This window comes from Streptomyces sp. x-19 (assembly GCF_046549115.1).
In the GTDB taxonomy this organism is placed as follows: domain Bacteria; phylum Actinomycetota; class Actinomycetes; order Streptomycetales; family Streptomycetaceae; genus Streptomyces; species Streptomyces albulus_C.
This window is the reverse complement of the sequence record NZ_JAJPWK010000006.1, coordinates 345,710-403,380: the sequence shown is the minus strand read 5'-3', so window position 1 is coordinate 403,380 and position 57,671 is coordinate 345,710. Positions and strand designations below refer to the sequence as shown.

The window sequence follows — 57,671 nt, the reverse complement described above, 5'->3', positions numbered from 1 at the left end:
CACGGCCGACGCGGTGCGCCGCACGAACGACCTGCTGTCGCTGTCCCTGGAGTTCTTCGACGAGCACGGGCGGCAGGTGGCGGAGTTGCGCGGCTTCACGAGCAAGCCGGCCCGCACCCCGCAGGCCCCCGCTCCCGCCACGACCCCGGCCCCTGTCGCACCCGCGCCGGGCGGCGGTGCGCAACTCCTGCTGTGCGCGCTGCTCGCGGACGAACTGGCCACCGCGCCCACCGCCGTGGACACCCGGGCCGGTTTCTACGAGATGGGCCTGGACTCCGCCGCACTGCTGCGCGTGGTCGGCGCGCTCCAGCGGCGACTGGACCGCACGCTGCCGCCGACCCTGCTGTTCGAGCACACCACCGTCGAGGCGCTCGCCCGATGGCTCGAAACCTCCTTCCCGCAGGCGGAGTTCGCGGTGCGTGCCACCGCCACCGCCACCGGCACCGCTGCCACCGCTACCGGCACCGGCGCGGCGCCCGCGGTCGCACCCCGACCCACGGCCGCCCCCGCCGCCCCTGCCGACTCCGCCGCACCCGCCGCCACCGCCGCCACCGGCGCCACTGACGACACCGACCTCGCCGTCATCGGCATGTCCGGCCGCTACCCCGGGGCCGGCGACCTCGACGCCTTCTGGGACAACCTGCGCGGTGGCCGCGACTGCGTCACCCCGATCCCGCAGGACCGCTGGGACCCGGCCGATTACCGGGGCGGCCGGCCGGGCGAACTCGGCTACAGCTACTGCGAGCGCGGCGGGTTCATCGACGGCGCCGACCGCTTCGACCCGCTGTTCTTCGCCATCGCACCGCGCGAGGCCGTCGCCATCGACCCGTTGGAGCGGCTGTTCCTGGAACACTCCTGGTCCGCCCTGGAGGACGCCGGGTACACCCGCGCCGCGCTGCGCGGCAGCGTGGGCGTCTACGCCGGGGTGATGTTCCAGGACTACCCGCTGTTCGCCGCCGAGCACACCGGTCCCGACGGGCGCCGCGTGGGCCTGGGCGCGGGCGGCGCCTCGATCGCCAACCGGGTCTCCTACGTCTGCGACTTCCACGGCCCGTCCATGATGGTGGACACCTCCTGCTCCAGCTCGCTGACCACGCTGCACCTGGCGGCCCGCGCCCTGCGCGCCGGCGAGGTCGACGCGGCACTGGTCGGCGGGGTCAACCTCTCCCTGCACCCCAACAAGTACCTGGTGCTCAGCCAGGGCGAGTTCCTCTCCGCCCAGGGCCGCTGCGCCGCGTTCGGGGCCGGCGCCGACGGCATGGTCCCCGGCGAGGGCGTGGGCGTGCTCGTCCTCAAGAGGCTGCGGGACGCCGAACGCGACGGCGACCACATCCACGGGGTCATCAAGGGCACCGCGGTCAACCACGGCGGCAAGGCGAGCGGCTTCACCGTCCCCAACCCGCAGGCCCAGCACGACGTGATCGCCGCGGCCCTCCAGGACGCCGGCGTGGACCCGGCCACCGTCAGCTACGTCGAGGCCCACGGCACCGGCACCGAACTGGGCGACCCGATCGAGGTCGCGGGTCTCACCCGGGCGCTCGGCGCGCGCCCCGCCGGCGCCCCGACCGTCGCCGTGGGCTCGGTGAAGTCCGGCATCGGACACCTGGAGGCCGCGGCCGGCATCGCCGGCGTGACCAAGGTGCTGCTCCAGATGCGCCACGGCGAACTGGTCCCGACCCTGCACGCCGACGAGCCCAACCCCCGCATCGACTTCACCGCCACGCCGCTGACCGTCAACACCGCACTGCGGCCCTGGCAGCGGCCGATGGTCGGCGGACAGGAGATCCCGCGGCGGGCCGGCGTCTCCAGCTTCGGCGCCGGCGGCTCCAACGCCCACGTGGTGCTGGAGGAGTACCGCGACGTGCGGGACCGCTCCGCGGGCCTGACCGGGCCCGCCGTGGTGGTGCTCTCCGCCCGGGACGGCGACCGGCTGCGGGAATACGCCGCCAGGCTGCGGGACTTCGTCGCCGGCGCGCCGTCCGCGACCGGCGGTGCGACCGCGCCCGACGGCACGCTCCGACAGCTGACCGCGCTCGCCGCGAAGGTCCGCGGCGTCGCCCCCGCGGACCTCGACCCCGACGCGGACCTCACCGCCGCGGGCTTCGAGGGCGTCGCCGGCGCCCGCCTGCTGCTGGGCATCGGCCGGGAGTTCGGACTGTCCCTGCCGCCCACCGCCGTCCACGACCACCCGTCCCTGACGGCACTCGCCCGCCACCTGCACGCCGCCGAACGGGCCGTGGACGGACCCGGCGGGTCCGCGCCGGCCGCCGCACCGCGCGAGCTGCCGCCCCTGCACGCACTCGCCCACACCCTGCTGACCGGGCGCGAGGCCCTGGCCGAGCGGCTCGCGGTGGTCGCGGGCGACCTGGGCGAACTCGCCGCCGAACTCGATGCGTTCCTGGCCGGCACGCCCTCGCCGAAGCTGTTCCACGGCAACACCACCGAGCAGCGCGCCGCCCGGGACCGCGAGCTCGTCGGGGACCGGGCGGACGAGGTGATCCGGGCCGCGGTGCACGGCGGGGACCTCACCGAGCCGGCCCAACTGTGGGTCAGCGGCGTCCCGGTGAGCTGGGACCTGCTGCACCCGCGCCGCCCGGTCCGGACCCCGCTGCCCACCTACCCGTTCGCCCGCGAGCGCCACTGGATCACCGACGCGCTGACCGGTGGGCGCCCGGCCCCGGCCGCCGCCGCGGCGCAGCCCGCCCCCGCCGGCCGGCCGCCGGTGCCCGCCGCGCCCTCGCTGCTCGCCGAGGTCGAGGAGGCGGTCGTCACCCGGCCGCGGGTCTACGAGGTCGAGTCGAGCCTGACGGACCTGTCCGCCTACCAGGACACGGTGGCCGAACTCAGCCACGTGTGCCGGGTCTCGCTGCTGAGCACCTTCCGCTCCATGGGGGCGCTGTGCGAGGCCGGCGAACGCACCACCCGGGACGGGCTGCGGGACCGGCTCGCGGTCGCCCCACAACACGGGCGGCTCTTCGACGCGCTGCTCGGCCTGCTCGCCGAGGCCGGCTACGTGCGCCTGGACGGCGACGCGGTGATCACCGCCGAGGTGACCGAGCACGACCTCCAGGCCGAGGTCGACCAACTGGCCGCGCGCAAGCGCGCCCTGCTGGAACGGGCCCCCGACAACGACGGCCTGCTCGCCGTCCTCGACGCCTGCCTGCGGGCCTACCCGCAGGTGCTCACCGGCCGCAAGGACCCGCTCGACGTGCTCTTCCCGGGCGGCTCCTTCGACCTGATGGACCAGATCTACAAGAACCAGCAGCAGACCAACGCGCTGATGGTCCAGGTCGTCGACGCGTACGTGCGCGAGCGGCTGGCCCGCGACCCGCAGGCCCGGGTGACCCTGTTGGAGATCGGGGCGGGCACCGGCGGCACCAGCCGCGGGGTGCTGGCCGCCCTGGAACCGCACGCCGACCGGCTGCGCTACCTCTACACCGACCTGGGCAGCAGCTTCGTCCAGTACGGCGCCAAGGAGTACGGCGGCCACTCCTTCGTGGAGTTCCGGCAGTTGGACGTCGAGCGCTCGCCGCAGGAGCAGGGCTTCGCGGCCGGCGAGGTCGACGTGGTGATCGCCAGCAACGTGCTGCACGCGACCCGGGACATCGGCCGCACCCTGACGCACGCCAAGTCCCTGATGCGCCCCGGCGGCCTGCTCGCCCTCTTCGAGATCACCCGGCTGCACGAGCTGCTGACCATCGCCTTCGGCCTGTTGGAGGGCTGGTGGGCGTTCGAGGACGAGCGGCTGCCGGGTTCGCCGCTGCTGAGCGTGCCGATGTGGCGCCGGGCCACGGAGCGGGTCGGCTTCCGCGGGATGCGGGTGCTCTCCGGCATGCCGCTGCGCGAGGACCGGCTCTCGGAGAGCGTGCTGCTGGCCGAGAGCGACGGCGCGCCCGTCGACCTGACGCGCGCCGCCGCCCCCGCCGTGCCTGCCGCGCCCGCCGTGACCCCGGCCCCGGCCCCGGCGCCCGCCGCGGTCCAGAAGCCGGCACCGGTGACGGCCCCGGCCCCGCGGCCCGCCCCGGCGCCCGCCGCACCTGTCGCACCCGTCGCCCAGACACCCGCCCAGGCACCCGTCGAGACGCCCGCCGCGGCCCCGGCCCCGACCGGCGGCACCGTCGAGCAGAGCACCGGGGACGACATCGAGCGCCTGGTGCGCGAGGCGTGGCAGGAGGTCCTGGGCGTCGCCCAGGTCGGGCCGGAGGACTCCTTCCAGGCCCTCGGCGGCGACTCGATCATGGCGTCCCGCATCAAGGCCCGGCTCAACGACGGCCTCCCCTTCGAACTGGAACTGCGCGACCTGATGACGGCCGACACGGTCCTCGCGATGGCCCGGCTGGTGGAGACCGAGGTCATCGAGAAGATCGACGAACTGCCCGAGGAGACCGTGCGGGCCATGTTCGCCCACTGACCCGGCCGCGCCGAGAAGAGGAATCCCATGTCACTGGACGATGTGCTGGCCGCCCGCCGGGCCCAGCTCTCGCCGTCGAAGCTCGCCCTGCTGGCCAAGCTGAAGGGCTCGGCCCAGGGCGGCACCCGCACGGCCATCCCGCGGCGCACCCGGCAGGGGCGCCTGCCGCTCTCCTTCCACCAGCAACGCATGTGGTCGCTGGACCAGTTGGTGCCCGACAGCCCCGCCTACAACGTGCCGCTCGCCTTCCGGCTGAACGGCCCGCTCCGCCCGGAGCTGCTGGCCCGCGCCGTCAACGAGGTCGTGCGGCGCCACGAGGTGCTGCGCACCACCTTCCCCAGCGAGGCCGGCGAGCCGTGGCAGGAGATCGCCCCGAGCCTGACCCTGCCACTGCCCGTGGTCGACCTGACCGGCCTGCCCCCGCAGGAGCGCGAGCCGGAGTTCCGGCGCCTGGCCCGGGAGGAGGCGGAACGCGCCTTCGACCTGAAGGAGGGGCCGCTGCTACGGGTGACCCTCTACCGGCTGGCCGACGACGCCCACGAGTTCCTGCTGAACACCCACCACATCGTCACCGACGGCTGGTCGATCAACAACTTCGTGCGGGAGATGCTGCTGCTCAACTCCGCGTACGAGGCCGGCCGGCCCTCCCCGCTGCCCGAACTCCCGCTCCAGTACGCCGACTACACGCTGTGGGAGCGCGAGCGGATGAGCGGCCGGGCCCTCCAGGAGCGCCTGGCGTACTGGCGCGGCCGGCTCGGCGACCGTCCGCCCGGCTCCGAACTGCCGCTGGACCACCCCCGGCCGCCCGTCCAGACCTTCCGCGGCGGCAGCACCCGCTTCGACCTGGAGCCGGAGCTCGCCGACGCGCTGCGCGAGGTGAGCCGCACCCACCACAGCACCCTGTTCGTCACCCTGGTGTCCGCGCTGAAGGTCCTGATGCACCGGTGGACCGGTGAGGACACCGTGGCCATCGGCACCCCGATCGCCAATCGGCACCACAAGGAGATCGAGGGGCTCATCGGCTTCTTCGTCAACACCCTGGTGCTCGACACCGACCTGTCAGGCAACCCGACGATGGCGGAGGTCCTGGACCGCGTCGGCGAGGTCGCCAAGGGCGCCTACGCCCACCAGGAGGTGCCCTTCGAGATCCTCGTGAACGAGTTCCGCCCGGAACAGGGCATGAGCATGAACCCGCTGTTCCAGGTGTGCTTCGCGCTCCAGACCGCGCCCGCGGACGAGGCCGGCGCGGACTCGATCCTCGGACCGGTGCAGGAGATCCGCAACGGCACCAGCAAGTTCGACCTGTGGATCTCCCTCGCCGAGCGGGAGGGGCTGCTCACCGGCTCGGTCGAGTACAACGCCGACATCTTCGAGCCCGCCACCATCGCCCGGTTCATCGACGCCTACCTCGTCCTGCTGCGCAGCGTCGCCGAGGCCCCGGAGCGCCGCATCGGCGACCTGCGGGTGCTCTCCGACGCCGAGCGGCACAAGGTCCTCGTCGAGTGGAACCGCACCGCCCGCGACTTCGGCGAACCGGGCCGGCGCACCCTGCACGACCTCGTCGCCGACCGGGCGGCGCGGTCCGCGCCGGGCGAACTCGCGGTGCGCTTCGAGGGCACCGGCCTGACCTTCACGGAACTGGACCGGCGGGCCAACCAGGTCGCCCACCTGCTGCGGGACCTGGGCGTCGGCCCCGGCCAGCCGGTCGCGGTGTGCATGGAACGCTCCCTGGAACTGGTGGTCGCCCTGCTCGGCGTCCTCAAGGCCGGCGGCGCGTACGTCCCCGTCGACCCCGGCTACCCCGCCGAGCGGCTCGCGTTCATGCTGTCCGACGCGGCCCCGGAGATCCTGCTCACCCAGGAACGGCTGTGCGCCGCACTGCCGGCGCACACCGCCCGCACGGTGTGCCTGGACGCGACCTGGCAGGCGCTGGACGGGCACCGCACCGAACCGCCGGAGCCGCTCGCCGGACCGGACGACCTCGCCTATCTGATCTACACCTCCGGCTCCACGGGCAAGCCCAAGGCCGCCCGGATCAGTCACAGGGCGATCGTCAACCGCCTGCTGTGGATGCAGGAGGAGTACGGGCTCACCGCCGAGGACCGGGTCCTGCAGAAGACGCCGTTCAGCTTCGACGTCTCGGTGTGGGAGTTCTTCTGGCCGCTGATCACCGGCGCCCGCATGGTGCTCGCCCGGCCCGGCGGCCACAAGGACCCCGGCTACCTCGCCGGCCTCATCCGGGACGAGCGCATCACCACGCTCCACTTCGTGCCCTCCATGCTCCAGGTCTTCCTGGAGGAGCCGGACATCGAGGCGGCCACCGGCTCGGTCGTCCGGGTCTTCGCCAGCGGGGAGGCCCTCCCGTACGCGACCCAGGAGCGGTTCTACGCACGGCTGGCCACCGCCCGGCTGCACAACCTCTACGGCCCCACCGAGGCCGCCGTGGACGTCACCCACTGGGCCTGCCCGCCCACCGGCGGCCCGCGCGTCGTCCCCATCGGCCGACCGGTCGCCAACACCCGCATCCACATCCTGGACCGGTACCTCAACCCCGTACCGGCCGGTGCCCCCGGCGAGCTGTACATCGGCGGAGTCCAGGTGGCCCAGGGCTACCACAACCGGCCCGAGATGACCCGGGAGCGGTTCGTCCCCGACCCGTTCGACGCGACCCCCGGCGGGCGGCTCTACAAGACCGGTGACCTCGCCCGCTACCTCGCGGACGGCACCATCGAGTACCGCGGCCGCACCGACTTCCAGGTCAAGGTCCGCGGCTTCCGCATCGAACCCGGCGAGATCGAGACCGCCCTGTGCGCACACCCCGACGTCCGCGAGGCGGCGGTGCTCGCCCGCGGCACCGGGCCGGACGGCGACGACGGCGCCGAGGAGCACAAGCGGCTGATCGCCTACGTCGTGCCCCAGCCGGGCGCCGACGCGGACGCCGACGGCGAGGAGCAGGTGGCCGAGTGGGAGAGCGTCTTCAGCCGCACCTACACCGAGGAACCCGGCACCGACGACGGCGACTTCAACATCGTCGGCTGGAACTCCAGCTACACCGGCGAGCCGCTGCCCGCGCACGAGATGCGGGTGTGGGTGGAGACCACCGTCGACCGCATCCGTGCGCTCGCCCCCGACCGCGTCCTGGAGATCGGCTGCGGCACCGGCCTGCTGCTGTCCCGGATCGCCCCGCACTGCACGTACTACCTCGGCACCGACATCTCCCAACAGGGCCTGGACTTCGTCCGCGACCGGATCGTCGGACCGCTCACCGGCACCGCCCGGGTGGAACTTCAGAAGCGGGACGCCGATGACTTCGAAGGGCTGGCGGAGGGCGCCTTCGACGTCGTCGTGATCAACTCGGTCGCCCAGTACTTCCCCGACGTGACCTACCTCAGGTCGGTCATCGAGCGGGCCGTGGCACGCCTGCGCCCCGGCGGCACCCTCTTCCTCGGCGACCTGCGCAGCCTGCCGCTGCTGGAGACCTTCCACACCGAAGTGGAGACGCACCGCGCACCGGACGCGCTGCCGGTGGCCCAACTGCGCCAACGGGTGGCCGAACGCCTCGCCCAGGAGCAGGAGTTGGCCGTCGACCCGGAGCTGTTCGAGGTGCTCCGGGACGAACTGCCGCGGCTGGCCGCGGTCGAGGTGATGATGAAGCGGGGCGACCACGCCAACGAGCTGACCCGCTACCGCTACGACGTGGCCCTGCACGTGGGCGAGGAGCCCCCGACGCCCCTCGCACCACGGCGGCTCGCCTGGGGCACCGCCAGCGCACCGGAGACCGTCCGGCGCCTCCTCGCCGACGACGCGCCCGAGGCCCTGCTCATCGAGGACGTGCCCAACCCCCGCCTCCACGAGGCCAACGGGGCACGGGCCGCACTCGGCACCCTGCCGCCCGCGGCCACCGCCGCGGAGCTGCGCCAGCACACGGCCCCGGGCGCCCAGGACGCGGCCGACCCCGAGCAGTGGTGGCGCCTGGCCGCCGAGGCGGGCTACCGCGCCGAGGTCCGCTGGAGCCGCGGACGCACCGACGGCAGCTACGACGTGCTGCTGCACCGCGGCGCCCCCGGCGCCCCGACCGGCGACGACCGCGGCCGACCCCGGCCCCTGCACACCTACGCCAACCACCCGTCGCTGCACCGGCTCAGCCGCCGCCTCACGGCCCAGATGCACACCTTCCTACGGGACCGGCTCCCGGAGTTCATGGTGCCGTCGGCGGTCGTGGCGCTGCCCGCGATGCCCACCGACGCCAACGGCAAGCTCGACCGCCGGTCGCTGCCGCTGCCGGTGCTGTCCGCCGCCGGCACCACCGGCGACCACGTCGCCCCCCGCACGCCCGAGGAGGCGGCCCTGGCCGAGGTGTGGGCGGAGGTGCTGGGTGGCCAGGAAGCCGGCGTCCACACCAACTTCTTCCAGGCGGGCGGCGATTCGATCCTGAGCATCCGGCTGGTGAACAGGGCCAACCAGCGCGGCTTCGCCTTCACCGCCCAGGACGTCTTCACCTACAAGACGGTCGCCGAACTGGCCCGGGTGGCCGGCGAACGCGGCGCCGGGGCGACCGGGGCAGCCGCCCCGGACACCACCCCGGACGCCGAGGCGCTGCGCCGGGCCCGCGAGACCTTCCCCGACGCGGTGGACGCCTACCCGCTCAGCAGCACCCAGGACACCGTCCTGCACCGGCTGCTGCACACCCGCGAGCCCGGCGCCAACGTCGTCCACCAGCGGTGGCGGATCACCGGCGCGGGCTTCGACCCGGACGCCTTCGCCCGCGCCTGGCAGCACACCGTGGACCGCTTCCCGGTCCTGCGCACCTCGTTCCTGTGGGAGGGCCTGGACGAGCCGCTCCAGGTCGTCCACCCCGAGGTGGTGCTCGACGTGCACCGCGCCGACTGGCGCGACCTGAAGCCCGCCGAACAGGACCGCAGGCTCCAGGCGTACGTCGCCGCCCGCCGCCGCCGGGGCTTCGACCCGGCGCGGACCCCGCAGACCCACGTGGCGCTGTTCCGCACCGGCGAGGACACCTACGAATACCTGTACATGTTCAACCTCGCCCTCCAGGACGGCTGGAGCTACCCCCTCATCATGGCGGTGCTGTTCGACGCCTACGAGGCGCTGGCCGACGGGCGGGAACCGGCGACCGTGCCACCGGACACCGTCTACCGCGACTTCTGCGTCGCCCAGCACCGGCGCGACGCGAGGGCCGCCGAGGAGTTCTGGCGTGCCGAACTCGCCGGACTCGCGCTGCCCGCCCCGGCCCTGGTCGCCCCCCGCGCCGCGCGCACCCCCGTGCCCGAGGTGCCCGAGGTGCCCGAGGAACCCGACCTGCTGCACGACGGGCTGCTGGTGCCGGACGCGACCACCACCGCCCTGGCCGCCCTCGCCAAGGAGTACGAACTCACCCCGTTCACCTTCCTCCAGGCCGCGTGGGCGCTGTCGCTGTACGCCGAGTCGGGCGCCCCGGACGTCGTCTTCGGCGCGGTCTTCTCCGGTCGCGGCAGCTCCCTGGTCGACGTCGACCGCGGGGTGGGCCAGTTCTTCAACATCCTCCCGGTCCGGGTGCACGTCGCCCCGGACGCCAAGGTGCGGGAGTGGCTGAACGCGCTCCAGGACAAGGTCGGCGAGATCGCCCGGCACGAGCACGTCCCGGTCCGCCGCCTGTACGAGTGGGCGGGCAGAGCACGCGAGGAGTTCCTCTTCGACAGCTACCTCGTCAACGAGACCTTCCCCGAACTCCCCTCGCTCTTCGGCCGGTTCGGCGACGAACTGGGCGCCGAGCCGGTGGAGTTCATCAACCAGACCGAGCACCCCCTGCGCATCGAAGCGATCTTCATGGACTCCCACCTCGTGCTGAACCTCAACTCCTACTCCGGCGACGCCCCGCCCGGCCGGGGCCGGGCCCGCCTCGACGCCTTCGCCCGGCTCCTGGCGGACCTGGTCGCCGACCCCGACCGCACCCTCGGCGCCCTGCTCGCCGACGCCGGCCGCCGTGCGGAGGTCGCGCGATGACCTCGACCACCGCCACCCCCCTGTCGACGGGCGCCCGCCGCAAGCTGGTGCTGGTGCTTGCCCTCCCGGTGATCGCCGAGAACCTCCTCGAAGCCCTGATGCAGGTCGTCGACTCCTACCTGGTCTCCGGCCTCGGCGACGAGGCGCTGGCGGGCGTCGGCGGCGCGTTACAGGTGCTGTTCTTCCTGCTCGCCGTGCTCGGTTCGCTCTCGATCGGCGTCTCGGTGCTGGTGTCGCAGGTCTTCGGCGCCGGGGACCTGCCCGGCGTCGCCCGCCTCGCCCGCCAGGCACTGCTGCTCACCGCGGTGCTCTCGGTGCCGGTCGCGATCCTCGGCTACCTGCTCGCCGGGCCCGTCATCGGGCTCTTCGGCATGGACGCCGGGGTCGCGCGGATCGCCACCGAGTACCTGAAGGTGACCATGGCCACCATCGTGGTCCTGGTCGGCCTCTACACCGCCGGCGGCGTGCTCCGCGGCATCGGCGACACCCGCAGCCCGATGCTGATCACGGCGCTGGCCAACGTGTTGAACGTGGTGCTGGCCTACGCCCTGATCCACGGCTCGTTCGGGCTGCCCGCACTCGGCGCCGTCGGCAGCGCCTGGGGCACCTTCATCGCCCGGGCCATCGCCCTGGCCCTGATGCTGGCCCTGCTCGTCAAGGGCCGCAACGGGGTGTCGATCGGCGGTCGCGGCTGGCGGCTGGGCGGCGACGCCAGCGCCCGCATCTGGAAGATCAGCGCGCCCGCGGTGATCGAGCAGGTCCTGACGTCCGGCGCCTTCCTGTTCCTGGCGGCGGTCATCGCCCACCTCGGCACGGCGTCCCTGGCGGCGCACCGGGTCGTGCAGAACGCCATGTCGATCTTCTTCCTCACCGGTATCGGCTTCTCCACCGCGGCCATGGTGCTGGTCGGACAGAGCGTGGGCGCGCAGCGGATCCACGACGGCGTGGCCGCCCTGCGCATCGCCACCCGCTGGGCGGTGGGCGCACTGGTCGTCCAGGCCGTGGTGGTGCTGGTCTTCGCGCCGCAGATCATGGGGCTGTTCGCCGACGACCCCTCGGTGACCGGCCCGGGCGCCGACGCCCTGCGGATGCTCGCGCTCGCCCAACCGTTCTGGGCGGTGCTCTTCGTCCAGTCCGCCGGCGTCCGCGGCACCGGCAACACCCGCTGGCCCCTGGTGGTCACCGGCACCGGCATGGTCGTGATGGTCCTGCTGTCCTACCTGGCGATGCGGGCCGGCGGCGGCCTCGGCCTGACCTGGAGCACCGGGCTGGTCGTCGTCCCCGTCGTCGGCGCCCTCCACTGGTGGCGCTTCCGGCGCACCGTGGCCGACCTCCCCGCACCACCCGCCGGCGCGACCGGCCCGCACCCCGACACCCAGGAGGTTTCCCCATGACCGACGGGGTCAGCACCGTCTTCATGTTTTCCGGACAGGGCTCGCAGTACTACCAGATGGGCCGCGACCTCTACGAGGGCGAGCCGGTCTTCGCCGCGGCCATGCGGCGGATGGACGAGGTGGTCCGCGACGAACTGGGCACCTCGGTGCTCGACACCCTCTACGACGACGACCGCTCCAAGGCCCAGCCGTTCCTGGACACGGCCGTCACCCACCCGGCCATCGTCATGGTCGAACTCGCCCTGGCCGAGATGCTGATGGCCGAGGGCATCCAGCCGGACCTGCTGCTCGGCGCGAGCCTGGGCGAGTTCGTCACCGGCGTGCTCTCCGGGGCGCTGGCCGAGGAGGACTGCCTGCGGATGCTCATCCGCCAGGCCCGCGCCCTGGACGACTGCCCGCGCGGCGGGATGCTCGCCGTCCTGGGCCCGCTCGCCCTCTACGACACCCTGCCCGAACTGCGCGACCACACCGACCTGGCCGCCCGCAACTACGACCAGCACTTCGTCGTCGCCGGCGCCGAAGCGGCCTTGCTCGGCGCCGAGGCCCGGCTGCGCGCCGACGGCGTCCCGTACCAGCGGGTGCCGGTCGAACAGGGCTTCCACTCCCGGCTGATGGACCCCGCCCACGCCGCCTGCGCGGCCACCATGGAGCACGTGCGCATCGGCCGGCCGGCGCTCCCGCTGGTCTCCTGCGCCACCGGCGGGCCGCTGACGGAACTGAGCGCGGCGCACTTCTGGCGGGTCGCCCGCGAACCCATCGAGTTCCAGCGCGCGGTCACCGGCCTGGAGGACCAGGGCTCCTACCGCTACCTGGACCTCGGCCCCTCCGGCACGCTGCACAACTTCGTCCGCAACAATCTCGCACCCGGCTCGGCGTCGGTCTCCCTACCCCTGCTCAGCCCCTTCGGCAGGAACGCGGCGCTGCTGGCCGCCGTGCGCCAGGAGATCACCGCACGCCGGCCGCGGCGCACCGAGGCGAAAGGCAAGGGCATGAAGGTCTACGGCTTCCCCGGGCAGGGCTCGCAGGTCAAGGGCATGGGCAAGGGGCTCTTCGAGGAGTTCCCCGACTACACCGCCACGGCCGACGCGGTGCTCGGCTACTCCATCGAGCGGCTGTGCGTCGAGGACCCCGACAAGGAGCTCAGCCTGACGCAGTTCACCCAGCCCGCGCTCTACACGGTCGGGGTGCTGTCCTACCTCAAGCGCCTCAAGGAGGACCCCGAGCCACCGTCGTACGTCATCGGGCACAGCCTGGGCGAGTACGTCGCGCTGTTCGCCGCCGGCGTCTTCGACTTCGAGACCGGGCTGCGGCTCGTCCGGCACCGGGCCCAGCTGACCGCACGGTCCGAGGGCGGCGGCATGGCCGCCGTCGTCGGCTGCGACCAGGCGAAGGTCGAGGAGACCCTGCGCCGGCCGGAACTCGCCGGACTCACCATCGCGAATTACAACTCACCGGAACAGTTCGTGCTCACCGGGGCGCGCGACAAAATCGATGTGGCGCGGGCCTTCTTCGAAGCCGACGGCGCCTTCTACACCCGGCTTCGGGTAAGCGGCGCGTTCCACTCGGAATTCATGCGACCGGCCTCCGAGGAATTCGCGGCATTCCTCGCGCAGTTCGAACTGAAAGCGCCGAGCATTCCGGTCGTCTCCAATGCGGACGCCCGCTGCTATCCGAACGAACCGGACCGCATCGCCGATACCCTCACCCGCCAGATATGGAGCGGCGTGCAGTGGATCGACACCGTTCGCTACCTCATGGGACAGCAGGAGGACTTCACCTTCGAGGAAGTGGGTCCGGGAACCGTCCTGACGAAACTCGTCAAGAAGATCCGGGACCGGGCGACCCCGCTGCGCATCGAAGAGCCCCGACCCGCCGCGGCCGCCCCCCACCCGCAACCGCAGGCCGTCCCGACCCCGCAACCGCAGCCCGCCCCGACCCCGCTGCCGACGCCCGCACCGCACCCCGAACCCGTCGCCCGGCCCCGCCCGGAACCGGTGGCCGCCCCCCACCCGGAACCCGCGGTCGCCGCCCCCGCGCCCCGGGCCACCACCGCCCTCGACGCCGAAGCGCTGGGCGCCGACGGCTTCCGCCGCCGCTACGGCCTGCGCCACGCCTACCTCGCGGGCGGCATGTACCGCGGCGTCTCCGGCGCCGACCTCCTGATCAGGCTCGGCAAGGCCGGTGGACTGGGCTTCTTCGGCACCGGCGGACTGCCCCTCGCCGACGTCGAGGACGGGCTGCGCACGGTCATCGCCGCCCTCGGCGACGACGCCCCCTTCGGGGCGAACCTGCTCCACCAGCACGCCGACCCCGAACGGGAGGCGGCGCTGGTCGACCTGTTCCTGCGGCTCGGCGTGCGCACCGTGGAGGCGTCCGGCTTCCTCCAGATCACCCCGGCCCTGGTGAAGTACCGCTTCAAGGGCGGCCGGGTCCTGGCGAAGGCGTCCCGCGCCGACACCGCCCGCGCCTTCCTCTCCCCGCCGCCGCGCGCCGTGGTGGACCGGCTGCTGGAACGCCGGGAGATCACCGAGGCCGAGATCGCCCGCTACGGCGACCTGCCGGTCGCCGACGACCTGTGCGTGGAGGCGGACGGCTGGCACCAGGCGACCGGCGACCTGACCACCCTGCTGCCGACCGTCCTGCGGCTGCGCGACGAACTGGCCACCGCCGGCCCCCGGGTCCACGTGGGCGCGGCCGGCGGCATCGGCACCCCGGAGGCCGCCGCCTCGGCGTTCCTGCTGGGCGCGGAGTTCCTGCTCACCGGCTCCGTCAACCAGTGCACCGTGCAGGCCGCCACCAGCGAGGCCGTCAAGCAGATGCTCCAGGACGCCGAGGTCCACGACGTGGACGCCGCCCCGTGGGGCGAGGAGTTCGAGCTCGGCGGGCGGGTCCGCACCCTCAAGCGCGGGGTGTTCCAGCCCGCCCGCGCCGCCAAGCTCCACGAACTGTGGCGCCGGCACGCCGCGTTCGAGGAGGTGGACGCCGCCACCCGCGACCAGGTGGAGCACAAGTACCTGCGCCGCCCGTTCGCCGAGGTCTGGGCCGAACTCGCCGCGGACCACGGTGCCACCGCCGCGCCCGGGCAGTACACCGGCAAGCAGCGGATGGCGCGGGTCTTCCGCTGGTACCTGGACCGCTGCCTGGACTTCGCGGCCCAGGGCGACCCCGACCGCCGCGTCGACTACGCCGTGTACTGCGGGCCCGCCCTGGGGGCGTTCAACGCCTGGGTGCGCGGCACCGACCTGGAGGACTGGCGCGGCCGCCACGTGGACGTGGTCGCCGACCGGCTCATGACGTCCGCCGCCCAACTCCTGCGGGACCGCTTCGCCACCCTGGTGGGCCGGGCCGACTGACCCCGGTACGACGACGGCCCGCCGGACCCCCGAAGGGTCCGGCGGGCCGCCGGGCGCGCGCCGCCGTGCCGGGGCTCAGCGGGCGGTGAGCGCCGCCCACACCGGCTTGTCGGGCCGCAGGTTGCCGGTCTGCTGGTAGGAGATCGACTCCTCCAGCGACTCGATGCGGAACTTCCGCACCACCGCCTCCAGCAGCACGGTGGCGGCCAGCAGCGCGAAGTGCTCGCCGATGCAGACGTGCGGACCGCCCCCGAACGGCAGGTAGGCGTAGCGGGGCCGGTCGTGCTCGCCGACGAAGCGGTGCGGGTCGAACCGCTCCGGCTCGGGCCAGAACTCCGGGTGGCGGTGCGTCACCCAGGGCGAGAGGAACACCGCGGTCCCCGCCGGCACCCGGTACCCGCCGAGCACGATGTCGGCGGTGGCCAGGTGCTCGGTCATGTAGACCGGCGGGTAGAGCCGCATCGACTCCAGCAGGCTCGCGCGCGCCAGCGACTCGCGCTGCTGCGCGAACTCCGCCGGCGTGCCGCCCCCACGGGTGTACTCCAGCGCCTCGTCGGCCACCGCCTGCTGCACCTCGGCGTGGCGCCCCAGCAGGTGCAGCGCGAAGGTCAGCGCGGTCGCGGTGGTCTCGTGGCCGGCCATCATCATCAGCAGCGTCTGGTCCCGGATCTCGGCGTCCGAGAGCCCCGCGCCGGTCTCCGGGTCCCGGGCGGTGCGCAGCCGGGTGACGATGTCGTCCCGCTCGGCCCCGCCGGCCTCCGCGTCGCTGCGCGCCAGGATCCGGTCGATCAGGGCGTACAGCTGGGCCTTGGTGCGCAGGAACGCGCGGTTGCGCGGCGTCGGCAGGGCCAGCGGCGGCTTCAGGAGCTGGGTGGTCCGGCCGATGATCAGCTCGTTGGTGAGCGGGATCAGCTTGTGCAGCTCCGGCGCGGTGTAGTCGATGTCTCCGCTGAACAGCGCCCGGCCCACCACCCGCAGCGAGTAGCGCAGCATCAGCCGGTGCAGGTCCACGCGGTCGGCGGTGGTCCCGGCCGGTACGTCCTCGGCGACGATCCGGGCCGCCTCGGCCGCCATCAGGTCGGTGTACTGCGCGACCCGCTTGGGCGTGAACAGCGGTTGGAGCGTGCGGCGCTGGCGGCGCCACTCCGCGCCGTCGGTGGTCATCAGGTTGCGCCCGATCATGTCGTCCAGTACCTGGGTGCTGGACGGGCCGCGGCCGATGGTCCGCTCGGTCTCGGTGAGGACCTGCCGGGCCGCGTCGGGGTGGTACGCCGCCACGACGACCTTCCCCAGCGGGCCCTTGCGGGGACCGAAGGGGAAGGCGACCAGGTCACCGTGGTCGCGGTGGGCGCGCGCCAGCACCGCGATGGGGTCGCGCAGGAACTCGGGGGCGACGCCCGCGACGCCGCTGCCCTGCGGGCCCGGGACGTCGGCGAACGCCGCGATCTGCTCAGTGGTGGTCATCGGTTCTCCGTCCGTTCGTCCGCGCCGGCCGGCTCAACGGCGGGTGAAGGTGGTGCGGACATCGCGGTCCGGACGGATGCTGTTGAGGACCTTCATCGAGATCTGCTCGTCGTGCGAGGTGAGCTGGTACTTGCGCAGCAGCGCCTCCATCAGGATGGAGGAGGCCAGCAGCGCGAAGTGCTCGCCGATGCACACCCGCGGACCGCCGCCGAAGGGGAAGTACGCGTAGCGCGGGCGGTCGGCCTGCTTCCCGACGAAGCGGTCCGGGTCGAACCGCTCGGGGTCCGGCCAGAACTCCGGGTGGCGGTGCGTCACCCACGGCACCAGGAAGACCGAGGTGCCCTTCGGGACGTGGTAGCCGTTCAGCTCCAGGTCCTCGTTGGCGACCCGCTCGGTCATGTGCACCGAAGGGAACAGCCGCAGGCCCTCGTTGAGCGCCGCCCGGCCCAGCGTGTCGCGGTTCTGCGCGTACTCGGCGCCGGTGCCGCCCGCCGCGTGGTGCGCGTCGATCTCCGCGGCGATCGCCTTCTGGACGTCGCCGTGCCGCCCGATCTGGTGCAGGCCGAACGTCAGCCCCATGGCGGTGGTCTCGTGACCGGCCATGAACAGCAGCAGCGCCTCGTTGCGGACCTCCTGCTCGGTCAGCGGCTCGTCGCTCTCGGGGTCCCGCGCCTCGCGCAGCCGGGAGACGATGTTGTCCTCGGACGACGCGGCGTCGCCGCTGCCGCTGCGCTCGATGACCCGCTGGATGAGGTCGTACAGCGCGTCCCGGGTGCGCACGAACATGCGGTTCGTCGGCGACGGGAACTTCAGCGGGAGCTTGGGGATCTGGGTGGTCCTGGCCATGATCCCGCGGTTGGCGTCGGGGATCAGCGCGTGCAGCTCGGCCTCCGCGTCGTCGAGGTCGCCGCCGAACAGCGCCCGGCCCACGACCCGTAGCGAGTAGCGCATCATGGCCTGGTGCAGGTCGATCTCGGTGCCCTCGAACTGCTCGTGCTCGGCGATGATGCGCTCCGCCTCGGCGGCCATCAGCTCGGTGTACCGCGCGACGCGCTTGGGCGTGAACAGCGGCTGGAGGATGTGCCGGCGGCGGCGCCAGTACGGGCCCTCGGTGGTCATCAGCCCGCGGCCGACCAGCTCGTAGGTGGCACGGAAGCCGTCGGTGTCCCGGCCGAAGGTCCGCTCGGTGTCCATCAGCAACTGGTGGACCAGGTCGGGGTGGTAGACGGCGAGGATGGTCTTGCCCAGCGGACCCTTGCGGGGGCCGAAGCGGTAGGCGACCAGATCGCCGTGCTCCTGGAAACCCCTCGTCAGGAAACCGAGGGGATCGGCGTTGAAATCCGGGAGCAGCCCCGCCAGGGCGTGCCCTTTCGGTCCAGGGATGTCATGGAACGGACGTAGTTGAGCCGTGGTGGACATGCTTTCCTCTCCCCGTGCCCGACGCGCTAGGCGAGGTGACCGCCTTCGTGACGGTGGCTCCTCGGCAGTCGGAACCGCAGCGATCGACAGCCAAAATTCGCGGAACGAACTTGCCGGGTCCGGTTAAAAGGTCGCTTTCGGTCCGGCAGTTGACTCAGATGTGCTGCAAAGATCCTATACATCGCGGAGAGTTGACGGAAGGGCGATGCGGAATGCCGACGGCAGTTCACCGGATGGTTCACGAAATCCCTGGCGTATCTTCCGGTCCGCCGCTTAAGGTGACCGCCATGCGCGCTGTGCAGATCAAGAATTTCGGCGGACCGGAAGTTCTGGAGCTCGCCGAAGTGGCCGACCCGTTACCGGCGCCGGGCGAAGTGCTCGTCGAGGTCTCGCTGGCCGGGGTCAACTACCGCGACACGCACCTCTCCGAGGTCGGCGCCCTGCCGGGCGACCTCCTGCCGCTGATCCCCGGCATGGAGGTCGTGGGCCGCACCCCCGACGGCACGCGCGTCGCCGCGGTCGTGCCACGTGGCGGATACGCCGAACGCGTCGCCGTCCCCGCCCAGTTGGCCGTCCCCGTCCCCGACGCCGTCGACGACTTCTCCGCCCTCGCCCTGCTGGTGCAGGGCACCACGGCCTGGCTGCTGCTCCACGAGAGCGCCCGGATGCGCGCGGGGGACTCCGTCCTGGTGCACGCCGCCGCCGGGGGAGTGGGCAGCCTGGCCGTCCAACTGGCCCGGACCGCCGGCGCCGGACGGGTGATCGCCGCCGCCGGCTCGCCCGAGAAGCGCGCCCTCGCCCTGGACCTGGGAGCCGACGAGGCCATCGACTCCCACGACCCCGACCTGGCGGCCGCCGCGCGCCGCGCCAACGGCGGCCGGGGCCTGGACGTCGTCCTGGAGATGACCGGCGGCCCGGTGACCGCGCAGAGCCTCGCCGCCCTCGCCCCGCTGGGCCGGCTGGTCTTCTACGGCATGGCGTCGCGGACCGCCCCCGCCCCCGTCGAACTGCCCGCCCTGATGGAGACCTCCACCACGGTCTGCGGGCTGATGCTCGAACACGCCATGACCCGCCCCGGACTCCTGGAACGCGCCATGGACGCGCTGTTCGAGCAGGTGGCGGACGGCCGGTTGCGGGTGGTGTGCGGTGCGGTCCGCGGCCTGTCCGAGGTCCGCGGCCTGCACGAGGACCTCGCCGCCCGCCGCACGGTCGGCAAGCTCGCCCTGGATCCCGGCCGGTGACCGCCACCCCCGTCACCGGCCCCGGCCGGGCCGTCGGTGCCGCTGACGCCCGCGGTGCCGATGATGTCACCGACGCCGGCATCGCCCGGGTCCGGCCGGGCGAGTGCCACGTCTGGTTCGCCGAGGCCAGCGCCGACCTCGGCCTGCTGAGCCTGCTGGACGCCACCGAACGCGACCGCTACCGCCAGTTCCTGCGCGAGCAGCCGCGCGCCCTGTACCTGACGGCGCACGCCCTGGCCCGCAAGGTCATCGCGGCCCAATACGGCGTGCGGCCGGCCGCGTTGCGGTTCGCCGCCGTCTGCAAGCACTGCACCGGCGCGCACGGCAAGCCCCGCCTGGTCGACCCGCCGTTCCCGTTGGAGCTCTCCCTCTCGCACTCCGGCGAGCGGGTCGCCGTCGCGCTCACCCTCGGCGCCGACGTCGGCGTGGACCTCGAACGCGTCGGCCACCACCAGGAGGACCTGCCCCGCACCGTGCTGTCCGCCGCCGAACGGCGCACCCTGCGGTCCGTCCCCGAGGGGGCCCGGGACGCCGCGTTCATCCGCTACTGGTGCCGCAAGGAAGCCGTCCTCAAAGCCACCGGCGACGGACTGCTGGTCAACCCGGCGGCACTGACCGTGAGCCCGCCCGACGCCCCGGCGCAGTTGCTCGCCTGGGACGACCGCACCGGACCGGCGCGCCCGGTCCACCTGACGGACCTCGACCCCGGCCCGGGATACCGCGCCGCGGTGGCCGTCCTCGACCACGCCCCGCGCGTCGTGGCACACCGCATGGACGACGTGCTGGGCCCGCCGGCCTGACCCGGCGCACCCCGACCACCCACCGCCCGCGCCCGTCCCACCCGACCGGCCCGCGCGGCCCGAGCAAGGAGGCAAGCCCGTGTACCGGGTCATCCAGTGGTACTCCGGAACCATCGCCAAGAAGCAGATCAAGCTGCTGGCCGAGCACCTCGACTACGAACTCGTCGCGGTGGTCACCCAGTCGCCGGAGAAGGACGGCGTGGACGCCGGCGAGATCGCCGGCATCGGCCCCATCGGGGTGCGCGCCACCACCGACGTGGCGGCGGCCCTGGCCCTGGACGCCGACTGCGTCCTGCTCAACCCGCCCTTCTGGGACGGCGACCTGGCCGCCCGCATCCTGCGCTCCGGCAAGAACCTCATCACCCCCAGCGGCGGCTTCGACCTGCGCGGCACGCCCTTCCACGCGGAGCTCTCCGCGGCCTGCGCCGAGGGCGGCACCACCCTCACCGGCGGCGGCAACATGCCCGGCCTGCTCAACGACGTCATGCCGCTGGTCCTCTCCGGCTACACCACCAACGTCCGCCGGGTGTGGACCCGGGAGCGCAACTTCCACCGCGACTACGCCGCCGCGGACGTCCTGCGACTCCTCGGCTTCGGCGCCCCCTTGGAGGAGTGCGGCCCCGACAGCCAGCGCGCCCAGATGCTCGGCATGGCCTTCCACTGGTACGAGGGCCAGGCCGCGCACCTGGTCACCGACGCCCTCGGCCTGAAGCTGGACGAGCTGCGCACCACCGCGTGGGAGATCCTGCCCGCGCCCCACGAGATCCACCTGCCCGCCAGCGGCCTGACGATCCCCAAGGGCACCGCCGCCGGCATGCGCTACGAGTTCACCGGTTTCGTCGAAGGCGAGCCCTGGCACACCACCGTCGTGGAGCACGTCGCCGAACTGGGCCTGGGCGAGGGCTGGCAGCAGTCCGCGGACGACCCGGAGTTCAGCATCCGGATCGACGGCGACCCGGACCTGCGGGTGGACTTCGCCCACCTCGGCGTGGACGGGCTGATCCAGCTCAACGCCGCCCGGATCGTCAACCTCATCGGCCCGGTGTGCGCGGCCGAGCCCGGCTGCCGCACGATCCTGGAACTCCCCTTCGTGACCGCCAACGCCGCCGTGGTCCCCACCGCGGCCGACTGACCGACCGCCGTGCCGACGGGGTGCGGCGGGTCCCGCCCGCCGCACCCCGCTCAGTCGCCGGTCACTCCCAACTCCCTTGCCAGCACCGCCGCCTGGAGCCGACTGCGCAGCTCCAACTTGGCCAGCAGCCGGCTGACGTGGGTCTTCACGGTGGCCTCCGCCATTGCCAACCGCACCGCGACGTCCGCGTTCGACAACCCCTCGCCCAGGCATCCCAGCACCTCCCGCTCCCGCGGGGTGAGCGCCTCCAGCACCGCCGGGTCGGCGGCCGGCCGGGCGCCCGCGGCCCGGCCGGCCGCCCCGGGCCGGGCGAACTCGGCGATCAGCCGCCGGGTCACCGCCGGCGCGATCACCCCCTCGCCGGCCGCCACCGTGCGCACCGCGGTCAGCAGCGTCGCCGCGTCGCTGTCCTTGAGCAGGAAGCCCGCGGCGCCCGCGCGCAGCGCGCCGAACACGTAGGCGTCCAGGTCGAAGGTGGTCAGCACCAGGACGTCGGCCAGTTGCTCGGCGGTGATCCGGCCGGTGGCCGCGACCCCGTCCAACCGGGGCATCTGGACGTCCATGAGCACCACGTCGGGCCGCAGGGCGTGCGCCAGCCGGACCGCCTCCTCGCCGTCCACCGCCTCCCCGACGACCTCGATGTCGGGCGCGGACCCCAGGATCAGGACCAGCCCGGCCCGTACGGCGGACTGGTCCTCGGCGACCAGGACCCGGATCGGCTGCGCCGCGGCGCCTGTCATCGTCGTCCTTCCTCTCCGGCGGCGGGCAGCGCGGCCCGCACCAGCCAGACCGTTCCGTCCGGCCCGTCCGTCGGGCCGGCGTCGAACTCCCCGCCCAGCAGGGCGATCCGCTCCCGCATGCCGACCAGTCCGGCCCCGGAGCCGGGAGCGCGGGGGCCCGGCCGGTCGGCGTGCGGACTGCGGACGGTGACGGTGAGCGGCCCGGCGGGACCGTCGTGGGCGATCCGCACCCGGACCTCGCCGGGCGCGGCGTGCTTGAGCGCGTTGGTCAGCGACTCCTGGACGATCCGGTACGCGGCCAGCTCCACCGGCGCCGGCACGGGTGCGTCGCCCGGGCCGGCCGGCCGCCGCGCGTCGTCCAGGACGAACGTCAGGCCGCTGGTGGCGCCGTTGGCCCGGGCCTGGTCGACCAGGGCCTGGAGCCCGCCGAGGGTGGGGGTGGCGGCCGGTTCCTCACCGTCGGTCCGCGCGTCCCGCAACAGTCCGATGAGCCGGCGCATCTCGGCCAGCCCCTGGACGCTGTTCTCGCGGATCACGCCGAGCGCGGTCCGGGTCGCGTCCGGGTCGTCGAGGGTCTGGGCGGCGGTGGCGTGGATGGCGATCGCGGACAGGTGGTTGGCGACCAGGTCGTGCAGTTCCCGGGCCATCCGGGCGCGTTCGCCGGCCACCGCCTGGGTACGGTCCATCTCGGCCAGCAGCGCGGTCTGTTCGGCCCGCAGCCGGGCGGCGTCGGCGGCGTCCCGGTGGTTGCGGAGCATCAGCCCGGTCCAGGCCGGCACCACGGTGACCAGCGCGATCCCGATGGCGAGCAGCACCACCTGCGGATTCGGCCAGAGCGCCGCCGTGACGAGGGTGGCCAGCACCGTCAGCAGCTCCGTGCCCCGCGGGATCCACCGGGCGGCGCCCGGCGGTCCGTACAGCACCGCGGCGTAGACCACGTCGGTGAACATCAGGACGGTGGCGACCAGGGTGCCGGTGGTGACGTCCAGCGCCAGCGCCGGCACCGCCAGGGCCAGTGCGGCCATCGGGGCGACCCGGCGCAGGAGTTCGGCCCCCGCCATCGTGGCGAGCGCGAACAGCGTCACCGAAGAGGGCAGTCCGAAGAGCGGCGGTCCGCCGTGCAGGCGCAGCAGCCACAGCAGCACCCCGGTGGCCAGCCCGCCGCCCGCGAGCAGCACGTCGTGGTGGTGCGGCCGGCGGAACGCGGCGGGGGCTCGGGCGATCACCCCTCCATCCAACACGGCCCCGGCGCCGTCCACCGCCACCGGGCGGACGGCCTCGGCCACGCCGACTACATCGAAAGGTGCAGCACCGGATCGTCGCCGCCGACGACGTCGCGGCCCCCGACGGCTGGGAGTCTGAGGAGGACCGCCCCGCCCGGTGGGAGCCCCGGGACCGCCCGGGGCGCGGAGCGGCGGGAAAGGAGGGGCGCCGTGGTCGTCACGCTGATCATCGCCTGTGAAGTCGGCTTCTGGGTGCTGCTCGTCGTCGGCCTGGCACTGCGCTACCTGGCGCGGATGCCGAGGACCGGGGCGGCCGTGCTGCTGCTGGAGCCGCTGTTGGAACTGGCGCTGCTGATCGTCACGGCGATCGACCTGAAGAACGGGGCCGCCGCGGACTGGAAGCACGGCCTGGCCGCCGTCTACATCGGCTACACCGTCGCCTACGGGCACGCCACCCTCGCCTGGGCCGACCGGCTCGTCGCGCACCGCTTCGCCGGCGGCCCGCCGCCGGTCAAGCGGTACGGCATGGACCGCTTCCGGCACGAGGCCAAGCTGTGGCTGCGCACCGTGCTGATGGCCGCGGTGGCGGCCGCCCTGCTCCAGTGCGCCGTCTGGTACGTCGGCGGCGACGGGGACGTCACCTCGCTGCGGGAGTGGCAGGGCACGACCGTGCGCCTCGTGGTGATCCACGGCGTGATCGCGCTGACGTACCTCATCTGGCAGAAGAAGGCCCCCGAGGACCGGGCCGCGCCGCAGGAGGCGCCGACCCGGCCCCGGCAGAAGACCCTGGGCTAGGGCAGGTCGGGACGGCGGGTCAACGCTCTCCGCCCGGCACCCACAGCACGTCCCCGACCTCCTTGTTCGCCGTCCGCGCGAGGATGAACAGGAGGTCGGAGAGGCGGTTGAGGTAGGTGGCGGTCAGCGGGTTCATGGTGTCGCCGTGCTCCTCCATGGCCGCCCAGGTGGCGCGCTCGGCCCGACGGACGACCGTGCACGCCTGGTGGAGCAGGGCGGCCCCGGGGGTGCCGCCCGGCAGGATGAAGCTGCGGAGCTTCTCCAACTCCGCCAGGAAGCGGTCGCAGTCCGCCTCCAGCTTGTCGACGTAGGACTGCTCGACGCGCAGCGGCGGGAACTCCGGGTCCTCGACGACCGGGGTCGACAGGTCGGCGCCGACGTCGAAGAGGTCGTTCTGCACCCGCAGCAGCACCGCGGCGACCTCTTCCGGCAGCGCACCGAGCGCCAGCGCCACGCCGATGGCGGCGTTGGCCTCGTTGGCGTCCGCGTACGCCGCGATCCGGGAGTCGGTCTTGGCGGTCCGGCTCATGTCGCCGAGCGCGGTGGTGCCCTTGTCTCCGGTACGGGTGTAGATGCGGGTCAGATTCACCATACGGCTGAGCCTACGCCGCGGTCCGGCGGAAGGCCCGGGCGCACGGGACCGCCGCCGGCGCCGCGGCCCGACCGCCCGCGGCCGGTTCGTCCACGCTCCGGACGCGCGGGACGGGGCGCCGGGCGGGCGGCCCCCAACTACGCCGTGCGGCCGGCCGCCTGACGGTCCCCCGGGCACCGTGCGGGGCCCACGGTGTGATGTCCGTCATTCGAGACGTGACGCGCATCTCTTCACCGCCAATCGATCGCCGGTGACCGCTAACGTCACTCAGGACCGTCAAATGCACAGGGTGTGAGGGGACAGCAGTGGCAAAGAAGCTTGCCGTCATCGGCGCCGGACTGATGGGTTCCGGCATCGCGCAGGTCTCGGCCCAGGCGGGCTGGGACGTGGTCCTCCGCGATGTGACGGACGAGGCGCTGGCCCGCGGCAAGGGCGGCATCGCCGCCTCCTTCGAGAAGTTCGTCGCGAAGGGCAAGCTGGCGGCGGCCGCCGCCGAGGAGGCGCTCGGTCGGATCACCACCACCACCGACCTGGACGCCGTCGCCGACGCGGATGTCGTCGTCGAGGCCGTCTTCGAGAAGATCGAGGTCAAGCGCGAGATCTTCCAGGCGCTGGACAAGCTCGCCAAGGACGACGCGGTGCTGGCCTCCAACACCTCGGCGATCCCGATCACCAAGATCGCCGCGGCCACCTCCCGGCCCGAGCGGGTGGTGGGCACGCACTTCTTCTCGCCGGTGCCGATGATGCAGCTCTGCGAGCTGGTGCGCGGCTACAAGACCAGCGACGAAACCCTCGCCACCGCGCGGGAGTTCGCCGAGTCGGTCGGCAAGACCTGCGTCGTGGTCAACCGCGACGTGGCCGGCTTCGTCACCACCCGGCTGATCTCGGCACTGGTCGTCGAGGCCGCCAAGCTCTACGAGTCCGGGGTCGCCAGCGCCGAGGACATCGACGTCGCCTGCAAACTCGGCTTCGGCCACGCCATGGGGCCGCTGGCCACCGCCGACCTGACCGGCGTCGACATCCTGCTGCACGCCACCGAGAACATCTACACCGAGTCCCAGGACGAGAAGTTCGCCCCGCCGGAGATCATGCGTCGCATGGTGGACGCCGGTGATATCGGCCGCAAGAGCGGGCAGGGGTTCTACGCACACTGACGCTGCGTCAGTGTGTACTCCGGCGGGGTCACCCCGCAGGGTGATTTCGGTATCGGTTCGCTTACGGACGGCAACTTCGCCGCATGAGAGGCAGTCAGATCGGTAGACGACAATGCACCACAACCCATGACATCGGGGAGCGCATATGCACATCAGGGGCGACCACGCCGAGCTGGTCGTCGGGGGCCGCCTCGACGTCCGCAGCGCGGCGGACGCCCGGACGGTCCTGCACGCCGCGGTGGACTCCGGCCGCGGTGACCTGGTGCTGGACCTGACCGAACTGGATTCGTGGGACGCCACCGGGCTCGGCGTGATCATGGGCGCGCACCGCCGGGCCGGCCGCAACAACCGGAGGTTGGTCCTGCGCGGAGTGCCGCCGCAGATGCAGCGGCTCCTGGTCGCCACCCGGCTCCACCGCATCCTCGCGATCGAGGGCGGGATCGAAGCGGAATCGCTTCCCCGGGTGTGAGGCGGGGCGCGGTCACCACCCGCGCCCCGCCTCACCGCGACCAAATCGGGCAAACTACCGCAGACCATGCACATCCCCTGATCTGGTGTGATTTCCGTCAAGGTGCCACCCCGCCCGTGCCCCGCGCCGGGGACCGGTCTATGGTTCGGTTGCCCGCCGTGTGCCATCATCCGCGGCGGGGCACCGGACCAGACGCGACGGCTGAGGAGATCCGCCGGAGCCGGGGGAGTGCGGACGGCCGGAAGCACCGACGGCACGCACATCTGGGAGCTTGCAGCATGGACCCGAACACCACCCCGGGGCCCGAGGAACACGGCCAGCAGGACGGTCCGGCCGGCCCGCCGCCGCCCGAGGCCACCGGCCGCCAGGGCGGATCCGGCGGCCTCGCCCGCGTCGTCCGGCTCGTCTCCGGCAACTACCTCGTCACCGTCAACCCGGTCGACGGGTGCGAAATACAGCCCTGCCCGCCCGGCGAGCGCCCCGCCCCGCCGGTCAAGCTCGACCCGCAGGAGCGCGCCGCCGCGGCCCGCGCCGCCCAGCCGCCGGCACCGTCCGGACCGCTCTCCTTCGCCGGCCACGAGATCCTCCTCGAAGAGCGCTCCGAGGACATCGCCCGGCTGGTCCGGCTGCTGACCCGCGGCCGCTCGGTCCGCGTCACCGGCCCCGCCGGCTCGGGCCGCACCCGCCTGCTGGACGCGGTCGCCGGCAGCGTCGCCGACCTCGCCCCGGACGGCGTGGTCCGGCTCTCCGGCTACCACCGCAGCGTCACCGACGTCCTGCACGCCCTGTTCGCGGCGGTCTACCGGGCCCCGCAGCACCGCCCGGAGCGCCCGGAGCTGCTGCGCCTGCTCGGCGGCATCGGTGCCGTCGTCGTCCTCGACGACCTGGAGTTCGGCGGCGCCGCGCTCGACGAACTGCTGGAGGCCACCCCCGAGTGCGCCTTCCTCTTCGCCGCCACCCCCGACGTGCCCGCCCCCAGCGCCGACGCCCACGTCGAGGAGGTCTTCGTCGGGGGCCTCAGCAAGGACGCCGGCCTGCGGCTGCTGGAGCGCGCCGTGGACCGCCCGCTCACCCGCGACGAGAAGACCTGGACCACCGACCTCTGGTTCGAGTCCGAGGGGCTGCCGCTGAGGTTCGTCCAGGCCGCCGCCCTGCTCCGGCAGCGCGACAAGGCACGGACCGCACCGGGCGCCCTCGACGACGGCTACGGCCTCTTCCCCGAGGACGGCCCGGCCGACGCGGCGGACCCGGAGCAGCGCCCCGGGGCACCGCTCCCGGCCGTCGGCGAGGCCGCCGCGCCCGCCCCGCTGCTCGCCGAGCGGCTCGGCGCCGCCGCGCAGGAGACCCTGCGCTTCGCCCTCGCCCTGGGCGGCGAGCTGCCGCACCAGGCGCACCTGCCGGCCCTCACCCAGGACACCCATGCCGACGCCGCCCTCGGCGAACTCCTCGGCTGCGGTCTGATCAGCCCCGCCGGCGGCCACTACCGGCTCGCCGCCACCGTCCAGGAGCAGCTGACCGAGGCCGGCTACGCCGAGGGCGCCGCCGCCCGGGCGCACGCCGCCGCGCAGCACTACGCCTGGTGGGCCGGCCACCCCTCGGTCACCCCCGAGCGGGCCGCCGCCGAGTCCGATGCCGTGCTGGCCGCGATGGCCGTGCTGACCGGCAGCCGGGAGAACGGCCACCCGGCCGCCGCCGTGCTGCTGGCCCGCACCGCCGCCCCGGCGTTCGCCGCGGCGCTGCACTGGAGCGCGTGGGAGCGCAGCCTGCGGCACGGCCAGGAGGCCGCCCGGCTGGCCGGCGAGGTCGCCCAGGAGGCGTACTTCCACCACGACCTGGGCGTGCTCGCCCTGTGCACCGGCAACGTCGACCGGGCGCGCGCCGAACTGGAGGCGTCGATCGGTCTGCGCGGGGTGCTCTCCGACCGCGACGGCGCGGTCGCCGGGCGCCGGGCCCTGGCCCTCGTCATCGACCGGTCCCGGGCCGCCGCGGCGGACGCGCCGACCACCCTCCTGGCGTCCGTCGGCCCGGCCGTCGCAGCCGGCGGCACCGTCGGCGGGCAGGGCGCTGCGGAGCCCCACGACCCGGCCGCCGAGGCGTCGCCGGACGCGGTGTCGACGGCCAAGCTCCAGGCCGTCGCCCGACCGGAAGGCCCCGCCAGCACGGTCACCGCCCGACCCGCCGCCGGGGCCGCACGGCCGGCGCCCTCGTCCGGCGAGACCACCGCCGCCCTCCCGACCGCGAAGACCGCGAAGGCAGCGAAGACCACGGCTGCCGCGGCCCGCGCGAAGAGCGGTGGCGCCGCCGGCGGCCTGGGCCGCGGCATCCGCCGCACCGGCCGCCGCAACCTCATCGCCGCCGGCGCCGCCGTGCTGGTGGCCGCCGCGCTCGGCACCGCCCTCACCCTCGGCATGTCCTCCGACACCACCCGCCCGCACGACGACAAGGTCACCACCGACCAGTCCCCGGCCGCCGGCGGCGACAGCCAGGAACCGGCCCAGGAGCCCGGCACCGGCGCCGGCCTGCCGCCGACCGGCTCGGGCACCACCCGACCGGGCACCCCCAGCGCCCCGGGCCACCGCCCCACCACCGCGCCGACCGCCCCCGGCACCACCGGCGCCCCCACCACCCCGACCGGCGATCCGACCTCCGGCACCACCGGCCCGACCGGCGGGCCCACCTCGCCCACCGGCCGCCCGACGCACCCCACGCACAGCCCGACCAGCAGCCCCACCGACCCCACACCGACCCACAAGCCGACCGGTACGCCGACGGACCCCACCCCGACCCAGAACCCCACCGACACCCCGACCGGGCAGCCGCCGACGACGTCCGGCGGCTCCTCGGGCGGCAGCCCGTCCGGCAGCAACTCCGCGGTGGCGCCGTCCACGAGCAACGGCGGCGCGGCAACCGCCTCGGACACCCCGCCGGCCCCGTCCGACCCGTCGGCATCCAGCCAGGGCACGCCGGCCGGCTGACGCCCCCGGCGTCCCTCGGGCCCCACCCGGCACACCCGCCACGGGCCGCAACGTCACGACGGCCCGGTACGCGCGCCTCCCGCCAGAGCGGCGGGAGGCAGGCGTACCGGGCCGTCGTCGTCCGGCCGGTGCGGGCCGGTCAGAACAGGCGCAGCTTGTCGTCCTCGATGCCGCGCAGCGCGTCGTAGTCCAGCACCACGCAGCCGATCCCGCGGTCCGTGGCCAGCACCCGGGCCTGCGGCTTGATCTCCTGAGCTGCGAAGACGCCCTTCACGGGCGCCAAGTGCGGGTCACGGTTGAGGAGTTCGAGGTAGCGGGTGAGCTGCTCGACGCCGTCGATCTCACCGCGCCGCTTGATCTCGACGGCGACCGTCTGCCCGTCGGCGTCCCGGCACAAGATATCCACCGGGCCAATGGCGGTGGGGTATTCACGCCGAATAAGCGAGTAGCCCTCGCCCAGTGTCTCGATCCGGTCGGCGAGCAACTCCTGGAGGTGGGCCTCCACGCCGTCCTTGATGAGCCCGGGATCCACCCCGAGCTCGTGGGAGGAGTCGTGCATGACCTCCTCCAGGGTGATGATGAGCTTCTCGCCGCCCTTGTTCACCACCGTCCAGACGTTGCCGTCGCCCTCCTTGAGGGAACAGGGCGGGGACATCCAGTTGAGGGGTTTGTAGGCCCGGTCGTCCGCATGGATGGAGACGGAGCCGTCCGCCTTCACCAGGATGAGGCGGGGGGCGGAAGGAAGGTGGGCCGTGAGCCGACCCGCGTAGTCCACGGAGCAACGGGCGATGACGAGACGCATGGTGCGCCACGCTACTCGAACCGGGGCCGCCGACGCGATTCGCCCCCGCCCCGGGGTCCCTTTACGGCGGAAACCCCCGCACCCCCGGCGCGGGTCCTTGGCCGGTTGTATGTGCAATCTCCTGGTGCGGGCCCCTTGCGCGGCATACCGTTGACGCGGGGGGTCGCGGGGCGAACACGCTCTGTCGCGAATTCCCCTTGTCCCATCCATAAGGCCCCGTTCGTCCCGGCGGGGTCGCGAGAGGAGAACCTCATGTCGCTCGACGTCTCACCGGCCCTCCTCGAACAGGCCGAGCGAGGCGAGGTCGACGAAGCCGCGTTTGTCGACTGCGTCCGCACCTCCCTGCCCTACGCATGGGGGATGATCAGCTCTCTGGTGGACCGGCTGAAGGCGGACGGCGGAGAGTTCGCCGACAACCAGACGCCGCCGCCGAACGAGCAGGCGCGCGGCCAGCTGCTCCGTGCACTGGCGAGTGACGCCATCCGCGGCTCGCTGGAGCGCTACTTCGGAGTGCGCCTCGCCTTCCAGAACTGCCACCGGGTCGCGGTCTTCCCGCTCGACCCGGCCGTCGACCAGCGGCTGGTCCGCTTCACCTCGGTCCGCGGCCAGTTGCTGAACCAGTCGCCCGAACTCCGCGACTGCTGAGCGGAGTTGCTGCCGCTGAGCCGGTCGACCGGAGCACCCTCCGGAACCGCGCACCGGCGGCAGCACCACCGACCAGCCGTGCCCCAGACCGGTGAGTACTGACCCCGCCGCCCACCCCCGGCGGGGTCACACCAACTGCGGCAGCACCTCCGTGCCCAGCCGCCGGACGTTCTCCTCGGTGGCGGCGAGGTCCCCCGAGCCCTCCACCATCAACGCGAACCGTCGGATGCCGGTGCGCTCCGACGTCGCCGCCAGCCGGTCCGCGCACAACTCCGGCGGCCCCACCGGATGCAGCGCGCACAGCAGCTCCGTGTACGCCAACGGATCGCGCATCGACCGGTACCGGCCGTCGACCGTCACGTGCGCGCCCAGCCCCTGCCGGAACCAGCCGGGCATCGCCTTCGTCAGCGTCTCCACCGCGGCCGGCCGGCCGTCCGCGACCTGCACCACCCCGGCCGAGACGTGCTCCGCCGCGGCCACCTCGCCCGGGTCCCGGCCGGCCGCCAGCGCCGCCGACCGCCACAGCGCGACCATCTCCGCCTTCTCCTCGTCGTCGCAGTGCATCCCGAGCAGCATCGGCAGCCCGCGGGCGGCGGCCAACCGGACCGAGGACGGCGAGGTGCAGGCGACCACCACCGGCGGACCGTCGGTCAGCCCCTGCGGGTCGTCCGGATCGACCAGCGCCTCGGCCGCCCGCGGCACCACCGCCACCTCGCGGAACGCGTACCGTTCGCCGGCGGCGCCCACCCGCGGCTCGCGCAGCCAGCGCAGCAGCAGATCGAGCGATTCCGGGAAGCCGTGCTCGTACGCCGCGAGGCCGGCGCCGAAGACCTCCAGGTCCACCCAGGGACCACCCCGGCCGACGCCGAGCGTGAACCGGCCCTCCGACGCCAGGTGCAGCAGCGCCGCCTGCTCGCCGAGCGCCACCGGATGCTGGGTCGGCAGCACGCTCACCGCCGTGCCGACCCCGATCCGCCGGGTCCGCCCCAGCAACAGCGCGGCCAGCGTGGCGGCCTGCGGGCAGACCCCGTACGGGACGAAGTGGTGTTCGGCCAGCCAGACTTCGTCGAGTCCGGCCTGTTCCGCGATCTGTGCGGAACGCACCGCGCGGTGCAGTGCTTCCCCCTGCCCCTGACCGGGGAATTGGGCGGCCAGGATGAAAGCCCCTACGCGCATCGCTCTCTGCCTCCTTGCAGCCGACGCGACCCCCCCTCACCCGGCAACAACGGGCGACACGTGCCCAGGGCACGGCCTGACGCGAAATTTCCAGATCATCGCAGAAACGTGACGGCGGACTTTTGCCCCTGACCGCGCCGCGTACGCTGGTGACAGCCCTCCCCCGAGCTCTCCACTCCGTTCGGGCTGGGGGCTCCCCTCCCCGTCGATCTGCCGAGGTGTGCCGTGTCCCCGCGTCGAAACCGCCAACGCGGCGCGAATCCCCCCGACCGCGCGGACCACTCCGGCGTCGGCCGCTACGGCTTCGAGACCACCGAGGAGTGGCGCGGCGAGGACTGGGTGGTCCGCCCGGTGGGCGGCGCCGGCGCGGCCAAGCACTACCGCTGCCCGGGCTGCGACCAGGAGATCCCGCCCGGCGTCCCGCACGTCGTCACCTGGCCCCGGCACGGCGACGTCGACGACCGCCGGCACTGGCACAAGGCCTGCTGGAACGCACGGAACCGCCGGAGCGCACGGCTCCAGCGGTCCCGTAATGCGCCGCGGTACTGACCGCGTCACACGTCACACGTCGCGCTGCCGCATGGCCGCGTAGGCGGCGCCGAGCGCGACGGCGGCGAGGCCCATGACGATCCACAGCGGCTGCCAGCCGGACGGGCCGCCGTCCACGAACGGGAACTTGTTGCCGTACATCACGGTGAGCTGGTTGGGGATCGAGTAGCCCATCAGGAAGTTGCGGATCCCCTCCAGGCTGTCGGCGAACATGAACATCGACAGCACGAACGGCAGCAGCACCACCCCGACCATGAGCGTGATGGCGCCCGCGGAGTGCCGGATCAGCGAGCCGACGGCCAGCGCCAGCAGCCCGAGGAACGAGACGTACAGGCCGATGCCCACCGTCGACCGCAGCCACTCGCCGGCGCCGACGTGCACCCGGCTGATGTCGCTGATCATGGCGTTGTCGGTGAGTGCGACGAGTCCGGTGACGACGGTGGTCACCACGAAGGTCAGCGCGAAGAAGACGAGCGCCTTGGCCGCCAGCACCCGGCCGCGGTTCGGACAGGCCGCCAGGGTCGTGCGGATCATGCCGGTGCCGTACTCCGAGGAGGTCACCAGCACGCCCAGCGGCAGCACGCACAGAACGCCCAGCAGCATCCCGAAGAGCCCGAAGAACAGCGGCGAGGTGTCGCCGACGGTGCTCATCGACGCCACCGACGCGGCCACCAGCACGCCGATGCCCAGGACGAGGACGGTCATCACGCCCAGCGTCCACACCGTCGACCGCACCGAACGGATCTTGGTCCACTCGGCGGCCAGCGCGTGCCCCAGGTGCGTCGGGCGCACGGGGATGGGGGAGACGTAACCGGGCGTCGGCGCCTGCCAGTTGGCGGCCGGGGCCGGGGCCGGGGCCTGCTGTTGCGGGGCCGACGCGTGCTGCGGGGCCGGGCCGGGGTGCGGCGGGGCCGGCGGCTGTGCGGCGGCGGTGAGCAGCATCGTGCCGGCCTCCTTGCCCGGCCCGTGCGCCGACAGCGGCGTCGGCTCGGGATGGCCACCGGCCGGCGGCTGCGCCTGGAGCATCATCGTGCCGGCCTCCTTGGCGGGCGCCGGCGGGGCCGGGGCCGGCGGCTGCGCCTGGAGCATCATCGTCCCCGCGTCCTCGGCGGGGGCGGGTTGAGCCGGCGCCGGCTGCGCCGGGGCGGGCTGCGGCGGAACGGCGGGCGGCATCGGCCCGGCGGCGGGGGCGGGCGCGGGCACGGCGGGCGGCATCGGCTGCGGACCGGGCGCCGGCTGCGGCTGGGGCTGCTGAGGGCTGGTCATCGGGCGTCCTGGGTGTGCGGCGCGGAGTGGTCGGTCGGGGCGGCGGGCGGGGCCGGCGGAGCCGGGGGACCGGCCGGCGCGTACGGGGCCGCGGGCACGGGGGCGGGCGGCTGCTGCCCGTACGGGTGGGGCGCACCGTACGCGGCGGGTGCCCCGTACGGGTGACCCTGCTGCGGGGGCACCGGCCCGCCCGGCACCGGGGCGGGCGGGGCGTAGGGCTCCTGCTGGGCGTACGGGTTCGGCGGCGGGCCGGGCATCCCCGGCGGCACCTGGCCCGGCGCGCCCGGCTGGCCAGGCACGAAGCCCTGCGGTGCGGCGGCCCCCTGCGGCGGGTACCCGGCCACCGGCTGCAGGCCGGCCCGCTGGTCGGCCGTCGAGCGGTAGTCGACGGCCCCCTGCGTCATCCGCATGTACGCCTCCTCCAGCGATGCCTGGTGCGGCGACAGCTCCCACAGCCGGACGTCGGCCGCGTGCGCCAGCTCGCTGATCCGGGGCAGCGGCAGCCCGGTCACCCGCAGCGCACCGTCCGCCTCCGGCGCCGCCTGGCCACCGGCCTCGGCCAGCGCCGCGGTCAGCTTCTCCCGCTGCTCCGGTGCACCGTCCGGCGTCCGCACCCGCGCGAAGTCCGCGGAGTTGGCGGAGATGAAGTCCTTGACGGCCATGTCCGCGAGCAGCTGCCCGCGGCCGATCACGATCAGGTGCTCCGCGGTCAACGCCATCTCGCTCATCAGGTGCGAGGAGACGAAGACCGTACGGCCCTCGGCCGCCAACTGCCGCATGAGGTTGCGCACCCACAGGATGCCCTCGGGGTCCAGGCCGTTGACCGGCTCGTCGAAGAGCAGCACCTGCGGGTCGCCGAGCAGCGCCGCCGCGATCCCCAGCCGCTGCCCCATGCCGAGCGAGAAGCCCTTGGACCGCCGGTGGGCGACGTCCTGCAGCCCGACCACCCCCAGCACCTCGTCGACCCGCTGCGCCGGTATCCCCGACAGCTGCGCCAGCGACAACAGGTGCGCCCGCGCGCTCCGTCCGCCGTGCACGGCCTTCGCGTCCAACAGCGCACCCACCTGGCGCGCGGCGTTGGGCGTCTGACGGAACGGCCGACCACCGATCGTGGCGTGGCCGGCCGTCGGGGCGTCGAGGCCCAGGATCATCCGCATCGTCGTCGACTTGCCGGAGCCGTTGGGCCCGAGGAAGCCGGTGACGGTTCCCGGACGCACCTGGAACGACAGGTTGTGCACGGCCGTCTTCGGCCCGTAGCGCTTGGTCAGGCCGACTGCCTCGATCATTCTCCGCCCCTCGCGAGATGGTCGGGGCAGAGGCGCCCTCGTGCCCCCCGTGAGGGTTATGAGGCTATCGGCACGTTGACGGTTCCCGCCAAAACGGCGGAAACGCCGGCCGGCGGCCGCCCGGCCTCAGGCGTCCCGCTTGTCCAGCAGCAGGTAGCCGACCAGCAACGCGGCCACCGTCCACACCGCCATGATCCCGAAGCCGCCCCACGGCCCGTACGGCGTCTCGTCGTTGACCGGCGCCACCACCTGCATGATCTTCGAACCGGCCTGGTCCGGGAGGTAGCGCCCGATCCTTCGGGTCGCCGACACGTTCCCCAGGATGTTGGAGATCAGGAAGAAGAACGGCATCAAGATGCCCAGCGACAACATCGGGCTGCGCAGCATCGTGGCCACCGCCATCGAGAACAGCGCGATCATCGTCATGTAGAGCGCGCCGCCGACCACCGCCCGCAACACCCCCGGATCACCCAGGTGCGCCCGGTGCCCGCCCAGCGCCGCCTGCCCCGCGAAGAACGCCGCGAAGCTGGTCGCCAGCCCCACCACGAAGACCAACGAGGTGGCCACCAGCATCTTGCAGAAGAGGAACACGCCCCGCTGCGGCACCGCCGCCAACGAGGCCCGGATCATCCCGGTGCCGTACTCGTTCGACACCACCAGCACCCCGAAGACGATCATCGCCAGCTGCCCCAACCCCATCCCCGCGAAGCTCATGTTGGTGGGATCGAAGGCCAGCCGCCGCTCGTCCGGCATCGCATCGAAGTCCTTCCGCGTCAACGTGCAGATCACCACGCCCAGCACCACGGTGACCACCACCGCCGTGCCCAGCGTCCACACCGTCGACCGCACCGACCTGATCTTGACCCACTCCGCACGCAGGACCTGCCCGACGACAGCCATCCGTCAGCTCCTCTTCCTCTGCCAGCCCGCACCCCAACCTCCCGGCGGCGCCCCACCCGACAGCGCCCGCTCCGGTACCACCGGCCGCGGCGGCATCCCGCGCCCCGGCCCCGGCCGACCGCCGTTGTGCGCGTGGTACTCCACCGCCCCGGCCGTCAACTGCATGAACGCCTCCTCCAACGACGCCTGCTGCGGGCTCAACTCGTGCAGCACCACCTGCTGCGCCGCCGCCAGCTCGCCCAGCCGCTCCGCCGGCACCCCGTCGACCTCCAACACGCCGCCCCGACCGGCCACCGCCCGCACGCCCGCCCGGTGCAGCACATCCAGCAACCGTTCCCGGTCCGGCGACCGCAGCCGCACGTACGACCGCGAGTTCTGCCGGATGAACTCCGCCATCGAGGTGTCCGCGAGCAACCGCCCCTGCCCGATCACCACCAGGTGCTCCGCGGTCAACGCCATCTCGCTCATCAAATGGGACGACACGAAGACCGTCCGCCCCTGGGCCGCGAGGTTCTTCATCAGGTGGCGGATCCAGTGGATGCCCTCCGGGTCCAACCCGTTGACCGGCTCGTCGAACATCAGGATCCGCGGGTCGCCGAGCAGCGCCGCCGCGATCCCCAGCCGCTGCCCCATGCCGAGCGAGAAGCCCTTCGACCGCTTCCGCGCCACCGACGTCAACCCGACCAGGTGCAGCACCTCGTCGACCCGGGTCCGCGGAATGCCGTTGCTCCGGGCCAGGCACAGCAGGTGGTTCGTGGCGCTCCGGCCGCCGTGCATCGCCTTGGCGTCCAACAACGCCCCGACGTACCGCAACGGATCCTTCAACTGCCGGTAGTGCCTGCCGTAGATCCGCACCGCACCGGCCGTCGGATTGTCCAGACCGAGCACCATCCGCATGGTGGTGGACTTCCCCGCACCATTGGGACCGAGGAAGCCGGTGACGATGCCCGGCCGCACGGTGAACGTCAACCCGTCCACCGCGACCTTGTCACCGTAATGCTTGGTCAGCCCCATGAGCTCGATCATGGACAGAACGCTAGGACCGCCCCCGGACCCCCGCCAGCCGGGCGACGCCGCCCGCATGACGCTTCACACGACCGCGCCCCCGCACCACCACAACGGGCGGTACGGGGGGCGCGGAACGAGCTGCGTGAAACCCTCCGGTGTCAGGCGCCTCAGCGGCTCTGCTGGGCCGGCACGCCACGGGAGACCGACTCGTCGTCGCCGGGCGCACCGGCGGCGGCCACCGCCGCACCGGTCAGCGTCGCCAGCATCTCGCGGACGTTGGTCAGCTGCGCGTTGATCGAGTCGCGGCGGTTGGTGAGCGCCGCGAGCTCGCGCTCCGATTCGCTGCGGATCCGGTCGGCCTTGGCGTTGGCGTCCGCCACGATGTCCTCGGCCTGGCGCTGCGCCGTCTCCACCGTCTGCCGGGCCCGACGCTCCGCGTCCGTCCGCAGCTTCTCGGCCTCCAGGCGCAGCTGCTCCGCCCGGTGCTCGATCTCGGCCAGGCGCTTCTCCGCCTTCGCCTGACGCGAGGCCAGGTCGCGCTCGGACTGCTCGCGGCGCTTGGCGAGGTTCGTCTCGAAGTCCGCGGCGGCCTGCGCGGCCTTGGCGCGGGTCTCCTCGAAGAGGGCGTCCGCCTCCTCCCGCTTGGACTGGGCGTCCTTCTGCGCCTCGGCACGCAGCGTGGACGCCTCGCCCTTCGCCTTCTCGACGATCCGCGCGCCCTCGTCCTCGGCCTTGGACTTGCGCTCGACCGCGAATGCCTCCGCGTCGTTGCGGACCTGCTGGGCGGCCGACTCGGCCAGCTCACGGTGCTGCTCGGCGGCCCGGCGGGCCTCCTCGCGCAGCTCCTTGGCCTCCTCCTCCGCAAGACGGAGGATCTTCTCCACGCGCGCCCCGAGGCCCGCGTAGGAGGGTTCGGCGTCGGTGACCTGGGCCTGGGCGTTCTGCGTCTCGAGGTGCAGCTCCTCGATGCGCTTCTCCAGCGAGGTGATACGGGCCAGCGCACTGTCGCGGTCCGCGACCAGTTTCGTAATGCGGTCATCCACCTGACCGCGGTCGTACCCACGCCGCACGAGCTCGAAGCCGAAGGGGGAGGAAGTGTCGCTCATGGGGTTCCTGTCGAAAGAGACCGGTGAGGTGATAAGGAGAATCCTAGGGGTCTTAACGGCGTGTCATCGAGTCATTGCGCGTTTGAAGTGGAGAATGACCCCTCATTTGAGTGGCTACCCCTCAGACTGCTTGCCACTCGAACGAGTTGTCCCGGCCCCCGCGGCAGCCTTCGCCGCCCCTTCCTTCCCGTCCCCGCCCTGCGTCGGCACCTCGAACGACTCCAACGCCTCCAGGACGTCCTGCACCCGGGAGATCTCGGTGTTGATGTCCTTGCGTCGGCGCGCCAGCACCTCCAGCTCCCGCTTGCCCTCCGCCACGATCCGCGCGGCCTCCTCCTTGGCGTCGGCACGCATCTTGTCCGCGTCCCGCACCGCCGCGCCCTTCTTGTTCTCGGCCTCCTTGATCAGGCCCTCGGCCTTCTTCACCGCGGCGATCCGCACCTTGCTCGCCTCGCTGTTGGCGTCGGCCATCAGCTTCTCGGCCTTCTCCTCGGCCTCCGTCTGCTGCGCGGTGGCCTGCGCGATCAGCTTGTCCACCCGCTCGCCGGCGTTCTTCATCGCCTCGGCCGACTCGCGCCGGGCACGCTCGTGCAACTCCTCCACGTCGGACTCGACCCGGACCCGCAGTTCCTCCGACCGATCCCTTATGGCCGTCGCGTCCCGCCGCGCCTCACCGAGCAGCGTGTCCGCATCCGTCCGCGCCTTCTCCACGCGGGCGTTGCCCTCGGAGGTGGCCTCGCGCACGATCCGTTCGGCCTCCTTGCGGGCCGCCCCGACCATCAGGTCGGCCTGCTCCTCCGCGCCGGTCGCGGTCTTCAGCGCCTCCTCCTGCGCCTTGGCGATCAACTGGTCGGCCTGTTCGGCCGCGTCGCCACGGCGCTTGGCGGCGTCCTTGCGCGTCTCGTCCAACAGCCGGTCGGACTCCGCCTGTGCCTCGGCCCGCTGCCGCTCGGCAGCCGCCTCGGCCTCCTCGCGGACCTTCGCCGCCTCCGCCCGCGTGCGGGTCGCGTGCTCCTGCGCCGCCGTGACGGTCTCCGCCGCCTCGGCCCGCAGCCGGTCGGCGTCCGCCGTGGCCGTCGCGAGCATCCGGTCCGCCTGCTCGCGGGCGTCCGCCCGGGCCCGGTCCGCCGCGCGCTCGGCCTCCGCCGACCGCTCCGCCGCCTCCGACCGCAGCCGCTCCGCCTCGCCGGCGGCCTCGGCCACCAACTCGTCGGCCTGCGCCGCCGCGTCCGCCCGCGTCTTGTTGGCCGCCGACCGCGCCTCGTCCGCGACCCGCTCGGCCTCGGACCGCGCGCCCTCCAGCGCCTCGCCCGCCTCGGCCCGCAGCCCCTCGGCCGCCTCCGTGGCCTCGGCCACCAGCCGCTGCGCCCGCTGCTCGCCCTCGGCCCGCAGCCGCTCGGCGGCCTCCTGGCCCTCCCGGACCGCACGCTCCGCGTCGTCCTGCGCCGACGACGTCAGCTCGGCCGCCTCGGTGACGATCCGTTCGGCCTCCGCCCGCGCCTCGGTCAGGAGCCGATCGCACTGCTCGGCCGCCTCCGACCGCATGCGGTTGGCGTCGTCCCGCGCCTCGGCCCGGGCCCGCGCCGCGTCCTGCTCCGCCGACGCCAACGCGTCCGACGCGTCGGTACGCAGCTGCTGCGCCTTCGCCGTCGCGTCCCCGACCGCCTTCTCGGCCTTCGCGGTGGCTTCGGAGACCAGTCGGTCGGCCTGCTCGGCCGCCTCCGAGCGCGCGGTGTTGGCGTCCCGCCGCGCCCCGTCCAGGACCTCCGCCGCCTCGGCCCGCAACTCCTCGGCCTTCGCGGTGGCTTCGGCGACCAGTCGCTCGGCCTCGGCGGTGGCTTCGGAGACCAGTCGGTCGGCCTGCTCGGCCGCCTCGGAGCGCGCGGCGTTGGCGTCCCGCCGCGCCCCGTCCAGCACCCCGGCCGCTTCCGACCGCAGCCGCTCGCCCTCGTCGATGGCCTCGTCGACCGTCCGCTCGGCGAGCGCCTTCGCGGCGTCCGTCGCCTCCTGGGCCTCGGCCCGCACCCGCGCCGCGTCCTGGGACGCGCGCTCCCGCTCCGCGTAGGCGTCCGAGCGGACCCGGTCCGCCTCCGCCTGCGCCTCCGACGTCGTGCGCTCCGCGGCGTGCTCCGCCGCCGAACGCAGCCCGGCGATCTCCTCGTTGGCCTGCTCGTGCAGCCCCGCCACCGCGTCGCGCACCTGCTGCGCGGTCTGCTCGGCCGCCGCCACCAACTCGGCCGCCCGCCGGTCCGCCTCCTCGACCAGCCGCTCGGCCTCGGCCTGCGCCTCACTGACGCGGGTACGGGCCGACGCCAGCAGCTCCTCGCTCTGCTCCCGCGCGGCGGTGCGCTCCTGGTGGGACTCCTCGCGCGCCTCGCCCAGCAGCTGCTCGGCCTCCCGGCGCCGCCGCCCGGCCTCCTCCTGGGCCTCGGCGAGCGCCTCCGCGGCCTCCGTGCCCGTGCGCTCCGCGGCGGCAGCCGCCTCCGCACGCACCCGGTCCGCGGTCTCCTGCGCCTCCGCCTTCAGCCGCTCGGCCTCCGCCGCCGCCTCACCGCGCAGCCGCGCCGCCGCGGCTTCGGCCTCCGACCGCGCCGTCGACGCGTCCTTCGACGCCTCCGACCGCAGCCGCTCGGCCTCCTCCTCGGCCTGCTGCTGGAGCGACCGCCGCCGCTCGGCGGCCTCGGCCTTGAGCCGGGCCGCCTCCTCCTGCGTCTCCCGACGCAGCCGCTCGGCCTCGGACCGCGCCTCGCGCAACGACTCCTCGGCCGCCGCCAGCTTCTCCTCGGCCTCGCCGCGCAGCCGGTCCAACTCCGCCTGGGCCTCGGCCCGCCGCTCCTCGGCGGCCTCCTCGGCCTCGCCGCGCAGCCGCTCGGCGCTCTCCTCGGCCTCGCGCGTCAACTCCTCGGCGGCCTGCGTGCCTTCCAGCAGCAGCTGCTCGCCCTCGGTGCGCGCCCGCTCCAGCGCCTCCTCGGCCTGCCGGCGCAGCGAAGCCGCCCGTTCGATGGCCTCCGTCCGCACCCGCTCGCTCTCCGCGACCGCGCCCGAACGGGTCTCCTCCGCGTCCGACTTGGCCTTCGACAGCAGCTCCTCGGCGGTCCCGGCCGCCTCCTCGATCTGCTGAACGGCCTCCCGGCGCGCCTCGCTGCGGATCCGCTCGCCCTCCGCGACCGCATCCGCCCGCAGCTGCTCGGCCTCGCCGCGCAGCCGCCGCGCCTCCTCCTGGAGTTCGGCGGTCTTGGCGCGGTACTCCTTGGTGTCGTTCTTCGCCGCGCCCTTCAACTGCTCGGCGGTGTCGTGCGCCTGCTCGCGCAGCCGGTCCGCCTCCGCCTCGGCCTCCCGGCGCAGCCGTTCGGCCTCCTCGGCAGCGGCCTTCGTGGTCGCCTTGGCGTCCTCCGACGCCTTGGTCACCATCTCCTCGGCGGCCCGCGCCGCCTTGGCCAACTGCGCCGCGGAGTCCTCCGCCGCCTTCGACCGCGCCGACTCGTGCGCCTCGGAGAGCAACCGCTCCGACTCCGCCCGGGCGTCCGCCCGCAGTTGCTCGGCGTCCGCCCGCAGCGCCTCGGCCTCCTTGGTCGCCTCCGCGACCAACCGGGCGACCTCCGCCTTCGCCGTGCGCGAGCGCTGCTCGTTCTCCGACTCCGTCGCCGACAACCGCTTGCCGGCAGCCTGCTGGGCCTCCTCGACGAGCTTCTCCGCCTCGGCCCGCGCCTCCCGCAGGGCCGTGTCGGCCTCCTGCACCCGCGCCTCGGCGGTACGCGTCAACTCGGCCGCCTGACGGCGCGACTCCTCCGACTCCGCACCCGCCGTCGTCCGCAGCTGCTCGGCCTGGTCCGTGGCCTCCTGGGCCTGGCTGGACGCGGCGTTCAGCAGCCGCTCGGCGTCCGTGCGCGCCCGGCGCAGGATGGATTCGGCTTCGCTCCGCGCCTCCTCGGCGGCGGCACCCAGACGCTCCCGGGCCCGATCGGCCAACCGCTGCGCCTCGGCCCGCGCCGTCGCCAGCGCCTGCTCCGCCTCGGCCCGGGTCTCCTCCATCAGCCGACGGGCCTGCGACTCCGTGCGCGCCCGCAACTGCTCCGCCCACGCCACGTTCTCGTTGACGTGCGACTCGACCGTCTGCCGACGCTCGTTCAGCTCCTCGTCCAACCGCTGCCGGCGGGTGACGGCCTCGGCGTGCAGGTCGGCGTCCAGCCGGGCCTGCCGCTCGGCCGCCTCCTGCAACAGCCGTTGGGTCTGCGCCCGTGCCTCGCGGACCTCCCGCTCGGCGTCCGAACGCAGCTGATCCGCCTGGATCTGCGCGTTGCGCAACAGCTGTTCGGCCTGATGGCTGAGGTTGTCGTAGGCAGGCCGGGACGCGAGGTTGCGACGCGCCTCGTGGAGCTTGGCACGCAACACCTCGACCTGATAGCCGAGGTCGTCGGCGTGCTGGACGGCCTTGTCCCGCTCGGTCTTCAGCCGCTCCATCTCGGCTTCGAACTGCGAGAGGTGGTCGGTCTCAGCCCGCTGACGCTCCTGGCGCTCGTTGCCCCGCACTGCGCGGTCCCATCCGTCCCCTGGTCATGGCGGCGGCCGGCTCCGGCACTGCGGCGCGTATCCCGTACCCGTCACGGCGTACCGGACCCGCGCCCTCGGAGCTGACCCTTCCGAAGAAATGGTGTCAGATCATCGGCAGAGTATGGACCGAGCCCCACTCTCTTACCCCGGCCGAAGCTGCACTCTACCGGCCGGGGAAGGCGAAGGTCAGTGGTCAGTCGCCGCCGGAGCCGCCGCGGTGACGAGTTCGGTCAGCACGCCGTGGCAATCCTTGGGGTGCAGGAAGGTGATCCGGGACCCCATCGAACCCCGGCGCGGCTCGTCGTACAGCACCCGGACGCCCTTGCTGCGGACGTCCGCGGCCACGCCGTCGACGTCCGCCGTTCCGAACGCGATGTGGTGCACGCCCTCGCCGTTCTTGGCCAGCCACTTGCCCACCGCGGAGTCCTCCCGGGTCGGCTCCAGCAACTGGAGGTACGAGGCACCCCCGTCCGAGGTCTCGTTGATCTTGAGCATCGCCTCGCGGACCCCCTGCTCCTCGTTGACCTCGGTGTGGAACACCTCGAAGCCGTACGTGGCACGGTAGAACTCGACGGTCTTGTCGAGGTCGAGACAGGCGATCCCGATGTGGTCGATTCGCGTCAGCATGGCTCCAGTGCACCGCTCGCACGGCTGGTTACGCAACGTGCGCGCGATCACACCCGCTTGCCGGTGACCCGGCGACTACCCCTCAGTACATTGACGGGAACCCTCGTTAACTTCCCGGCAAAGGAAGGCCGCATCGTATGTCTGCAACGAACGGCACCACCTCCGTGATCGTCGCCGGAGCGCGCACCCCCATGGGCCGCCTCCTCGGCTCGCTGCGCAGCTTCTCCGGCGCCGACCTGGGCGGAGTGGCCATCAAGGCGGCGCTGGACCGCGCGGGGATCGGCGGCGACCAGGTGCAGTACGTGATCATGGGCCAGGTCCTGCAGGCCGGGGCGGGGCAGATCCCGGCGCGTCAGGCCGCGGTCAAGGCCGGCGTCCCCATGAGCGTCCCCGCGCTGACCGTCAACAAGGTCTGCCTCTCCGGCCTGGACGCCATCGCGCTGGCCGACCAGCTCATCCGCGCCGGCGAGTTCGACGTGGTCGTCGCCGGCGGCCAGGAGTCCATGACGAACGCCCCGCACCTGCTGCCCAAGTCCCGCGAGGGCTTCAAGTACGGCGCGGTGGAGATGCTCGACGCGATGGCCCACGACGGCCTCACCGACGCCTTCGAGAACATCGCCATGGGCGAGTCGACCGAGAAGCACAACACCCGTCTGGGCCTCGGCCGCGCCGAGCAGGACGAGGTCGCCGCGCGCTCCCACCAGCGGGCCGCCGCCGCCCAGAAGAACGGCCTGTTCGAGGCCGAGATCACCCCGGTGGAGATCCCGCAGCGCAAGGGTGACCCGGTGCTCTTCAGCAAGGACGAGGGCATCCGCGGCGAGACCACCACCGAGACCCTCGGCAAGCTCCGCCCGGCCTTCGCCAAGGACGGCACCATCACCGCCGGCAGCTCCTCGCAGATCTCCGACGGCGCCGCCGCCGTGGTCGTCATGAGCAAGGCCAAGGCCGAGGAGCTGGGCCTGGAGTGGATCGCCGAGATCGGCGCGCACGGCAACGTCGCCGGCCCCGACAACTCCCTCCAGTCGCAGCCGTCCAACGCGATCAACCACGCCCTCGCCAAGGACGGCCTCAGCGTCCAGGATCTTGACCTGATCGAGATCAACGAGGCGTTCGCGGCGGTCGCCGTGCAGTCCATGAAGGACCTCGGGGTTTCCCCGGAAAAGGTGAATGTCAACGGCGGCGCCATCGCCCTGGGCCACCCGATCGGCATGTCCGGCGCCCGCATCGTGCTGCACCTCGCGCTGGAGCTGCGGCGGCGCGGCGGCGGCACCGGCGCGGCCGCGCTGTGCGGTGGTGGCGGTCAGGGCGATGCGCTGATCATCCGGGTACCGGGCAAGTAACGGGTCGTGCCGTCCCGCGTCACCGGGCGCGGGACGGACCCGGCGCCGCGCACCGGCCGGGCGGCGGCGCGCGGCGCGCAGCAGCGCGTACCAAGCCAGTGAGTCGAGGTCGAAGGAGCCGAGCGCGATGGTGGACGTCCCCCAACTGGTGGCACAGGCCCGGGAGGGCCGTCCGAGGGCGGTGGCCCGGCTGATCTCCCTCGTCGAGGGGGCGGCGCCGGAGCTGCGCGAGGTGATGGCGGCGCTGGCGCCGCTCACCGGTGGCGCCTACGTGGTCGGGCTGACCGGGTCGCCCGGGGTGGGCAAGTCCACCACGACGTCCGCGCTGGTCACCGCGTACCGCAAGGCCGGCAAACGGGTCGGCGTGCTCGCCGTCGACCCGTCCTCGCCGTTCTCCGGCGGCGCGCTGCTCGGCGACCGGGTCCGGATGAGCGACCACGCCTCCGACCCCGGCGTCTACATCCGCTCCATGGCCACCCGCGGGCACCTGGGCGGCCTCGCCTGGGCCGCGCCGCAGGCGATCCGGGTGCTGGACGCGGCCGGTTGCGAGGTGATCCTCGTCGAGACCGTCGGCGTCGGCCAGTCGGAGGTGGAGATCGCCTCCCAGGCCGACACCAGCGTGGTGCTGCTGGCCCCGGGCATGGGGGACGGCATCCAGGCCGCGAAGGCGGGGATCCTGGAGATCGGCGACGTCTACGTGGTCAACAAGGCCGACCGGGACGGCGCCGACGCCACCGCCCGCGAGCTGAACCACATGCTGGGCCTGGGGGAGTCCCGGGCGCCCGGCGACTGGCGCCCGCCGATCGTCAAGACCGTCGCGGCGCGCGGCGAGGGCGTCGACGAGGTCGTCGAGGCACTGGAGAAGCACCGGGCCTGGATGGAGGAGCGGGGCGTGCTGGCCCGGCGTCGGCTGGCCCGGGCGTCCCGGGAGGTCGAGACGATCGCCGTCACGACGCTGCGCTCGCGGATCGGCGACCTGTCCGGGGACCGCCACCTGGGCGCGCTGGCCGAACGCATCGTCGCCGGCGAGACGGACCCGTACCGCGCGGCGGACGAACTGGTGGCGGGCCTGACGAACGGCGGCTAGGCGCCGGTCCGGGCCCCGGGGGGGGGATCAGGGGTTGCCGCGGTGCCGGCGGAGGTGGTCGGCGACCGGGGCGAGCGAGGACTCCAGGGAGTCCAGGGACTCGGGCGCGAACAGGTCGATGAAGTGCCGGCGGACGGAGGCGACGTGGTGCGGGGCGACCCGGCGCATCGTCTCCCAGCCCTCGTCGGTGAGGACGGCGTAGAGCCCGCGGCGGTCCGACTCGCAGCTCTCGCGGCGCACCAGGCCGCCGTTCTCCATGCGCGTGATCTGGTGCGAGAGGCGGCTCTTGGACTGCAGCGTGCTGGCGGCCAGGTCGCTCATCCGCAGCCGGTGGTCCTCGGCCTCGGAGAGGTTGACCAGGATCTCGTAGTCGTTGTTGGTCAGGCCGAACGGCTGCAGATCGCGCTCCAGTTGGTGCATCAGCAGCCTGCTGACGTCCAGGTGGGTGCGCCAGGCGCGCTGCTCCTGGTCGGTCAGCCAGGGAGTGTCGCTGTCAGTCGTCATGGATGAATTCTACCCGTGAAAGTTGAATAGTGAATTAGTCATGGCGTGTGACATCTGCGGAGGTCGGCCGGCCGGGACCCGCGGTTGGTCAGACGTTCGAGGTCACCGTCCGCAGACTACCGTTCACAGCCCGAAGCGGCGCTGGAGCCCCCCGAGGCCGCCGGGCAACTGCGGTGCTTGTGAGCCACTTTCCGGGGTCGGGACGCCGCCGCCCGGCACGCCCTCCTCGGCCGGCAGCGCGCCCGTCGCCCGCTCCGGCATCAGCTGCTCCGACGACTGCAACAGGACCGTGCCGGCGCCGGTGAACTCGAACTGGTGCTCCTCGCCGGAGGCCCCGCCGATGCCGGTGTGGGCGCGCAGCCCGCCCAGGAAACCCCGCAGGTACTGGTGGTCGTAGTGGTGGCAGGGGGAGGGGCAGTCGGCCCAGCCGACGAGGGCCTGCGGATCGACCCGGACCGGGGGCTCCACGAAGACCACGGGACCGTTGGACGCGGCCACGAACTTGCCCGTGCCGATGAGGGTGAGGAAGCCCGGGATGATCGATTGCTTCAGCGACAGAGATGGCTGAAACGCGAGCACGTTGCCGGAGCGAATGGTGAGGTTCCCCTCATCCAGGTCGTAGGAGTTGATGTCGAAGGACCGGTCCGCCAGCAGCATCTTCCCGCGGCCCTCGGCCACCACCCAGTCCGCGGCGTGCAGTGGCGAATGGAAACTGCCGGCGATGAGGTGGTCCAGGCGGCCGTGCCCGATGCCGTGGAAGTCGATCTGCCCGTAGTAGGCGATCATCTTCCCCTTCTGCAGGAACCACTGGCCGTCCAGGTCGACGCTGAAGGCGTAGGGATTGACGTTGTCGTCGACGGGGAGGGTGTGGACGTCGTGGATCACGGGACCGGTCACAGCTTCTCCTCCGACGCCTGTACGTAGACGGTGCCCTGGCCGGACAGTTCCAGTTGGAACGCCTCGCCCGAGCCGCGGCCGATCATCTCGCGCCAGCCGATGGCGGTGGACAGGCGGTTGCGGACCTCGCCCCGGTGCGCGACGTACGCCTGCGGGTCGACGTGGACCGGGCGCTGCGGGGTGATCGGCAACTCGATGACGCCCCCGTGGGCCATCACCGCGACCGAGCCGTGGCCGGCCAGGGTGGTGGTGAACAGGCCCTGGCCGGTGACCTGGCCGCGGACCATGCCCATCACCCCGCCCTGCGCACCCATGAACATCGTGCCCTGGGAGAGCGAGCCGTCGAAGGCCAGCAGGCGGTCGGCCTCCACGTAGAGCGTGTCGCCGGTCAGGTCGACGACCTGGACGTGGTGGCCGCCGTGACCGAACATGACCGTGCCGTTGCCCTCCACGGTCATCAGGGGCGTCGCCTCACCGGCGATCCGGCGGCCGAGCATGGAGCCGAGGCCGCCCTGACCGCCCTGGATGTTCGGGGTGAAGGTGACGTCGCCGCGGTAGCCGAGCATCGCGCCGCGCTGACTGAACATCCGCTGCCCGGGGGCGATCCGGGCCTGGACCATGCGGGAGTTGAGGGTCGTGAACGGCATCAGACCTCACCGCCCACGGTGTTGCGCTCGCTGGGCTGCACGTAGACCAGTCCCTCGCCCTCGAAACGGATCTGGAACGCCTCTCCGGAGCCCTCGCCGATCAGCGTGCGGAAGTTCACCCCGGACTGGAAGTGCTGCTTCAACCGGCCGGTGTGCGCGATGTACGCGCCCGGATCGACCTGGAGCGGGTACTGCTTGGTGACCCGCAGCACCACGGCCGGGCCGTCGGAGGTCAGCGCGGCCTGCCCGTGGCCCTCGACGGTGGTGGTGAACAGGCCGTTGCCCTGCGAGGCGCCGCGCAGCCCGGTGAACGTCGTGCCGGTGTGCAGCGCCGCCTCGGTGCACAGCAGGTTGCTGGCCTCCACGAACAGCTTCTCGCCCTGGAGCCGCACCAGGTTGATCTCGCTGGCGCGGTCGGCGAAGTAGCAGGTGCCCTGGCCCTTCACCTCCATCACGGTCATCTGCTCACCGGTCAGCCGCCGGGTGACCATGCCGCGCAGGCCCTCCCCGCCACCGGTCATCTTCTTGAAGGTCATCTGGCCGTCGTACGCGACCATCGCGCCGTTCTTCGCCTTGACGGCGTCGCCCGCGAGGTCGACGGCGAGCACTTTGCTTCCCTGGAGCCGAAACTGAGCCACGCGACAGACGGTATCCGGCGGCGGCCGGCCCGGGCAGGGCTTTCGTCCCGGAGCCGACCCCGCGCCGCCCGCCCGGGCCGGACCGGCGGCCCCCGGTGCGGTGATCGTCGGCGCGGCTGTAACAATGGGGCGGATGCTTGTGAACTCTTGCACAAGCATGTGTGACGCCTCCCCTCTCCGCCCGAACGAGGTTCCCGTGGACATCAAGACCGCCGCTGCCCTGCACCGACTGCGCCTGGCATCCATCCCGGAGGCGCTCTCCTTCCCGGCACTGCTGATATTCGGCACGGGCTTCCGGATCTTCCTGGGCTACGACAAGCTCGTCATGCCGCTCGGCCTGCTGCACGGCATCCTGTTCACGATCTTCGTCGTGCTGCTGCTGGACGCCTGGAACCGCACCAAGTGGCCCTTCAAGCGGGTCGCCTTCTTCTTCCTCCTCGCGGTCCTGCCGTTCGGCGGCCTGTACGCGGACAAGGTGCTCAAGCGCGAGGAGGCGGCCGGCGTGATCGCCGCCCGCGCCCGCCGGGAAGGTACGGTGAACGCATGATCGTCGCCTTCTCCGTGAGCCCGCTGGGCGTCGGCGAGGACGTCGGCGAGTACGTCGCCGACGCCGTCCGGGTCGTCCGCGAGTCCGGCCTGCCCAACCGCACCGACGCCATGTTCACCTCCATCGAAGGTGAATGGGACGAGGTCATGGACGTCGTCAAGCGCGCGGTGGCCGCCGTCGAGGCGCGCGCCGGGCGGGTCTCGCTGGTCCTGAAGGCCGACATCCGGCCGGGCGTCACCGACGGCCTCACCTCCAAGGTGGCGACCGTCGAGCGCCACCTGGCCGGGGGCGAACCGGGCGCCTGAGCCCCCGCGCCGTCAGCCGCCGGCCAGGAGGGCCAGGCCCAGCGGCGTCCGCTCGTAGAGCACTTGGTGTCCGTGCCGGCGCGAGGTCAGCAGCCCGGCGTCGCGCAGCACGGACAGGTGCGCCGAGACCGACGAGGCGGCCAGCCCCAACCGGTGGGCCAGCGCCGAGGTCGTCGCCGGCGCGTCCAGGGCCGTCAGCACCGCGGCCCGGTTGCCGCCCAGCAGCCGGGCCAGTGCCGGACCGCCCGTCGGCTCCTGCCACAGTCCGCCGATCCCGCGCGCCGGGTAGATCACCGTCGGCTGCCACGGCGGATCGAAGCCGCTGATCACGTCCGGCCAGACGAACACGCTCGGCAGCAGCAGCACGCCCCGGCCGTCGAGGTCCTGGAGCTGAGCGAAGTCCGTACGGGTGCGGACGGTCAGCGTGCCCGCGTCCGACCAGGACACCCGCGGATGCAGATCGGCGAACAGGCGGCGCAGCCCACCGCTCGCCAACTGCCGCGACCGGTAGGCGATCTCCGCCTCCAACAGCGCGCGCAGCCGCGGCCAATCGGGCGCCAGCAGGGCCTCCCAGGCCCGTTCGGTGACGTCCGCCAACTCCTGCACCGCCCGCGCCGGGTCGGCCAGCGCCGCCCGCCCGCGCGGCGAATCCGCCGCCCCCGGCGTGCAGGCCAGTGACTTGGCCATCTCGGCCCGGGCCAGCGCCGGATCGGTGGCCCGCAGGCGCGCCAGCTCCGCCGCGAAGTCCGCCAGCGGCGCGTCCGGCGGCCGGCCCAGGAAATCGGGGGTGTAGCCGGGCCGCGAGGACGGCATGAACAGCCACAGCGGCGACGGGTCCAGCTCCGCCGTCCGCTCCCGCATCCGGCGCAGCCACGGCAGGTGGTAGCCGTGCCGGTCGGTGCGCCGCAGGGTCCGCAGCGCCTCGTGGGTCTCGCACAGCGGCGAGATGGCGAACCGGATCCGCAGCAGGTCCTCCGCCCCGAAATGCAGTTCCAGCGGCACCGCCCGGCCCCCTCCCCGAATTCGGCTGGAGCCGAAACACTACGGCCCGTCGGGTCCGCTCGGCAGCCTGACGCCATGCCGACGCCTTCCGGGCCCGCACGGCCGGGCCCCGCTCCCGCCTGCCCGCCCGTCGCCGCCCCGCCCGCCGCCGGCCCGGGCTACCGCGCCGTCTTCGCCGTCCCCGAGTTCCGCGCCGTCTTCGCCGCCCACCTGCTGTCCTCCCTGGGCGTGGTGGTCTGCGAGCTCGCCCTGTCCGTCCTGGTCTACCGGCTGACCGATTCGCCGCTGCTCAGCGCGCTGACCTTCGCGCTCGGCCTGCTGCCGTACGTCGTCGGCGGCACCCTGCTGTCGGCCGTCGCCGACCGCTACCCGGCCCGCCGGGTGCTGGTGCTGTGCGACGCGGTGTGCGCGGCGGCGGCCGCGGCGATGGTGCTGCCGGGCACGCCGGTGGCGGTCCTGCTCGTGCTGCGCTGCCTGATCGCGGCGGTCGCACCGGTCTTCGCGGGCACCCGGGCCGGAACGCTCGGCGAGATCCTCGGCGAGGGCGAGCTCTTCGTCCTGGGGCGCTCGCTGGTCCGGATCGTCAACCAGGGTGCGCAACTGGCCGGGTTCGCGGCCGGCGGGCTGCTGTTGGCCGCCGTCCCGCCGGGCGCGGTGCTCGGCCTCACCGCCGCGACGTTCACCGCGTCGGCGCTGCTGCTGCGGCTGGGGACCGCCGTCCGCCCGGCGCGGGGGCGGACGCCCGGCGCGCTGGTGGGCGCCTCGTTGGCCGGCACCCGGCGGCTGCTGGACGACCGGCGGATCCGGGCGCTGCTGCTGCTGACCTGGGTGCCGCCGGCCGTCGTGGTCGTCCCCGAGGCGCTGCTCGTCCCCTACGGGGGCCTGCTGGGGGTCGGGCCGACCGGGCAGGGGCTGTTGCTGTGCGGGATGCCGGTCGGGGCGGTGGTCGCGGAAACCCTGGTGGGGACGTTCCTCGGGTCGCGTGCCCGGACCCGGCTGACGTTCCCCCTGGGGGTGTTCGCGGTGCTGCCGTCCCTGGGGTTCGCGGCCCGGCCGTCCTGGGGGTGGGCCATGGCGCTGCTGGTCCTGACCGGCACCGGCATCGCCTACAACTTCGGCGTGGACCGGTGGTTCGTCGCCGCCGTCCCCGAGGAGCTGTTGGGGCAGGCGATGACGGTGATGCAGGCGGGCCGGATGACGAGCATGGGGCTGGCGATGGGGCTGGCCGGAGTTGCCGCGGAGTACGCCCCGCTGCCGGTGGTGATGGCGGCCGCGGGGGCGGTCGGGGCGGTCGTCGTCCTGGCGGTGGTCGCGGAGGTCCGGCGGTCCGGGGCGCGGGCGGCGGGGGCGGCGGGGGACGGTCGCGGACCGCTTCACCAGACCGAAAGTTGAGACGGGGCTGACCAACATATGACCGCCGGGTAGGGTCGGAAGCGTGCCGAAGCCGCTCAGCCTTGCCTTTGACCCCATCGCGCGCGCCGACGAGCTGTGGAAGCAGCGATGGGGCTCCGTGCCCGCCATGGCCGCGATCACCTCGATCATGCGGGCCCAGCAGATCCTGCTGTCCGAGGTGGACGCGGTGGTCAAGCCGTACGGGCTGACCTTCGCCCGCTACGAGGCGCTGGTGCTGCTGACCTTCTCCAAGGCGGGCGAGCTGCCGATGTCGAAGATCGGCGAGCGCCTGATGGTGCACCCCACCTCGGTGACGAACACCGTGGACCGGCTGGTGAAGTCCGGGCTGGTGGCCAAGCGGCCGAACCCGAACGACGGCCGGGGCACCCTGGCGTCCATCACGGAGAAGGGACGCGAGGTGTGCGACGCGGCCACCCGCGACCTGATGGCGATGGACTTCGGCCTCGGGGCGTACGACGCCGAGGAGTGCGCCGAGATCTTCGCGCTGCTGCGCCCGCTGCGGGTGGCGGCGGCGGACTTCACCGACGACTGAGGCTGCGGAACGGGGTTTCTCCAGGTCATTGCCCTGGTTCCCCGCGTTGGCCGGGCGGGTCCGCGAAGCGTCTTCACGGGCTGCCGGCGCTTGCGTGGTCCCCGCGTCCGCGGGGGATTTCCGGACGGTTACGCTCGTATCCATGAAATCCAGCGTGCTGACCCGATACCGGGCGATGGCCTACATCACCGCCGTGATGCTGCTCGTGCTCTGCGCCTGCATGGTGTTCAAGTACGGCTTCGGGATGGGGAAGGACCTGACGCTGGTCGTCGCCCAGATCCACGGCGTCCTCTACATCATCTACCTGGTCTTCGCCTTCGACCTGGGTTCCAAGGCGCGCTGGCCGTTCGCCAAGCTGCTGTGGGTGCTGATCTCCGGCACGATCCCGACCGCCGCGTTCTTCGTGGAGCGCAAGGTGGTCCGCGAGGTCACGCCGCTGCTGGCCAAGGACGCACCGGAGCCGGTCAAGGTCTGACGCCCGCCGCTCTCCGGCACCCCCGTGGTGCCGTGCCGCGCCCCCCTGAGCCCCTCCCGTCCCACGGGAGGGGCTCAGGCGCGTCCGGGGCGCGCCCGGCCCCGAGGAAGGCGTTCCCGGCCCCAGGAAAGGCGTGCCCGCCCCGTGCCAGGCCGGCTCCGGGCCCTTAAGGGGCTACCCCGAGGTCGATTCAGGGGCGCTTCCCATCGACAGATACTAGGACGTCCTAGTAAATTCGTGGGCATGGACGCTGACGCGATCGAAGAGGGCCGCCGCCGCTGGCAGGCCCGGTACGACTCCGCCCGGAAGCGCGAGGCAGACTTCACCACGCTCTCCGGTGACCCCGTCGAGCCGGTCTACGGGCCGCGCCCCGGCGACGCGGTCGAGGGCTTCGAGCGGATCGGCTGGCCGGGGGAGTACCCCTTCACCCGCGGCCTGTACCCCACCGGCTACCGCGGCCGCACGTGGACGATCCGCCAGTTCGCCGGCTTCGGCAACGCCCAGCAGACCAACGAGCGCTACAAGATGATCCTCAAGGCCGGCGGTGGCGGCCTCTCGGTGGCGTTCGACATGCCGACGCTGATGGGGCGGGACTCCGACGAGCCGCGCTCGCTCGGCGAGGTCGGGCACTGCGGCGTCGCCATCGACTCGGCGGCCGACATGGAGGTCCTGTTCAAGGACATCCCGCTGGGCGACGTCACGACGTCCATGACGATCAGCGGCCCCGCCGTGCCGGTCTTCTGCATGTACCTGGTCGCGGCCGAGCGCCAGGGCGTCGACCCCGGGGTGCTCAACGGCACGCTGCAGACCGACATCTTCAAGGAGTACATCGCGCAGAAGGAGTGGCTCTTCCAGCCCGAGCCGCACCTGCGGCTGATCGGTGACCTGATGGAGCACTGCGCGCACGGCATCCCCGCCTACAAACCGCTGTCGGTCTCCGGCTACCACATCCGGGAGGCGGGCGCGACGGCCGCGCAGGAGCTGGCGTACACCCTCGCCGACGGCTTCGGCTACGTCGAGCTGGGCCTCTCCCGCGGCCTGGACGTCGACACCTTCGCGCCCGGCCTGTCGTTCTTCTTCGACGCCCACGTGGACTTCTTCGAGGAGATCGCCAAGTTCCGCGCCGCGCGCCGGATCTGGGCCCGCTGGATGCGCGACGTCTACGGGGCGCGCAGCGAGAAGGCGCAGTGGCTGCGGTTCCACACCCAGACCGCCGGCGTCTCGCTGACCGCGCAGCAGCCGTACAACAACGTCGTGCGCACCGCGGTGGAGGCGCTGGCGGCGGTGCTCGGCGGCACCAACTCGCTGCACACCAACGCCCTGGACGAGACGCTGGCGCTGCCCAGCGAGCAGGCCGCCGAGATCGCCCTGCGCACCCAGCAGGTGCTGATGGAGGAGACCGGCGTCGGCAACGTCGCCGACCCGTTGGGCGGCTCCTGGTACGTCGAGGCGCTGACCGACCGGATCGAGGCGGACGCCGAGAAGATCTTCGCGCAGATAACGGAGCGCGGGGCACGGGCGGTGCCGAACGGACAGCACCCGGTCGGCCCGATCACCTCCGGCATCCTGCGCGGGATCGAGGACGGCTGGTTCACCGGCGAGATCGCCGAGTCCGCGTTCCGTTACCAACAGGCGCTGGAGAAGGGCGACAAGCGCGTCGTCGGCGTCAACTGCCACGACGGTTCGGTCACCGGCGACCTGGAGATCCTCCGGGTCAGCCACGAGGTCGAGCGGGAGCAGGTGCGGGTCCTCGCGGAGCGCAAGGCGGCCCGCGACGACGCCCGGGTGCAGGCCACGCTGAAGGAACTGCTGGCCGCCGCCCGCAGCGACCGCAACATGATCGAGCCGATGCTGGCCGCCGTCCGCGCGGAGGCGACCCTCGGCGAGATCTGCGGCGCGCTCCGCGACGAATGGGGCACGTACACCGAGCCGGCCGGCTTCTGACCGGCCCGCGGGCCGCCGCCGGGGGCACCGCCGGTGGTATGCCGTCCCTCACCCCGCTCCCTCTTCGGGGGGCGGGGTGAGCGGCATCCGCAGGCGGAAGAGCGCGCCGCCGCCCGGGGCCCGTTCCGCGGTGAGTTCGGCGCCGTGCGCGCGGGCGATCTGACGGGCCATCGCCAGGCCGAGGCCCGAGCCGGGCAGGGCGCGGGCGGCCTGGGCGCGGTAGAAGCGGTCGAAGACGTACGGCAGGTCGTCGGTGGCGATGCCGGGGCCGTGGTCGCGGACGGTGAGGTCCAACGCGTCCGCCACGACGTCGAGTTCGGTCTCGACGGGGCCGCCGGGCGGGGAGAACTTGGCGGCGTTGTCCAGGAGATTGGAGAGCAGTCGGGTCAGCCGGGCGGGGACGCCGGGGCGCGTGGCGTCCGCCGCCCCGGGCGCGATCCGGGCGGTGAAGGCGACCTCCGGCCAATGCTCGCGGGCCGCGGCCACCGCGTGCTCCAGCAGCTCGGCCGGGCGGACCTGTTCGAGCAGCGGCCAGGGCTCCTCGTCGCGGGCGAGCTCGATGAGGTCGTTGACGAGCGTGGTGACCTCCCGGAGCTGACGGGCCAGCGCCCCCGACGCCCGGTTGCGTTGCTCGTCCGTCAGGCGGTCCGCGCGGGCCAGCAGTTCGGCGTTGGTGCGGAGCGCGGTCAGCGGGGTGCGCAGTTCGTGGGAGGCGTCGGCGACCAGGCGGCGCTGGGCGGTGACGGACTGCTCCAGTTCGCCGAGCATGGTGTTGAAGCTGGTGGCGAGCCGGGTGATCTCGTCCTCGTGGCCCGCGGGGCCGGTCGGGAGGTCGATCCGGTGCCGGGGGTCGCGGGTGGTGGCGATCCGCTCGGCGGTGGCGGTCAGCCGGGCGACCGGGGCCAGGCCCGTGCGGGAGACCCAGTAACCCAGTGCGGCGGCCAGCAGGACGCCGGTGCCGCCGACCGCCGCCAGGGCCCACGCGGCCTGGCGCACCCCGCGCTCGACGGTGTCGGAGCGCAGGGCCACCTGGAGCGCCTCGTCCTTGCCGTGCAGGCGGACGGTGTACAGGCGCACGGGGTACCCGTCGACGGTGAGGTTGGTGTAGTAGGGCGCGCGGCGGCCGGCGGCCACCTCGCGGGTGGCGGGGGAGACCGGCAGGGCGGGGGAGCGGCCGTGGGCGTCCCGGGCGGGGTCGGCGGGGATGATCTGGACGCAGGGCACGGCCTGGTAGTGGCAGTTGGTGTCGCCGGCGGTCGGGCCCCAGTTGCGGGTGCGCTGCGCGAGTTGGGTGGCGGTCTGCGCCAGGTTCAGATCGAGCTGACGGGTCATCTGGACCCGGAGGACGAGGAACGCGGCCGCGCAGACGCCCACCGCGACCAGCGCCACCGCGGCGGACGCGGCGAGCGCCAGCCGGGTGCGCAGGGGACGGCGGCGGACCCAGCGGCCGCCCAGGCGGCGCCGGCCGGTCATGTCGTCGACCCGTCGCGTCCGCCCGGGCCGGGCCGGACTCCGGGGCCGCGCCGCCCGCGCCGCCCGTCGCGTGCTCGCGTCACCCGGCTCATGTGCCCTCCGGCCGGTCCAGGCGGTAGCCGACGCCGTGCACGGTGTGCACCAGCCGGGGTTCGCCGCCGGCCTCCAACTTGCGGCGCAGGTAACCGACGTAGACCGCCAGCGAGTTGGAGTCGGGGCCGAAGTCGTGGCCCCAGACCCGTTCCAGGATCGTCTCCCGGGGCAGCACCTGGCCGGGGTGCTGGAGCAGCAGCTCCAACAGCGCGTACTCGGTGCGGCTGAACTCCAGCGGGCGCCCACCGCGGTGGCCGCTGCGGGTGGCGGGGTCGACGACCAGGTCGGCGAAGGCCAGCCGGGCGTCGGCGGTGCCGGCCGCGGCCCGCCGGAGCAGCGCCCGCACCCGGGCGATCAACTCGTCCAGGGCGAACGGCTTGACCAGGTAGTCGTCGGCGCCGGCGTCCAGGCCGTCGACCCGGTCGCTGACCGAGTCCAGGGCGGTCAGGACCAGGATCGGGGTGCGGTCGTCGAGGGCGCGCAGCCGGCGGCAGACCGCCAGGCCGTCCAGCACCGGCATCATCACGTCGAGGACGAGGGCGTCCGGCTGCCAGGTGGCGATCTCGGAGAGCGCGGCCAGCCCGTCGGCGGCGCCGCGGACCGCGTAGCCCTCGACGGCGAGCCCGTCCGCCACGGCGGCGCGGACCTCCGGTTCGTCGTCGACGACCAGGATCCGGGCGGCGACGGGCGGCGGGGTCCCGGGAACGGGTGCGGGGGCGGGGGGTGCGGTCATCTGGTTCCTCCGTGGATGCTCCGCCCTTCAGGGCGGAGAGGAAACGGACTCCTGCGGAGCAGGGCAACGGACTGGGATTCGCCCCTGGGCGGATCGCAGTGCTCTGACCCGCAGATTTGGTCTTCACTTGTGGCCAGTTAGTTTGTGAGCGTGCCCACGAGCCAGGTGAAGCGGGCGTTCAAGTACCGCTTCTATCCGACCGGTGCGCAGGCAGCCGAGCTGTCGCGCACCTTCGGGTGTGTTCGCAAGGTCTACAACATGGCGCTCGCCGCCCGTACCGAGGCGTGGACACGGCAGGAGCGGGTCAACTACAACGCCACCTCCGCGATGCTCACGGCGTGGAAGAAGACCGAGGAACTGGCCTACCTGAACGAGGTCTCCAGCGTTCCGCTTCAGCAGACGCTTCGGCACTTGCAGGTGGCGTTCACCAACTTCTTCGGCAAGCGGGCCAAGTACCCGCGCTTCAAGTCGCGGAAGAAGTCCCGCCGGTCGGCGGAGTACACCACGTCCGGGTTCCGCTTCCGTGACGGGAAGATCACCCTGGCGAAGATGTCCGAGCCGCTGGACATCCGCTGGTCCCGGCCCCTGCCCGAGGGCGCGAAGCCCTCGACGGTGACGGTCTCGCAGGACGCGGCCGGACGCTGGTTCGTCTCCCTGCTGTGCGAGGACCCCAGCGTCAAGCCGCTCCCCGTCACCGATGCGGCGGTCGGTATCGATGTCGGCCTGGACCACCTGCTCACCCTCTCCACGGGCGAGAAGATCGCCAACCCGAGGCATGAGCGCCGGGACCGTGCCCGTCTGGCGAAGGCGCAGCGGGCTCTTGCCCGCAAGGCCAAGGGCGACGGCGCGAACCGGGCCAAGGCCCGGCGCAAGGTCGCCAAGGTCTACGCCCGGATCACCGACCGGCGCCGGGACCACCTGCACAAGCTGACCACTCGACTCGTGCGTGAAAACCAAACG

Annotated in this window: 43 protein-coding genes (2 of these 43 running past the window's edge); 22 read left to right on the top strand and 21 right to left on the bottom strand. The window is 73.4% G+C overall.

From position 1 onward, the window contains the following. The 4 genes in view from ACLJT4_RS18795 to fabD are tightly spaced (at most 27 nt apart) and all read left to right on the top strand, a layout consistent with a single transcriptional unit that may run on beyond the window. A protein-coding gene (locus ACLJT4_RS18795) for a beta-ketoacyl synthase N-terminal-like domain-containing protein (protein WP_411123405.1) crosses the window boundary here: on the top strand, positions 1–4,411 show its 3' portion. 680 nt of this gene lie to the left of the window's left edge; only the last 4,411 of its 5,091 coding nucleotides appear in the window; the start codon falls outside the window, past its left edge; it ends in the stop codon at positions 4,409–4,411. 27 nt (positions 4,412–4,438) lie between these two features. Beyond that, positions 4,439–10,414, top strand: a complete 5,976-nt coding sequence (locus tag ACLJT4_RS18790) for an amino acid adenylation domain-containing protein (RefSeq protein WP_411123404.1) — start codon at positions 4,439–4,441, stop codon at positions 10,412–10,414. Next, a complete protein-coding gene (locus ACLJT4_RS18785; RefSeq protein WP_411123403.1) occupies positions 10,411–11,808 on the top strand; it encodes an MATE family efflux transporter in 1,398 nt (465 codons plus the stop codon). Before ACLJT4_RS18790 ends, ACLJT4_RS18785 begins: the two co-directional genes overlap by 4 nt. Further along, entirely contained in the window at positions 11,805–15,161 is a 3,357-nt protein-coding gene (gene fabD, locus ACLJT4_RS18780; protein WP_411123402.1) for an ACP S-malonyltransferase, read from the top strand. Before ACLJT4_RS18785 ends, fabD begins: the two co-directional genes overlap by 4 nt. A gap of 75 nt (positions 15,162–15,236) precedes the next feature. Here the strand turns inward: fabD and ACLJT4_RS18775 are convergent, their stop codons facing one another. Beyond that, positions 15,237–16,625, bottom strand: a complete 1,389-nt coding sequence (locus ACLJT4_RS18775; RefSeq protein WP_038521790.1) for a cytochrome P450 — start codon at positions 16,623–16,625, stop codon at positions 15,237–15,239. A gap of 33 nt (positions 16,626–16,658) precedes the next feature. Continuing rightward, positions 16,659–18,044 carry a cytochrome P450 gene (locus ACLJT4_RS18770; protein WP_411123401.1) on the bottom strand — a complete coding sequence of 462 codons (1,386 nt, stop codon included), beginning with the start codon at positions 18,042–18,044 and terminating at the stop codon, positions 16,659–16,661. Positions 18,045–18,331: 287 nt separating this feature from the next. On the opposite strand from ACLJT4_RS18770, the gene ACLJT4_RS18765 reads away from it, so the two are divergent. From ACLJT4_RS18765 to ACLJT4_RS18755, 3 genes are all read left to right on the top strand, one after another. Next, a complete protein-coding gene (locus ACLJT4_RS18765; protein WP_037636812.1) occupies positions 18,332–19,285 on the top strand; it encodes a zinc-binding alcohol dehydrogenase family protein in 954 nt (317 codons plus the stop codon). Next, positions 19,282–20,085, top strand: a complete 804-nt coding sequence (locus ACLJT4_RS18760; RefSeq protein WP_411123400.1) for a 4'-phosphopantetheinyl transferase family protein — start codon at positions 19,282–19,284, stop codon at positions 20,083–20,085. The genes ACLJT4_RS18765 and ACLJT4_RS18760 overlap by 4 nt, the downstream gene beginning before the upstream one ends. A 79-nt stretch (positions 20,086–20,164) precedes the next feature. After that, complete coding sequence (locus ACLJT4_RS18755; RefSeq protein ID WP_411123399.1) at positions 20,165–21,217, top strand: dihydrodipicolinate reductase; 1,053 nt, start codon at positions 20,165–20,167, stop codon at positions 21,215–21,217. Positions 21,218–21,267: 50 nt separating this feature from the next. Here ACLJT4_RS18755 and ACLJT4_RS18750 read toward each other — a convergent pair whose 3' ends face one another. Continuing rightward, positions 21,268–21,957: a response regulator gene (locus ACLJT4_RS18750; RefSeq protein ID WP_016575629.1), complete on the bottom strand. Its 690-nt coding sequence runs from the start codon at positions 21,955–21,957 to the stop codon at positions 21,268–21,270. Then, on the bottom strand, positions 21,954–23,183 hold the full coding sequence (locus tag ACLJT4_RS18745) for a sensor histidine kinase (protein ID WP_411123423.1): 1,230 nt from the start codon (positions 23,181–23,183) through the stop codon (positions 21,954–21,956). The genes ACLJT4_RS18750 and ACLJT4_RS18745 overlap by 4 nt, the downstream gene beginning before the upstream one ends. Positions 23,184–23,390: 207 nt before the next feature. Here ACLJT4_RS18745 and ACLJT4_RS18740 point away from each other — a divergent pair, with 207 nt between their 5' ends. Next, on the top strand, positions 23,391–23,975 hold the full coding sequence (locus tag ACLJT4_RS18740) for a hypothetical protein (protein WP_411123398.1): 585 nt from the start codon (positions 23,391–23,393) through the stop codon (positions 23,973–23,975). Between the two features lie 19 nt (positions 23,976–23,994). On the opposite strand, the gene ACLJT4_RS18735 is transcribed toward ACLJT4_RS18740, so the two are convergent. Continuing rightward, on the bottom strand, positions 23,995–24,567 hold the full coding sequence (locus tag ACLJT4_RS18735) for a cob(I)yrinic acid a,c-diamide adenosyltransferase (protein ID WP_233661260.1): 573 nt from the start codon (positions 24,565–24,567) through the stop codon (positions 23,995–23,997). Between the two features lie 305 nt (positions 24,568–24,872). Here ACLJT4_RS18735 and ACLJT4_RS18730 point away from each other — a divergent pair, with 305 nt between their 5' ends. The 3 genes from ACLJT4_RS18730 (at position 24,873) to ACLJT4_RS18720 (ending at position 29,165) form a co-directional block, all read left to right on the top strand. After that, positions 24,873–25,721, top strand: coding sequence for a 3-hydroxyacyl-CoA dehydrogenase family protein (locus ACLJT4_RS18730; protein WP_411123397.1), 849 nt, complete (start codon positions 24,873–24,875; stop codon positions 25,719–25,721). Between the two features lie 145 nt (positions 25,722–25,866). Next, complete coding sequence (locus ACLJT4_RS18725; RefSeq protein WP_016575624.1) at positions 25,867–26,190, top strand: STAS domain-containing protein; 324 nt, start codon at positions 25,867–25,869, stop codon at positions 26,188–26,190. Positions 26,191–26,468: 278 nt separating this feature from the next. After that, complete coding sequence (locus ACLJT4_RS18720) at positions 26,469–29,165, top strand: ATP-binding protein (RefSeq protein WP_411123396.1); 2,697 nt, start codon at positions 26,469–26,471, stop codon at positions 29,163–29,165. 139 nt (positions 29,166–29,304) lie between these two features. Here the strand turns inward: ACLJT4_RS18720 and nucS are convergent, their stop codons facing one another. Next, entirely contained in the window at positions 29,305–29,967 is a 663-nt protein-coding gene (nucS, locus tag ACLJT4_RS18715) for an endonuclease NucS (protein WP_016575397.1), read from the bottom strand. 252 nt (positions 29,968–30,219) lie between these two features. Here nucS and ACLJT4_RS18710 point away from each other — a divergent pair, with 252 nt between their 5' ends. After that, positions 30,220–30,612, top strand: coding sequence for an SCO5389 family protein (locus tag ACLJT4_RS18710; protein WP_411123395.1), 393 nt, complete (start codon positions 30,220–30,222; stop codon positions 30,610–30,612). Between the two features lie 126 nt (positions 30,613–30,738). Here the strand turns inward: ACLJT4_RS18710 and ACLJT4_RS18705 are convergent, their stop codons facing one another. Further along, on the bottom strand, positions 30,739–31,788 hold the full coding sequence (locus ACLJT4_RS18705; RefSeq protein ID WP_275462913.1) for an LLM class flavin-dependent oxidoreductase: 1,050 nt from the start codon (positions 31,786–31,788) through the stop codon (positions 30,739–30,741). Between the two features lie 225 nt (positions 31,789–32,013). Between ACLJT4_RS18705 and ACLJT4_RS18700 the strand changes: the two genes are divergently transcribed. Continuing rightward, entirely contained in the window at positions 32,014–32,337 is a 324-nt protein-coding gene (locus ACLJT4_RS18700) for an ATP/GTP-binding protein (RefSeq protein WP_411123394.1), read from the top strand. A 12-nt stretch (positions 32,338–32,349) separates the two neighbouring features. Here ACLJT4_RS18700 and ACLJT4_RS18695 read toward each other — a convergent pair whose 3' ends face one another. The 7 genes from ACLJT4_RS18695 to mce form a co-directional block, all read right to left on the bottom strand. Beyond that, positions 32,350–33,603: an ABC transporter permease gene (locus tag ACLJT4_RS18695; protein ID WP_411123393.1), complete on the bottom strand. Its 1,254-nt coding sequence runs from the start codon at positions 33,601–33,603 to the stop codon at positions 32,350–32,352. After that, positions 33,600–34,889, bottom strand: a complete 1,290-nt coding sequence (locus ACLJT4_RS18690; protein WP_411123392.1) for an ABC transporter ATP-binding protein — start codon at positions 34,887–34,889, stop codon at positions 33,600–33,602. Before ACLJT4_RS18690 ends, ACLJT4_RS18695 begins: the two co-directional genes overlap by 4 nt. A gap of 126 nt (positions 34,890–35,015) precedes the next feature. After that, positions 35,016–35,789, bottom strand: a complete 774-nt coding sequence (locus ACLJT4_RS18685) for an ABC transporter permease (protein WP_411123391.1) — start codon at positions 35,787–35,789, stop codon at positions 35,016–35,018. A 3-nt stretch (positions 35,790–35,792) separates the two neighbouring features. Next, entirely contained in the window at positions 35,793–36,815 is a 1,023-nt protein-coding gene (locus tag ACLJT4_RS18680) for an ABC transporter ATP-binding protein (protein ID WP_411123390.1), read from the bottom strand. Positions 36,816–36,964: 149 nt separating this feature from the next. Then, the gene (locus ACLJT4_RS18675) at positions 36,965–37,903 is read right to left on the bottom strand and encodes a cellulose-binding protein (protein ID WP_016577859.1); all 939 of its coding nucleotides are present in this window, start codon (positions 37,901–37,903) and stop codon (positions 36,965–36,967) included. A gap of 114 nt (positions 37,904–38,017) precedes the next feature. Then, complete coding sequence (gene scy / locus ACLJT4_RS18670) at positions 38,018–42,433, bottom strand: polarized growth protein Scy (RefSeq protein ID WP_411123389.1); 4,416 nt, start codon at positions 42,431–42,433, stop codon at positions 38,018–38,020. Between the two features lie 207 nt (positions 42,434–42,640). Then, on the bottom strand, positions 42,641–43,081 hold the full coding sequence (gene mce, locus ACLJT4_RS18665; protein ID WP_411123388.1) for a methylmalonyl-CoA epimerase: 441 nt from the start codon (positions 43,079–43,081) through the stop codon (positions 42,641–42,643). A gap of 164 nt (positions 43,082–43,245) precedes the next feature. Between mce and ACLJT4_RS18660 the strand changes: the two genes are divergently transcribed. Together ACLJT4_RS18660 and meaB are read left to right on the top strand one after the other, a co-directional pair. Next, positions 43,246–44,421 carry an acetyl-CoA C-acetyltransferase gene (locus tag ACLJT4_RS18660; protein ID WP_411123422.1) on the top strand — a complete coding sequence of 392 codons (1,176 nt, stop codon included), beginning with the start codon at positions 43,246–43,248 and terminating at the stop codon, positions 44,419–44,421. Between the two features lie 127 nt (positions 44,422–44,548). After that, positions 44,549–45,508, top strand: a complete 960-nt coding sequence (gene meaB / locus ACLJT4_RS18655) for a methylmalonyl Co-A mutase-associated GTPase MeaB (protein WP_016570486.1) — start codon at positions 44,549–44,551, stop codon at positions 45,506–45,508. Between the two features lie 27 nt (positions 45,509–45,535). Here meaB and ACLJT4_RS18650 read toward each other — a convergent pair whose 3' ends face one another. The 4 genes from ACLJT4_RS18650 to ACLJT4_RS18635 all read right to left on the bottom strand — a co-directional run bounded on the left by ACLJT4_RS18650 (position 45,536) and on the right by ACLJT4_RS18635 (position 48,194). After that, on the bottom strand, positions 45,536–46,012 hold the full coding sequence (locus tag ACLJT4_RS18650) for a MarR family winged helix-turn-helix transcriptional regulator (protein ID WP_016570485.1): 477 nt from the start codon (positions 46,010–46,012) through the stop codon (positions 45,536–45,538). Positions 46,013–46,135: 123 nt separating this feature from the next. Further along, positions 46,136–46,909 carry an AIM24 family protein gene (locus tag ACLJT4_RS18645; RefSeq protein ID WP_411123387.1) on the bottom strand — a complete coding sequence of 258 codons (774 nt, stop codon included), beginning with the start codon at positions 46,907–46,909 and terminating at the stop codon, positions 46,136–46,138. Beyond that, a complete protein-coding gene (locus ACLJT4_RS18640) occupies positions 46,906–47,556 on the bottom strand; it encodes an AIM24 family protein (RefSeq protein WP_411123386.1) in 651 nt (216 codons plus the stop codon). Before ACLJT4_RS18640 ends, ACLJT4_RS18645 begins: the two co-directional genes overlap by 4 nt. Further along, on the bottom strand, positions 47,556–48,194 hold the full coding sequence (locus ACLJT4_RS18635; RefSeq protein WP_275462902.1) for an AIM24 family protein: 639 nt from the start codon (positions 48,192–48,194) through the stop codon (positions 47,556–47,558). Before ACLJT4_RS18635 ends, ACLJT4_RS18640 begins: the two co-directional genes overlap by 1 nt. Before the next feature lie 196 nt (positions 48,195–48,390). On the opposite strand from ACLJT4_RS18635, the gene ACLJT4_RS18630 reads away from it, so the two are divergent. Beyond that, complete coding sequence (locus tag ACLJT4_RS18630) at positions 48,391–48,741, top strand: DUF3817 domain-containing protein (RefSeq protein ID WP_016570481.1); 351 nt, start codon at positions 48,391–48,393, stop codon at positions 48,739–48,741. Continuing rightward, entirely contained in the window at positions 48,738–49,046 is a 309-nt protein-coding gene (locus ACLJT4_RS18625) for an MTH1187 family thiamine-binding protein (protein ID WP_016570480.1), read from the top strand. Before ACLJT4_RS18630 ends, ACLJT4_RS18625 begins: the two co-directional genes overlap by 4 nt. A gap of 12 nt (positions 49,047–49,058) precedes the next feature. Here ACLJT4_RS18625 and ACLJT4_RS18620 read toward each other — a convergent pair whose 3' ends face one another. Further along, positions 49,059–50,048, bottom strand: coding sequence for a DUF5937 family protein (locus tag ACLJT4_RS18620; RefSeq protein WP_411123385.1), 990 nt, complete (start codon positions 50,046–50,048; stop codon positions 49,059–49,061). A 75-nt stretch (positions 50,049–50,123) separates the two neighbouring features. On the opposite strand from ACLJT4_RS18620, the gene ACLJT4_RS18615 reads away from it, so the two are divergent. From ACLJT4_RS18615 to ACLJT4_RS18600, 4 genes are all read left to right on the top strand, one after another. Beyond that, positions 50,124–51,440 carry an MFS transporter gene (locus ACLJT4_RS18615; protein WP_411123384.1) on the top strand — a complete coding sequence of 439 codons (1,317 nt, stop codon included), beginning with the start codon at positions 50,124–50,126 and terminating at the stop codon, positions 51,438–51,440. Between the two features lie 43 nt (positions 51,441–51,483). Further along, positions 51,484–51,993 (top strand): MarR family winged helix-turn-helix transcriptional regulator, encoded by a 510-nt coding sequence (locus tag ACLJT4_RS18610; RefSeq protein WP_016574639.1) that lies wholly within the window; start codon positions 51,484–51,486, stop codon positions 51,991–51,993. A gap of 142 nt (positions 51,994–52,135) precedes the next feature. Continuing rightward, a complete protein-coding gene (locus tag ACLJT4_RS18605) occupies positions 52,136–52,468 on the top strand; it encodes a DUF3817 domain-containing protein (protein ID WP_233661247.1) in 333 nt (110 codons plus the stop codon). 243 nt (positions 52,469–52,711) lie between these two features. After that, the gene (locus ACLJT4_RS18600; RefSeq protein WP_016571404.1) at positions 52,712–54,412 is read left to right on the top strand and encodes a methylmalonyl-CoA mutase; all 1,701 of its coding nucleotides are present in this window, start codon (positions 52,712–52,714) and stop codon (positions 54,410–54,412) included. Between the two features lie 48 nt (positions 54,413–54,460). Here ACLJT4_RS18600 and ACLJT4_RS18595 read toward each other — a convergent pair whose 3' ends face one another. Further along, on the bottom strand, positions 54,461–55,885 hold the full coding sequence (locus ACLJT4_RS18595) for an ATP-binding protein (protein WP_411123383.1): 1,425 nt from the start codon (positions 55,883–55,885) through the stop codon (positions 54,461–54,463). An 88-nt stretch (positions 55,886–55,973) separates the two neighbouring features. Then, positions 55,974–56,711 (bottom strand): response regulator transcription factor, encoded by a 738-nt coding sequence (locus ACLJT4_RS18590; RefSeq protein ID WP_411123382.1) that lies wholly within the window; start codon positions 56,709–56,711, stop codon positions 55,974–55,976. A 150-nt stretch (positions 56,712–56,861) separates the two neighbouring features. Between ACLJT4_RS18590 and ACLJT4_RS18585 the strand changes: the two genes are divergently transcribed. Beyond that, on the top strand, positions 56,862–57,671 hold the 5' portion of the coding sequence (locus ACLJT4_RS18585; RefSeq protein ID WP_411123381.1) for an RNA-guided endonuclease InsQ/TnpB family protein. 387 nt of this gene lie beyond the right edge of the window; the window shows 810 of its 1,197 coding nt (coding positions 1–810); the start codon lies at positions 56,862–56,864; its stop codon lies off the right edge, out of view.

What these genes read in the sequence shown, in the direction of transcription:
- ACLJT4_RS18790 (WP_411123404.1), top strand. Translation starts at nt 4,439, where the DNA reads ATGTCACTGGACGATGTGCTGGCCGCCCGCCGGGCCCAGCTCTCGCCG.
- ACLJT4_RS18785 (WP_411123403.1), top strand. Translation starts at nt 10,411, where the DNA reads ATGACCTCGACCACCGCCACCCCCCTGTCGACGGGCGCCCGCCGCAAG.
- fabD (WP_411123402.1), top strand. Translation starts at nt 11,805, where the DNA reads ATGACCGACGGGGTCAGCACCGTCTTCATGTTTTCCGGACAGGGCTCG.
- ACLJT4_RS18775 (WP_038521790.1), bottom strand. Translation starts at nt 16,625, where the DNA reads ATGACCACCACTGAGCAGATCGCGGCGTTCGCCGACGTCCCGGGCCCG.
- ACLJT4_RS18770 (WP_411123401.1), bottom strand. Translation starts at nt 18,044, where the DNA reads ATGTCCACCACGGCTCAACTACGTCCGTTCCATGACATCCCTGGACCG.
- ACLJT4_RS18765 (WP_037636812.1), top strand. Translation starts at nt 18,332, where the DNA reads ATGCGCGCTGTGCAGATCAAGAATTTCGGCGGACCGGAAGTTCTGGAG.
- ACLJT4_RS18750 (WP_016575629.1), bottom strand. Translation starts at nt 21,957, where the DNA reads ATGACAGGCGCCGCGGCGCAGCCGATCCGGGTCCTGGTCGCCGAGGAC.
- ACLJT4_RS18735 (WP_233661260.1), bottom strand. Translation starts at nt 24,567, where the DNA reads ATGGTGAATCTGACCCGCATCTACACCCGTACCGGAGACAAGGGCACC.
- ACLJT4_RS18725 (WP_016575624.1), top strand. Translation starts at nt 25,867, where the DNA reads ATGCACATCAGGGGCGACCACGCCGAGCTGGTCGTCGGGGGCCGCCTC.
- ACLJT4_RS18720 (WP_411123396.1), top strand. Translation starts at nt 26,469, where the DNA reads ATGGACCCGAACACCACCCCGGGGCCCGAGGAACACGGCCAGCAGGAC.
- nucS (WP_016575397.1), bottom strand. Translation starts at nt 29,967, where the DNA reads ATGCGTCTCGTCATCGCCCGTTGCTCCGTGGACTACGCGGGTCGGCTC.
- ACLJT4_RS18710 (WP_411123395.1), top strand. Translation starts at nt 30,220, where the DNA reads ATGTCGCTCGACGTCTCACCGGCCCTCCTCGAACAGGCCGAGCGAGGC.
- ACLJT4_RS18705 (WP_275462913.1), bottom strand. Translation starts at nt 31,788, where the DNA reads ATGCGCGTAGGGGCTTTCATCCTGGCCGCCCAATTCCCCGGTCAGGGG.
- ACLJT4_RS18695 (WP_411123393.1), bottom strand. Translation starts at nt 33,603, where the DNA reads ATGACCAGCCCTCAGCAGCCCCAGCCGCAGCCGGCGCCCGGTCCGCAG.
- ACLJT4_RS18690 (WP_411123392.1), bottom strand. Translation starts at nt 34,889, where the DNA reads ATGATCGAGGCAGTCGGCCTGACCAAGCGCTACGGGCCGAAGACGGCC.
- ACLJT4_RS18685 (WP_411123391.1), bottom strand. Translation starts at nt 35,789, where the DNA reads ATGGCTGTCGTCGGGCAGGTCCTGCGTGCGGAGTGGGTCAAGATCAGG.
- ACLJT4_RS18680 (WP_411123390.1), bottom strand. Translation starts at nt 36,815, where the DNA reads ATGATCGAGCTCATGGGGCTGACCAAGCATTACGGTGACAAGGTCGCG.
- ACLJT4_RS18675 (WP_016577859.1), bottom strand. Translation starts at nt 37,903, where the DNA reads ATGAGCGACACTTCCTCCCCCTTCGGCTTCGAGCTCGTGCGGCGTGGG.
- mce (WP_411123388.1), bottom strand. Translation starts at nt 43,081, where the DNA reads ATGCTGACGCGAATCGACCACATCGGGATCGCCTGTCTCGACCTCGAC.
- meaB (WP_016570486.1), top strand. Translation starts at nt 44,549, where the DNA reads ATGGTGGACGTCCCCCAACTGGTGGCACAGGCCCGGGAGGGCCGTCCG.
- ACLJT4_RS18650 (WP_016570485.1), bottom strand. Translation starts at nt 46,012, where the DNA reads ATGACGACTGACAGCGACACTCCCTGGCTGACCGACCAGGAGCAGCGC.
- ACLJT4_RS18640 (WP_411123386.1), bottom strand. Translation starts at nt 47,556, where the DNA reads ATGCCGTTCACGACCCTCAACTCCCGCATGGTCCAGGCCCGGATCGCC.
- ACLJT4_RS18625 (WP_016570480.1), top strand. Translation starts at nt 48,738, where the DNA reads ATGATCGTCGCCTTCTCCGTGAGCCCGCTGGGCGTCGGCGAGGACGTC.
- ACLJT4_RS18615 (WP_411123384.1), top strand. Translation starts at nt 50,124, where the DNA reads ATGCCGACGCCTTCCGGGCCCGCACGGCCGGGCCCCGCTCCCGCCTGC.
- ACLJT4_RS18605 (WP_233661247.1), top strand. Translation starts at nt 52,136, where the DNA reads ATGAAATCCAGCGTGCTGACCCGATACCGGGCGATGGCCTACATCACC.
- ACLJT4_RS18600 (WP_016571404.1), top strand. Translation starts at nt 52,712, where the DNA reads ATGGACGCTGACGCGATCGAAGAGGGCCGCCGCCGCTGGCAGGCCCGG.
- ACLJT4_RS18595 (WP_411123383.1), bottom strand. Translation starts at nt 55,885, where the DNA reads ATGACCGGCCGGCGCCGCCTGGGCGGCCGCTGGGTCCGCCGCCGTCCC.
- ACLJT4_RS18590 (WP_411123382.1), bottom strand. Translation starts at nt 56,711, where the DNA reads ATGACCGCACCCCCCGCCCCCGCACCCGTTCCCGGGACCCCGCCGCCC.